The sequence below is a fragment of the Candidatus Vagococcus giribetii genome, assembly GCF_017316185.1.
Lineage (GTDB): Bacteria > Bacillota > Bacilli > Lactobacillales > Vagococcaceae > Vagococcus > Vagococcus giribetii.
Window position 1 is genome coordinate 1 of record NZ_JAFLVX010000024.1, and the last position, 50,034, is coordinate 50,034.

44 protein-coding genes and 2 pseudogenes are annotated in these 50,034 nt (G+C 31.8%); 40 read left to right on the forward strand and 6 right to left on the reverse strand.

Annotated elements, in window-relative coordinates; all coding sequences use genetic code 11:
• Positions 1 to 8: 8 nt before the first annotated feature.
• The 12 genes and pseudogenes from DOK76_RS09495 to DOK76_RS09555 all read left to right on the forward strand — a co-directional run bounded on the left by DOK76_RS09495 (position 9) and on the right by DOK76_RS09555 (position 13,596).
• Positions 9 to 1,820 (forward strand): polysaccharide biosynthesis protein, encoded by a 1,812-nt coding sequence (locus DOK76_RS09495; RefSeq protein ID WP_206967235.1) that lies wholly within the window; start codon positions 9 to 11, stop codon positions 1,818 to 1,820.
• Between the two features lie 2 nt (positions 1,821 to 1,822).
• Positions 1,823 to 2,428: a sugar transferase gene (locus DOK76_RS09500; protein WP_206967155.1), complete on the forward strand. Its 606-nt coding sequence runs from the start codon at positions 1,823 to 1,825 to the stop codon at positions 2,426 to 2,428.
• Positions 2,429 to 2,455: 27 nt separating this feature from the next.
• Positions 2,456 to 3,298, forward strand: coding sequence for a glycosyltransferase (locus DOK76_RS09505; protein ID WP_206967156.1), 843 nt, complete (start codon positions 2,456 to 2,458; stop codon positions 3,296 to 3,298).
• Between the two features lie 61 nt (positions 3,299 to 3,359).
• Positions 3,360 to 4,493 (forward strand): CDP-glycerol glycerophosphotransferase family protein, encoded by a 1,134-nt coding sequence (locus DOK76_RS09510; RefSeq protein WP_206967157.1) that lies wholly within the window; start codon positions 3,360 to 3,362, stop codon positions 4,491 to 4,493.
• Between the two features lie 43 nt (positions 4,494 to 4,536).
• On the forward strand, positions 4,537 to 5,634 hold the full coding sequence (locus DOK76_RS09515) for a glycosyltransferase (protein ID WP_206967158.1): 1,098 nt from the start codon (positions 4,537 to 4,539) through the stop codon (positions 5,632 to 5,634).
• Between the two features lie 102 nt (positions 5,635 to 5,736).
• Positions 5,737 to 6,706, forward strand: a pseudogene (locus DOK76_RS09525) (EpsG family protein).
• A gap of 35 nt (positions 6,707 to 6,741) precedes the next feature.
• Positions 6,742 to 7,611 carry a LicD family protein gene (locus tag DOK76_RS09530; protein WP_206967163.1) on the forward strand — a complete coding sequence of 290 codons (870 nt, stop codon included), beginning with the start codon at positions 6,742 to 6,744 and terminating at the stop codon, positions 7,609 to 7,611.
• Entirely contained in the window at positions 7,604 to 9,046 is a 1,443-nt protein-coding gene (locus tag DOK76_RS09535; protein WP_206967164.1) for an oligosaccharide flippase family protein, read from the forward strand. Before DOK76_RS09530 ends, DOK76_RS09535 begins: the two co-directional genes overlap by 8 nt.
• Before the next feature lie 54 nt (positions 9,047 to 9,100).
• Entirely contained in the window at positions 9,101 to 10,867 is a 1,767-nt protein-coding gene (locus DOK76_RS09540; RefSeq protein ID WP_206967166.1) for an NTP transferase domain-containing protein, read from the forward strand.
• 1 nt (position 10,868) lies between these two features.
• Complete coding sequence (locus tag DOK76_RS09545) at positions 10,869 to 11,795, forward strand: DMT family transporter (RefSeq protein WP_206967168.1); 927 nt, start codon at positions 10,869 to 10,871, stop codon at positions 11,793 to 11,795.
• Between the two features lie 15 nt (positions 11,796 to 11,810).
• Positions 11,811 to 12,497 (forward strand): NTP transferase domain-containing protein, encoded by a 687-nt coding sequence (locus tag DOK76_RS09550; RefSeq protein ID WP_206967170.1) that lies wholly within the window; start codon positions 11,811 to 11,813, stop codon positions 12,495 to 12,497.
• Positions 12,498 to 12,657: 160 nt separating this feature from the next.
• A complete protein-coding gene (locus DOK76_RS09555) occupies positions 12,658 to 13,596 on the forward strand; it encodes an LCP family glycopolymer transferase (RefSeq protein WP_206967172.1) in 939 nt (312 codons plus the stop codon).
• An 86-nt stretch (positions 13,597 to 13,682) separates the two neighbouring features.
• Here the strand turns inward: DOK76_RS09555 and DOK76_RS09560 are convergent, their stop codons facing one another.
• From DOK76_RS09560 to DOK76_RS09575, 4 genes are all read right to left on the reverse strand, one after another.
• Positions 13,683 to 14,474, reverse strand: coding sequence for a glycoside hydrolase family 25 protein (locus DOK76_RS09560; RefSeq protein WP_206967174.1), 792 nt, complete (start codon positions 14,472 to 14,474; stop codon positions 13,683 to 13,685).
• Between the two features lie 86 nt (positions 14,475 to 14,560).
• Positions 14,561 to 14,773, reverse strand: coding sequence for a DUF2922 domain-containing protein (locus tag DOK76_RS09565; protein WP_206967175.1), 213 nt, complete (start codon positions 14,771 to 14,773; stop codon positions 14,561 to 14,563).
• 14 nt (positions 14,774 to 14,787) lie between these two features.
• Entirely contained in the window at positions 14,788 to 15,000 is a 213-nt protein-coding gene (locus DOK76_RS09570) for a DUF1659 domain-containing protein (RefSeq protein WP_206967176.1), read from the reverse strand.
• 81 nt (positions 15,001 to 15,081) lie between these two features.
• On the reverse strand, positions 15,082 to 15,579 hold the full coding sequence (locus DOK76_RS09575) for a sigma-70 family RNA polymerase sigma factor (RefSeq protein WP_206967177.1): 498 nt from the start codon (positions 15,577 to 15,579) through the stop codon (positions 15,082 to 15,084).
• A gap of 347 nt (positions 15,580 to 15,926) precedes the next feature.
• On the opposite strand from DOK76_RS09575, the gene DOK76_RS09580 reads away from it, so the two are divergent.
• The 18 genes from DOK76_RS09580 to ntdP all read left to right on the forward strand — a co-directional run bounded on the left by DOK76_RS09580 (position 15,927) and on the right by ntdP (position 36,255).
• Positions 15,927 to 16,691, forward strand: coding sequence for a hypothetical protein (locus DOK76_RS09580; protein ID WP_206967178.1), 765 nt, complete (start codon positions 15,927 to 15,929; stop codon positions 16,689 to 16,691).
• Positions 16,692 to 16,765: 74 nt separating this feature from the next.
• On the forward strand, positions 16,766 to 17,167 hold the full coding sequence (gene tagD / locus DOK76_RS09585) for a glycerol-3-phosphate cytidylyltransferase (protein ID WP_206967179.1): 402 nt from the start codon (positions 16,766 to 16,768) through the stop codon (positions 17,165 to 17,167).
• 162 nt (positions 17,168 to 17,329) lie between these two features.
• Complete coding sequence (gene galU, locus DOK76_RS09590) at positions 17,330 to 18,244, forward strand: UTP--glucose-1-phosphate uridylyltransferase GalU (RefSeq protein WP_206967180.1); 915 nt, start codon at positions 17,330 to 17,332, stop codon at positions 18,242 to 18,244.
• Positions 18,245 to 19,084: 840 nt separating this feature from the next.
• The gene (locus DOK76_RS09595; RefSeq protein ID WP_206967181.1) at positions 19,085 to 19,363 is read left to right on the forward strand and encodes a hypothetical protein; all 279 of its coding nucleotides are present in this window, start codon (positions 19,085 to 19,087) and stop codon (positions 19,361 to 19,363) included.
• Complete coding sequence (locus DOK76_RS09600; protein WP_206967183.1) at positions 19,360 to 20,076, forward strand: WxL domain-containing protein; 717 nt, start codon at positions 19,360 to 19,362, stop codon at positions 20,074 to 20,076. The genes DOK76_RS09595 and DOK76_RS09600 overlap by 4 nt, the downstream gene beginning before the upstream one ends.
• A 23-nt stretch (positions 20,077 to 20,099) precedes the next feature.
• The gene (locus tag DOK76_RS09605; RefSeq protein WP_206967185.1) at positions 20,100 to 20,957 is read left to right on the forward strand and encodes a WxL domain-containing protein; all 858 of its coding nucleotides are present in this window, start codon (positions 20,100 to 20,102) and stop codon (positions 20,955 to 20,957) included.
• Between the two features lie 19 nt (positions 20,958 to 20,976).
• Complete coding sequence (locus tag DOK76_RS09610; RefSeq protein ID WP_206967187.1) at positions 20,977 to 21,801, forward strand: WxL domain-containing protein; 825 nt, start codon at positions 20,977 to 20,979, stop codon at positions 21,799 to 21,801.
• Positions 21,802 to 21,828: 27 nt separating this feature from the next.
• Positions 21,829 to 22,707, forward strand: a complete 879-nt coding sequence (locus DOK76_RS09615) for a WxL domain-containing protein (protein ID WP_206967190.1) — start codon at positions 21,829 to 21,831, stop codon at positions 22,705 to 22,707.
• An 18-nt stretch (positions 22,708 to 22,725) separates the two neighbouring features.
• On the forward strand, positions 22,726 to 23,574 hold the full coding sequence (locus DOK76_RS09620; protein ID WP_206967192.1) for a WxL domain-containing protein: 849 nt from the start codon (positions 22,726 to 22,728) through the stop codon (positions 23,572 to 23,574).
• A gap of 16 nt (positions 23,575 to 23,590) precedes the next feature.
• Positions 23,591 to 24,463 (forward strand): WxL domain-containing protein, encoded by an 873-nt coding sequence (locus tag DOK76_RS09625; RefSeq protein WP_206967195.1) that lies wholly within the window; start codon positions 23,591 to 23,593, stop codon positions 24,461 to 24,463.
• Between the two features lie 40 nt (positions 24,464 to 24,503).
• Positions 24,504 to 28,826 (forward strand): hypothetical protein, encoded by a 4,323-nt coding sequence (locus DOK76_RS09630; RefSeq protein ID WP_206967197.1) that lies wholly within the window; start codon positions 24,504 to 24,506, stop codon positions 28,824 to 28,826.
• A gap of 74 nt (positions 28,827 to 28,900) precedes the next feature.
• Complete coding sequence (locus DOK76_RS09635) at positions 28,901 to 30,004, forward strand: WxLIP family cell surface protein (RefSeq protein WP_206967198.1); 1,104 nt, start codon at positions 28,901 to 28,903, stop codon at positions 30,002 to 30,004.
• A 17-nt stretch (positions 30,005 to 30,021) separates the two neighbouring features.
• Complete coding sequence (locus DOK76_RS09640) at positions 30,022 to 30,633, forward strand: hypothetical protein (RefSeq protein WP_206967201.1); 612 nt, start codon at positions 30,022 to 30,024, stop codon at positions 30,631 to 30,633.
• Positions 30,634 to 30,781: 148 nt separating this feature from the next.
• Positions 30,782 to 30,934 (forward strand): hypothetical protein, encoded by a 153-nt coding sequence (locus DOK76_RS09645; RefSeq protein WP_206967203.1) that lies wholly within the window; start codon positions 30,782 to 30,784, stop codon positions 30,932 to 30,934.
• A 60-nt stretch (positions 30,935 to 30,994) separates the two neighbouring features.
• Entirely contained in the window at positions 30,995 to 33,511 is a 2,517-nt protein-coding gene (locus DOK76_RS09650) for a polysaccharide deacetylase family protein (RefSeq protein WP_206967205.1), read from the forward strand.
• 114 nt (positions 33,512 to 33,625) lie between these two features.
• Positions 33,626 to 34,429: a recombination regulator RecX gene (recX, locus tag DOK76_RS09655; protein WP_206967207.1), complete on the forward strand. Its 804-nt coding sequence runs from the start codon at positions 33,626 to 33,628 to the stop codon at positions 34,427 to 34,429.
• Positions 34,416 to 35,612, forward strand: a complete 1,197-nt coding sequence (gene mutY / locus DOK76_RS09660) for an A/G-specific adenine glycosylase (RefSeq protein ID WP_206967208.1) — start codon at positions 34,416 to 34,418, stop codon at positions 35,610 to 35,612. Before recX ends, mutY begins: the two co-directional genes overlap by 14 nt.
• 106 nt (positions 35,613 to 35,718) lie before the next feature.
• The gene (ntdP, locus tag DOK76_RS09665; protein ID WP_206967210.1) at positions 35,719 to 36,255 is read left to right on the forward strand and encodes a nucleoside tri-diphosphate phosphatase; all 537 of its coding nucleotides are present in this window, start codon (positions 35,719 to 35,721) and stop codon (positions 36,253 to 36,255) included.
• A gap of 68 nt (positions 36,256 to 36,323) precedes the next feature.
• Here the strand turns inward: ntdP and DOK76_RS09670 are convergent, their stop codons facing one another.
• Positions 36,324 to 37,442: a hypothetical protein gene (locus tag DOK76_RS09670; RefSeq protein ID WP_206967211.1), complete on the reverse strand. Its 1,119-nt coding sequence runs from the start codon at positions 37,440 to 37,442 to the stop codon at positions 36,324 to 36,326.
• A 20-nt stretch (positions 37,443 to 37,462) separates the two neighbouring features.
• The gene (locus DOK76_RS09675) at positions 37,463 to 37,894 is read right to left on the reverse strand and encodes a GNAT family N-acetyltransferase (protein WP_206967213.1); all 432 of its coding nucleotides are present in this window, start codon (positions 37,892 to 37,894) and stop codon (positions 37,463 to 37,465) included.
• 132 nt (positions 37,895 to 38,026) lie between these two features.
• On the opposite strand from DOK76_RS09675, the gene DOK76_RS09680 reads away from it, so the two are divergent.
• The 10 genes and pseudogenes from DOK76_RS09680 to DOK76_RS09720 all read left to right on the forward strand — a co-directional run.
• The gene (locus tag DOK76_RS09680) at positions 38,027 to 39,163 is read left to right on the forward strand and encodes an AI-2E family transporter (protein ID WP_206967215.1); all 1,137 of its coding nucleotides are present in this window, start codon (positions 38,027 to 38,029) and stop codon (positions 39,161 to 39,163) included.
• 87 nt (positions 39,164 to 39,250) lie between these two features.
• A complete protein-coding gene (locus DOK76_RS09685) occupies positions 39,251 to 40,630 on the forward strand; it encodes a hemolysin family protein (RefSeq protein WP_206967217.1) in 1,380 nt (459 codons plus the stop codon).
• A gap of 56 nt (positions 40,631 to 40,686) precedes the next feature.
• Positions 40,687 to 42,525, forward strand: a complete 1,839-nt coding sequence (locus tag DOK76_RS09690) for a DUF6020 family protein (protein ID WP_206967219.1) — start codon at positions 40,687 to 40,689, stop codon at positions 42,523 to 42,525.
• 1,058 nt (positions 42,526 to 43,583) lie between these two features.
• Positions 43,584 to 43,879: pseudogene (locus DOK76_RS13370) on the forward strand (sugar phosphate nucleotidyltransferase); the annotation flags it as partial.
• Positions 43,880 to 43,979: 100 nt separating this feature from the next.
• A complete protein-coding gene (locus DOK76_RS13265) occupies positions 43,980 to 44,114 on the forward strand; it encodes a hypothetical protein (RefSeq protein WP_255521712.1) in 135 nt (44 codons plus the stop codon).
• 192 nt (positions 44,115 to 44,306) lie between these two features.
• Positions 44,307 to 45,020, forward strand: a complete 714-nt coding sequence (locus DOK76_RS09700) for a glycosyltransferase family 2 protein (protein WP_206967221.1) — start codon at positions 44,307 to 44,309, stop codon at positions 45,018 to 45,020.
• Positions 45,020 to 45,370: a DUF2304 domain-containing protein gene (locus DOK76_RS09705; protein ID WP_206967223.1), complete on the forward strand. Its 351-nt coding sequence runs from the start codon at positions 45,020 to 45,022 to the stop codon at positions 45,368 to 45,370. The genes DOK76_RS09700 and DOK76_RS09705 overlap by 1 nt, the downstream gene beginning before the upstream one ends.
• Positions 45,367 to 45,708 (forward strand): EamA family transporter, encoded by a 342-nt coding sequence (locus DOK76_RS09710; RefSeq protein WP_206967225.1) that lies wholly within the window; start codon positions 45,367 to 45,369, stop codon positions 45,706 to 45,708. The genes DOK76_RS09705 and DOK76_RS09710 overlap by 4 nt, the downstream gene beginning before the upstream one ends.
• Before the next feature lie 254 nt (positions 45,709 to 45,962).
• Complete coding sequence (locus DOK76_RS09715; protein WP_206967228.1) at positions 45,963 to 48,299, forward strand: GW dipeptide domain-containing protein; 2,337 nt, start codon at positions 45,963 to 45,965, stop codon at positions 48,297 to 48,299.
• A 20-nt stretch (positions 48,300 to 48,319) separates the two neighbouring features.
• Positions 48,320 to 50,034, forward strand: a 1,715-nt coding sequence (locus tag DOK76_RS09720; protein ID WP_206967230.1) for a GH25 family lysozyme, incomplete at its 3' end; no start/stop codon positions are given.

The following is a 50,034-nucleotide window of genomic DNA, read 5'->3' on the forward strand; positions in this document are numbered from 1 at the left end:
CACTTAACTTGACAAACCCAGTCGCGATTATTTTATTAGTCGACTCATTAGTCATTATCTTCGCAAGTTTAATTAGTAACGTCTATCTAGGCGCAATGATGAGTGTCTCAAGAAGATATATGGTGTTTGCACTGGTCATCCAGTGGGCACTATATATCTTATTTGGGAACCTTTTTAATGTATTCAATCGAATCAATCGCTATACTAGCATCAGTTCCTTGACAGCTATTTTTTCAGCTGTGACATTATCAAGTGGAATTGAGCTCTTATTTTTTATGTGGCGTAAAGTCCCGTTTGCAGATTTAAACCAAACAATTTCTTCGTATTTTATTTCATTACTACTTATTTTAAGTAGTCGTATTGTCTGGCGAATAATTGTTGAATATCAAATAGCGAAAAAAGAAGAGCAAGGTTGTGAGATGGAAAATGCCTTTATTATTGGGGCAGGTAAAGCAGGAGAGTTGCTGTATAACTCCATGAAAAACAATTCAAGCAAAACTCATCTCGATATTAAAGGGTTTATCGATGATGATATCAATAAATATAAAACAGTCTTAATGGATCAAAAAGTATTAGGTTGTATTGATGATTTACCTAAGCTTGTTAAAGAATATGATGTGACTGTCTTGACAGTAGCAATCCCTTCAATGACAGCAGAACAATACGAGCATTTATTAGACGTGGTCAATCCACTGAATGTTAAGCTTTATACAATCCCTTCATTAGAAGAGCTAGCAACTGGTAAAGTCTCTGTGACAAAATTCAGAGAGATTGACGTTGTGGATTTACTTGGACGAGATGAAGTGAAGCTAGACATGAACACTATCCAAAATCAAATCGCTAATCAAGTGATTTTGGTGACTGGAGCAGGTGGTTCTATTGGTTCAGAGATTTGTCGTCAGGTGATGAATTTTTCACCTAAAAAGTTATTATTACTAGGTCATGGTGAAAATTCAATTTACTTGATTGAAAAAGAATTGCGACAAAAATTTGCTGAAAAAAATACAGAGATTGTTCCAGTAATTGCTGAAATCAGAGATGAAAAGCGTATGGAAGAAGTTATGAGCACTCATAGACCAGATATTGTGTATCATGCAGCAGCCCATAAACATGTTCCCTTAATGGAGTACAATCCATCAGAAGCACTAAAAAATAATATTTATGGGACTAAAAACGTAGCAGAAGCAGCCTTAAATAATGGGGTGAAGTCGTTTGTAATGGTCTCAACAGATAAAGCAGTGAACCCACCTAATGTGATGGGAGCGACTAAACGAGTAGCAGAGATGATTGTAACTGGTCTTAATGGAAAAGGCAGTACGAAGTTCTCGGCTGTTCGTTTTGGGAATGTTTTAGGAAGTCGAGGCAGTGTTGTACCGTTGTTTAAAGAACAAGTGGCTAAAGGTGGGCCCTTGACTGTAACAGATTTTAGAATGACAAGATACTTTATGACAATACCTGAGGCAAGTCGTTTAGTAATCCAATCAGGTGCCTTAGCTAAAGGTGGCGAAATCTTTATATTAGATATGGGTGAGCCAGTCAAAATCTATGATTTAGCTAAAAAAGTCATTAAACTAAGTGGTTACACTGAAAATGAAATACCAATCATTGAAACAGGGATTAGACCTGGTGAAAAATTATATGAAGAGTTGTTAGTTAGTAAAGAACGCTCAAATGAGCAGGTACATGAAAAAATCTTCGTCGGAAACGTCAAAGGCTTCAGCTATGAAGAAGTCCTAGAAAAGGTTGCTTCATTACCAAAGAATGAAGAAGCATTAGCAAGAGAGCTTGTGTATTTTGCTAACAAATCAAGTGAGGAGTAATTATGTACGAAAAAGGATTAAAACGAGTGATTGATTTTGTATTGGCTTTTGTAGGTATTGTTGTTCTTTCTCCAGTCTTAATTATGTTAGTCATTGCTATTAAGCTGGATTCAAAGGGACCGGTTATCTTTACTCAAAAACGAGTAGGGAAAAATAAGAAGTTGTTTAATATTTATAAGTTTAGAACAATGAGAATAGATACGCCAAAAGAAATGCCAACACATTTATTAGAAAATCCCGATTACTTTATTACTAAGGTAGGGAAGTTTCTAAGAAAAACAAGTTTAGATGAATTACCTCAGTTATTTAACATCTTAAAAGGTGATATGGCTGTGATTGGTCCTCGTCCAGCTCTATGGAATCAAGAAGATTTGATTAGTGAGAGGGATAAGTATGGGGCTAATGATATTAGACCAGGATTAACAGGTTGGGCACAAATCAATGGTCGAGATGAACTTGAGATTGATTATAAAGCACAACTTGATGGCTATTATGTAGAAAGAGAAAGTTTACTAATGGATATCAAGTGTTTCTTTGGAACTATCGTATCAGTATTTAAATCTGATGGAGTCGTTGAAGGTGGTACTGGAGGTAAAAAAGATAACTAATAATAAAAAAGAGGTGTATTAATAATAATGAAATATGAGAAATATTCAGTTTTACTATCTATTTATCATAAAGAAAAAGCGGTTTATTTAACTGAGTGCTTTAAAAGTATATTAACTCAAACTGTTCAGCCAGATCAAATAGTAATAGTCAAAGATGGACCAATTACAGAGGAACTAGAATTCGTAGTAAATGATTTTATTAAAAAAAATAAAAAAATTAATATAACAATTGTTGAAAATAAAACAAATTTAGGCTTAGGTAAAGCATTAAATAAAGGACTAAACTATTGTGTCAATAATTTAGTTGCGAGAGTAGATACAGATGATATTAATAAAGAAAACAGGATGGAGTTACAATTAAAAGAATTTTTATCCAATAAAAATTTATCAGTTTGTGGAAGTAATATTGAAGAATTCGATGATAATATAATGAATATAGAGTCGATTAGAAAGGTGCCAGAAACACATCAAGAAATTTTCCGAGAATCAAAATCCAGAAATCCAATGAATCATATGACTGTCATGTTTAAAAAATCTGATGTTATAGCTTCAGGAAGTTATGAAGATTTTCCTTACTTCGAAGATTACTTTTTGTGGGTAAGAATGTTAGTCAATAAATTTGAGTTTTTTAATATACAAGAATCCTTGGTATATGCAAGAGTCGAATCTAATTTCTTTGAAAGAAGAGGTGGCATTCAATACTTTATTAAGGAGTTGAATTTTCAAAAAAAATTAAAAGAAATGAAATATATTTCAACCATTAATTTTATAAAGAATATTCTATTGAGATGTTTACCTAGATTACTACCTAAAAAAATGTTGAAGTATGTATATTTAAATTATTCAAGACTCAAACCACGTGTGATTTAAAAACAATATCTTTATGAACAGGAGTGAGAGTATTCTGAAAAAAAAAATAATAGTTTTTTTTATGAGACCTTTAAATCTAATTAATAAAATTCTACCTAAAAATAAAAAAACGATTGTGCTGTATTCGAATTTAGGATTTAGAGATAATGTAAAGTATCTGTATGATTATCTTATAGAAAATGGCTACAATGAATCTTATAAAATCGTTTGTAGTGTTGACGATTATAATGAGTATTCCAAATTAAAACCTAAAAATACTCTTTTTATAAGTAATAAAAGAGGGTTAGTTTATTTCTTAACTTCAAAATATTTTTTTTATTGTTTTGGTAAGTATCCAATATATCCTTCTAATAAGCAAATAGTTATAAATTTATGGCATGGAATGCCTTTGAAAAAAATTGGTTTACTTGAAGAAGTAAATAGACAGAATAAGTATGACTACTTTTCATATGTATTGAGTACTTCAACTTATTTTTCAAGATTTATGGAGGGGGCTTTTGGTTGTGATAATGAAAGGGTACTCGTTTGTGGACAACCAAGAACTGATCGTTTTTTTTCAGAAATTGAATTTGATAGTAGTAAATTATTTCAAGAAAAATATAAAAAAATTTTTTTGTGGATGCCTACATTTAGATTTTCTGAAAAATTGAATGTGATAAATTCTTCGGATAGTTCAAGTAACGGATTACCGTTATTTAACTCTATTGAAAATTTAGGATTGTTAAATGAAAACTTGATAAAATTAGATTCTTGTATAGTTGTCAAATTACATCCTATGCAGACAGAGTTGTTAGATTTAAAAGAACGATTTTCAAATATTTTTTTTGTAAATGAAAGTTGGTTAAAAGAAAACAATCAAGATTTGTATAGTTTAGTTAGTTATTCAGACGCTTTAATTACGGACTATTCATCTATATATTTTGACTATTTGCTATTAGATAAACCAATTGGATTCACGTTAGATGATATTGAGGATTACAAAAAAAATCGAGGTTTTATAATAGAAAATCCATTAGAGTTAATGCCAGGAGAAAAAATCTATACGAATGAAATGTTTTTAAGTTTTTTGACTTCAATTTGTTTAGGTGAAGATAAATATAGATTAGATAGAAATAGACTAAATAATATTTTAAATACGTATAATGATGGTAAAAATTGTGAGAGAATTATTAAGTTTTGTGGAATAAGCAAATAGTTCAGGTGAGATGTTCTTGAGCTTGCGGATAAGGAGGATATTCATGACCAAAGTTTTGCATGTGTTAGGCTATATGCCTGTTGGAGGAGTAGGTTCATTGTTGTTAGGATTAAAAAAAAATATTAATGATGATATCGAAATGGATTGCTTATTGTTTAAATCATCTAAAAAGTCTAATTTTTCTGAAGAGTGGACTAGGCTAGGTGGAAAACTAAAAATTATACCTTTTGAATTAAAAGTTAGAAATTATTTTAAAATTAGAAAATATATAAATGATTTTTTTAAAGATAGTAATTATGATATCGTTCATTTACATTCTCCTAATCTTGGATTTATTATTTTTCCTATATCAAAGAAACATAATGTTAGAATTAGAATTCTACACTCTCATTCAACAATACATTCTGAAAAAAAAATACGGAATTATCGAAATAGCATTTTAGTAAGGCTAGGTAATAGAAAAGCTAGTTATCGTGTAGCTTGTAGTCAAGATGCGGGAGATTTTCTATTTTCAGGAAAAGAATTTCTTTTTTTACCTAATGGAATAGACGTTAAAAAATTTTTATACTCGAATTATACTCGTAAAGTAATGAGAGAGAATATTTCTGAAGATACAAAAATAATAGGAATGATTGGAAATTTAACCCCTATAAAGAATCAACAGTTTATTTTAAAATTAGCACCTCAATTATTGAAAAAAAATAGTAATATTAGTTTTTGGTTTATCGGAGAAGGAATAGATCGAAACAAATTAGAAGAATTTGTTGAACAACAACAACTATCAGAAAATGTAAAATTTTTAGGTAGAAGAGATGACATATCAAATCTATTACAAGCAATTGATATTTTTGTAATGCCGTCTGAATATGAAGGATTTGGTATATCTGCGATAGAGGCACAAGCTGCAGGATTACCTTGTATTGTTTCTAAAGGTGTTCCAAATGAAATTAAAATATCTGATTATGTAAAATTTATTTCATTAAAAGATACAGAAAAATGGATAAATCAATTAGAATTCTTTTTATCTTTGAATATTTGTAGAGAAGAAATCAATTATCAAATAGAGCAATCAATTTATAATATAGAGAATTCTACACAAATATTAAAGAATTATTATTTAAAGTTAATGGAGGAAAACTAAATGTGGTTATACACATTAATGCTTGTATGGTTTGCTTTTTTAGATGTTATATTAAATCCGAATCTAGATAAAAATAGAAAAAAGATATATATTTTTTTCTCAATGATTCCAATTATTTTTTTTAGTGCAACGAGGTCTATTAATATTGGAAATGATACAATTACTTATCATAATCTTTATTATTGGAGTCAGCAATTTTCGCTTCAGGAGTTTATTTCAAATTATAGTAATAGATGGGAAGTAGGCTTTTTATATTTAAATAAATTTTTGTCTCAAATTTCAGTGAATCCACAATTGATAATAATTGTTTCTAGTATATATATATATTCTATAATGAGTTGGTTTTTATATAAATATTCAAAAAATGTTTTTTTTAGTTTATTTTTATTTNNATATAAGACAATCAATTGCTATAGCAACATTGTTAATAGCTTTTGATTTTCTGATTCATGATAAAAAAATAAAATTTGTAATAACTGTGTTAATAGCATATTTGTTCCATACAACAGCAATTATTTTTTTATTTGCTCTAATAATAAAAAAAATTCCGATAAAAAAATCAATACTAATCTTTGTATCGATACTGTCTACTTTCTTATTTTTAGTATGGAAAAGAATAATGCCGATTATTAATGCGTATTTGCCTATTAAATACCAAAATTATCAAAATACTACATATTATCTAGAAGCAGGAAATATGGCTAATTATTTTAATTTTTTAGTTGTACTATTTGTTACAATAATTTGTCTGTATGCATACTATAAAAATGAAAAAGAAATACTAAAAAATGAAAAACTTGCGAAAATATATTTTTACTTCCCAATATTATCATCATCTTTAGCTTTATTAGCGACCCAATTTGGGATGTTTGCTCGTGTTCAATATTATTTTTCTTTCTTTTTCATTATTATAGTTCCTAATATGATAAACAAATTGCTAGTAAAAGAAGAAAAAATAATAATTTATTTTGTCACAATTGTTTTATTCATAATGTATCATACTATTATTTTAATATTAAGACCAGAGTGGCAGCATGTATACCCATTTGAATTTTTTTGGCAAATTAATTAAGAGAAACTAGATTTATTGATAGAAAGGATAAAAAAATGAATAATATTGATGAAATGTTAGAGTTATTAAAATCAGAAGAATTAAAAATATTAAAAGAATTTCATAAAATTTGTGAGGAAAATAAATTAAAGTATACAATTGCTTTTGGGACTATGATTGGTTCCGTAAGACATCAAGGTTTCATTCCATGGGATGATGATATTGATGTAGTTATGCCAATAGAAGATTATAAACGATTTAAAGAGTTATCTACGGATAAACTATCAGATAAGTATTTTTTACAAGATTCAGAGACAGATCCTGGGTTTATTTATCCTTATATGAAAATAAGATTAAATAATTCCTGTATGGTGAATCCATTATCAAAAAAATACAAATACAAAAATAAAGGAATTTATATGGATATTTTTCCAGTAAATTACTTACCAAAAAATAAAATTGTACAAAAATTTCAAAAATATTCATTGACAATTATTGGCCATATAATAACAACATTTTGTTTTGAAACAGTTAAAATGGGAAGAACGTTCCCTCAGAAATGTGCAAAATTATTGCTATGGATTTTTAATAAAGTAATACCTTACAAGGTATTACTTTTTATGCATAATAAAATTGTTTCTATTGGAAAGAAAGAAACAGCTAAGAAGTATTGTATCTATTGCTCTGAGGAAATGGGGTTCATGGATAAATATACACTTGATTTAGATTATTTTGAAGATAGAATATTACTGCCTTTTGAAGATTCTAAATTTTACATGCCGAAAAATTATGATGAAATTATGACTCATATTTATGGGGATTACATGGCCATACCAAAAGAAAAGAAAACACATGGAATTATATTTGCAAGTAATAACATGAATTATGAGGAGTTTTTGATGCGAAAAGGTAATGAAAATGGCTAGATCGGTAAGATTTAATGCGTTTATAAGAACAATTATGAATTTAGTGAATATTTTAATACCTTTATTAGCTGGACCATACTTGGCCAGGGTTTTGGATGTGAATTTATATGCTGAATATAACAGAGCGCTAGCTATTGTTGCATGGTTTTTACCATTCGCAACATTAGGAGTTTATAATTATGGAATAAGGGAAATAAGCAGAGTAAAAAAAGATAAAAAGAAAGTAAATTTTTTATTTTCCGAGTTATTTTATATCAGTGTAATATGTACTATTCTAGTAACTTTGTTGTACTTATTAACAATTAAATTTACGATATCAAGTGAAGTTAAAATTATTTATTATATATTCTCGATACAAATTATAAGTCAGATGTTTTTTGTTGAATGGATGAATGAAGCTAACGAGAATTACATGTTTATTTTTTTGAAGACAACAATAATAAAAATATTGCAGTTAGTCAGTATTTTTTTATTTGTAAAGAGTAAAGATGACATTGTTATTTTTGCGATTATTACAACTCTGAGTATTTTTTTTAATTACTTAATAAGTTATATATCGATCAGAAAAAGTGTTGAACTAGTTTTAGTTCCATGGTCATCTATTGTTAAAAGACTTAAACCGTTATTAGTAATGTTACTATTGATGAACGCCAATATGTTGTATACATATCTGGACAGATTATTTTTGTCGTTTACAACAACAAATACTATTGAAATATCTTACTATCAATTTTCATTATCTATAGTTTCTTTAATTACTCAAGTAATAAACTCGATAATAATAGTTAGTATACCCAGGTTATCAAAGTATTTGACTTCGGGTAAAAATAAAGAATATTTAACATTGTTAGATAAAACTGCTCATCTGTTTCTATGTCTAGGAATACCTTTATGTTTAGGGATGGCAATAATGTCTAAAGATATTATTTATATGTATAGTGGAAGCTCTTATCTTGCTGCTGCGCCCACATTAGCACTATTCTCTTTAAGAACCTTACTTTGGCTAGGTGATCGTATATTCGCAGGACAATTATTGTTTATTCATGGATATGAAAATGAGTTGACCAAAATCTATTTGAAATATGGTATGTTAAATTTATTATTTAATATTATTTTACTAGTACTAGGAAATAGTAGCGCATCACTTTTTATAATAACTACTATGATTGCTGAGTTATTTTTACTAATTGATGAAATATTACTCTCAAAAAGAAAAGGTATCGAATATAATATAATTTTTGATCATAAAACAGTTGAATATGTTTTTAGTGGTGTTATAATGGTTTTATCTGTTTACTATATTAGGAATAAATACATTAATGTGTTGGAGTTGTCATTTGAATACTTTTTTAGAGTTTTATGTGTAGTTTGTTTTGGGGTTTTAATCTATTTCCTTTCGATTTATCTACAAAGGAAAATAAAAACTGTATTTTAATATACAGTTTTTTTTAAAAATATGTTGTTCAAAATAAAGTTGAGGTGTGATGAAATGAACGTTGCTGAGAAGTTGATTTTGCAAATTTTATTTGAGAGAGGTTTAATCACTCAAAGAGAAATCTCTGATTATTCAAGTTTTTCACTTGGAAAGGTTAATAAAATAATAAGAAAATTAGTTGAAAAAGAACTGATTTTAAATTCTAATGAATTAACACAAAAAGCAAAAGATATTTTTGAAAATAGTAAAGTTGAAAATGCAATAATTTTAGCTGCTGGTCCAGGGATCAGAATGATACCAATTAATTCAGAAGAATCAAAAGGTTTATTAGAAATTAACGGGGAAAAATTAATAGAACGTCAAATTATGCAATTGCATGAGGTAGGAATAAAAGATATCACTGTTGTTGTAGGATATAAAAAAGAGAGTTATGAATATTTAATTGATAAGTATAGTATTCAGTTAGTAGTTAACAGAGATTATTTAATTCGGAATAACCTTTTTTCTCTATCACTTGTAAAGAATAAAATTTCAAATACATACATTATACCTTGTGATGTATGGTTTGATAGTAACCCGTTCTCTAAATCAGAGATTTGTTCTTGGTATATGATTAGTGATGAAATAGATAGAGAAAGCCAAGTTAAAGAAAATGTAAAAAAAGAACTTGTCCATGTGAAAAAAAATGAATCTGGTAATAAGATGATTGGTTTAGCATATATTAGTAAGGATATATCCATGGAAATAAAAAAAAGGTTATTACAATTTACGCAGTACGAAGAAAATGATCAATTATTTTGGGAAGAAGTCTTATTTGAAAATAGTAAAATGATAGTACCGTCAAAATTAGTACCAAAGGGTACTGCTGTTGAAATAAATACATATGAAGATTTAAGAAATTTAGATAGTATGTCAAATAATTTAAAAAATAAAACATTAGAAATAATAGCAACAGAATTAGGTACTTCTGTAAATGAGATTTATGATATTGAACTACTAAAAAAAGGGATGACGAATCGCTCGTTTATTTTCAAGAATAATAAAACAAAATATATTATGAGGATTCCAGGTGAGGGAACTGATAAATTAATAAATAGAATAGAAGAAGCAAGTATATATAGTTCTATTAAATCAACAAATATTAGTGATGAGTTGGTATACATAAATCCAGAAACAGGTTTTAAACTTACAAAGTTTATAGAAAATGCAAGATGCTGTAATCCAGAAAGTTATGTCGATATAAAAAAATGTATGGATTTTTTAAGGGGATTTCATGAATTGAATTTAGTTGTTGATCACGTATTTGATCCTTTTGAAAAATTAGAGTTTTATGAGAAGCTATGGTCTGGAGTACCTTCAGGATATTCAGATTATATTAAAACTAAGGAAAATGTCATGAGACTTAAAAAAACTTTAGAATTTTTACCTAAAAAAATAACACTTAGTCATATCGATTCAGTGCCAGATAATTTTTTATTCTATGAAAAAGATGGTATTGAAAACATAAAATTAATTGATTGGGAATATGCAGCTATGTGTGATCCTCATATTGATATTGCTATGTTTTGTATATACTCAATGTTTGAAAAACAACAAGTTGATGAAACAATTAACTTATACTTTAATGGTATGCAAACCAATAATGAGAAAATAAAAGTTTATTGTTACATATCTGTCTGTGGATTATTGTGGAGTAATTGGTGTGAATACAAGAGAAACTTAGGTGTAGAATTTGGAGAGTATTCGCTTCGACAGTATAGGTTTGCCAAAGATTACTTTAATTATGTAATTGATGAAATAGATTTGGAGGTAAGTAACTAAAATGGGGAAAAAAAATGGAGTATTTTTTGGACTTTTTAGTGGAATTCTTTGGGCTCTGGATACAATATTAATGGGAATAATATTAAATAATAGTGTTTTTAAAGACTATGTTTTTGTTGCTCCTTTTATTGCTACTTTTTTACACGATCTATGTTCAAGTATTTTTTTACTTGTATATAACATTATTTGTGGGAGAATAGAACTTTTAAAAGATCTATTTAATAAAAGAAGTAGTTTAATAATTGTTTTTGCAGCGATTTTTGGAGGTCCACTAGGAATGACTGGCTATATTTTATCAATTAAATATATAGGGGCCAGTAATACAGCAATCATATCTGCAATGTATCCTGCAGTAGGAATGATAATTAGTTATATATTTTTGAAAGAAAAAATAACAAGAAAGGGATTGCTAGGGTTAGTTTTAGTAATTATTTCGACAATGATTCTTGGTATGTCAGCTTCTGAGGAACCTAAAAATTTGTTGTTAGGTTTATTATTTTCAATGTTTTGTGTTTTTGGTTGGGGCTGTGAAAGCGTGATTATTTCTTATGGTTTAAAAGAAGAAATATTACCTGATATAGCTTTACAAATAAGACAAGGAGTTTCAGCTATTGTTTATGGTATACTCATAATACCGATTTTTACTGATTATGGGGCAATTTTTTATGTAGCCTCTTCTAATTTAATGTGGTTGTTAATTGTAACATCGATAGCGGGGAGTGTATCATACTTGTTTTACTATCGTGCAATTGATAAGTTAGGACCTGTTAAAGCAATGGGGCTTAATATAAGTTATTCAGCTTGGGCTGTAATACTTGGGTTATTATTTGGAGGAAGCATATCTATTTTACAACTAATCCTATGTATATTGGTTATCACAGGATCTCTATTATCTACGGATAGTTCTAAAGAATTACAAATAAATTAATAAGGTTGGGGAAAAATGAATGCAATAATTTTAGCAGCTGGTTTAGGATCTAGATTTGGTGAATCATCAAAAAAACAACATAAAGCATTATTATTGATTGAAAACAAACCAAATATAGAAAGAACGATAGAATTTTTATATGAATCTGATATTGAAGAAATAATTATCATTGTTGGGCATCTTGCAGAAGAATTTTTATATTTAGAAGCTAAATATAAAAAAGTAAAACTAATTAAAAATGATTTTTATAAAGAATATAATAATTTATATAGTTTTTCACTATGCTTAAATTATTTTGGAAATAGTTACGTAATCGATGCTGATACAGTTCTAAAAGAAAACATTTTTGAAAAAAGAGAAAAGAGTTGTTATTTGACTATACTTAGGGAAGAAGAAAACAAAGAATGGATACCAATAACAAATGAAGTAAATAAACTAACTTCAATTGAGATAAGTGGAAGAAAGGACTATTCTTTATCTGGGATTTCATTTTGGACAAAAAAAGATGCGAATGTAATCATAGAAAATTACCAATTGTATTTGAATAAAGATCGTTTTATGGAAAAATCATTGTACTGGGATAACATTCCGATAGACCTTTTAGATAAATTAGATGTTTATAATGTTAAATTAAAAAATGATATTTTATATGAAATGGATAATTTAGAGGAATATCATAATATTTTAAAAAAATTTAAATAGCTATTTAGGATGATTTTTTTGCAATTAGAAAGATGTATGAACATTAATTATTATGGATTTTGTGGTCTATGAGAACAAAGAACAATGGATTTTATCTAAAGTACTCATAACAACTGTATGGTAAAATAGTGTGACAAGGTTATAAATTAGGAGATGACTTATGGAAACAAGAGGAAATAGTAGAAAGAAAAAGAAAAGTCCATTAAAGAAAATATTGATTGTGTTAGCAAGTTTGCTACTTATTCTATTACTAACAATTGGTGGATTTGCGGCGAAGACGTATTTTGATGTTAAAAACACAGCCAATAAAATCAGTAAACCAGTTAAAGGTAGAGAAAAATCAACAAACGTTGAGACAGGTAAACCTTTCTCAGTGTTGTTACTAGGACTAGATACAGGGGATTTTGGTAGAGATGATGTAGGACGCTCGGATACGATGTTAGTAGCGACAGTGAATCCTAAAGATAAAAAAACCACTTTGATTAGTATTCCTCGTGATACACGTATGGAGATGGTAGGTCAAGGGACGGTAGAAAAAGCAGCTCATGCCTATGCTTACGGTCAAGAAAAAATGGCAATGGATTCTGTAGAGAAATTTTTAGATATTAAGCTAGACCATTATGTGTCGATTAACATGCAAGGGTTTAAAGATTTAGTTGACGCAGTAGGTGGCGTTGAAGTAACGAATAAGTTTGAGTTTAAACAAGAAGGATTTACCTTCCCAGCTGGTAAAGTAACATTAAATGGCGAGGAAGCTTTAGCTTATACGCGTATGCGTTACGAAGATCCAAATGGTGACTATGGTCGTCAAGTGAGACAACAAGATGTGATTAGTGCTATTGGTGAGAAAGCTTTAACCTTCTCAGGAGTGACGAAGTACAAGCAAATACTTAACGCCATGGAATCTAATATGAAAACTGATTTGACTCCAGATGAGATGTTTAAAATCGGAAAAGACTATCGCAGTTCTTTTGGAAAAATCGATCAAGAAACCTTACATGGTAATGGGGAAATGATTGATGGCTTATCTTATCAAGTTGTACCTGATGAAGAATTAGCACGTGTTCAACTTTTATTAGATCAACAACTAGGAGAGTAAGATAAGGGTAGGTCAAAAGTCGCTTTTTTCTGAGTAACTAGTAAAACAAAAAAACGATTAGCTGATGAAAGCTAATCGGTTTTTGTTTATTCTATTTTATCCACATAATCCTTATGAAGTGTAACAAATACCTCATGATGATTATAGTGTAGACAACCATGCGTTGTTGTTTGGGTGTGGCGTATACTTTCAATAGCAATGAGGCTGCTTTTGGAAAACAACAAGCCAGTATCTTTTTTGAAGGCTTCATCAGCTTTGACGATTAAGTCTTTTAGTACTTTAAATCGTTTGCCTGTGGTGTGGTAATGAGTTGTTTCTTCAGAGGACACTTGGGCGTATTTTCCCCAAGCGTTGATGTCACCGTAAAAGTGATTCGTATCATAAGGGCTACTGGTGTATTGCCACATGGCATATTCTGTCCACTGAGTGAGCTTTGGTAGGTTACTGGAGTATTTAGCCACCCATAGACCGTAATCACTCTTAATGACTTCTTTCCAGTCCTCAGAGTTGGCATCACTTTCATTCATGTAGATGAGTGGCTTAACCCCTGTCTTGTCAGAGACTTCATCGAGAAATTGTTTGGCTTTTTTTGCCCCAACTCGCCCGTAGTCTTCATAATCAAGAGCCAGTAATGCTTCTCCAATAAAAGGGGAGGCGTGTGTTAGAAAAAAGTCGACTTGTTCAGTGATGGGACTCGTATCTAAAAAGTGATAGAGACCAAAAGGCTTGTTTAAGTCTCGTGCTTGTCGGATAAAATCAAGAGCAGCTTTATCTTCAAAGTAGTTGCCTTCTGTTAGCTTAAAGATAAAAGCATCTGCTGCGAGGGTGGAAAGGTCAAGTCCTTGTTGATGGTTGGATAAATCAATGACTGTTAGCATATCTAATCTCCTTTAATGTTAGTGAAAAGGCTGAGAGAGAACGAGATGTTCTTCTCCCAGCCTTTTAGTTTGTTTACCTGAGTGAGTTAAAATAGATCTGTTACGATTGTTTCGGTGTACTTCGCAGATTTTGTTTCCACGTACATTTTGTCACCATTCTTTTCAAAGACGTCAAGAGCAACGATGCCGTCCATCACTTCTTTGACTTCTTCAGCACTCAAGTCTTCTCGAGCAACTGTGGGTCTTAGTTGTGCATTTTTTCCTGCTTCATTTAAAAAGGTCATTGTTAGTTTTTTCATTGGTCATCTCTCCCTTATTTAATATTAATACGTTGTTTTTCGACTAACATCACGGTGTTTAAATCTTCTTCTGTTGGTGCTAGTTGGCCCATTAACTTAGCGAAGTTACCGATGCTATCTGTTGAGGCACTTTCTTGAATGTTTCCTAGACTTTGCTTACGTGCTTTGTTTTCTCCGACTGGGCTATAAATCAACTCTAATTTTTTACTTTCAAATACTGCTTCCATGTGTGTCACTTCCTTTAAGTTTTTTGTAAGTGGCGCGTCTTACACTACTAGTAACGAAGTGAAAAGCCAAAGTGTCCACTTTTATTTTAAAAAAGCTAAACTTTTTAAAGCAACCTTGTCACGCCAGTTGTAAACAGTCTGACGAGAGACCTGATGTTTTTTGGCAATAGCGCTCATTGTTAGCTCGTTGACATAAGCATCTTCTAAAAATAAAGCTTCTTGTTTATTGAGTTTTGGAGTTAGCTGAGCAATAAAGTCCTTGATCTCGATTAAATCCTCTTCAGGTGAAGCCGGTAATTCATTTAGCAGTGTTTCTTGATCGTCATGAATGAGCTTGTCTTGATGGGAGATATTTTTTCTGATTTCATCAGTGATTTTCCAGTAGATACGCTGATAGACATAGTTGTGAAAGGCATCCAAGGGTTTACCTGAAGCAACAAATGAGCGATGAGTATCAATTAAGACCCAGCGAGCTATTTGCAAGTAATCTTCAAAATCAGGATGGTAATGAGTGATGTGGCATTTTTTTAAGGCACCAAGGATTAAGACATGGTGTTGTTCTAATAGTTCGTTTTCCATATAGGGAACTCCTCAAGTAGTTAGATTGGACTGGCCAGTCAAGAAGGAGTATAGAAAAATAGAAGGAGCTAAACAAATTTAAAAAAATAACAAAATGAAGGCAAAATAAATGAAAATAGCTGTTATTAATGGTTATTTAGTAGAGTAAGCTAGATTTTTTGCTTGTTTGCGTATTTTTTCGTCAAGAGAGCATTTATTTCTTTAGTTACACGGTAGTAAATAAGTGATACATTAAAAAGTTCGTAAAAGGGGATTAAAATATTGGATGTGAAAACTAATCTATGGTAATATTTTTTATTGTTAAGCGTTTTCAAATAGATGGATAAAAAAACAGAGAAGGTGACTAAATGTGTTTAGAGCAAGACATTCGTGACAAGTATGTGGCATTAAGAGTTGGAAAAGAGATTAAACTATCCGAGTTGGTTGAAAAATGTTCAACGGGTTGGATTTATAAAAGTAATGTCAAGTTGGATCATCAATTAATGTGTATTATTAGTATGAAGAATCATGAGGAGTATAATTCTCTCGTCTTAAGTGTCTCTCAGCCACCTGTTGTCACCAAAGCCACCAGCTCAGAGTTGATAGAAGCCAACCGTCATTCCAGTGACGAATTTAAACTAACGAAAAAAATACTTGATTGTGTCTATGGTCAAAAGCAGTATCTCTACCCGCACATGTCTAGTGAACATGTCATAGCACCATTAGAAGGTGAGTCAAAGGGAAACGTTGACTACATCAATGTCTTAGCAATAGATAGAATCAGTAAATTTAGTGAGTATCAGACAGTGATTAGCTTTTGCAATGACCTAGATATTATCGTTCCTAAAAGTCTGTCTTGTGTGGAAAAAAGATTAGAAAGATACCTGCAACATTTTGTGAGTTATCATTATATCAATGGCCTAGTCAAAGAAGATGAGTCTGGATCTGGTTTATTTAGTCAGTGGCAAGGCTCTTACTATGAAGGAAAAGAAGAGTTAGTTAATGAGGCTATTTGGCTCACTCAGAAGAGTAAAAAAGAGATCGATAGTTTGAAAAGTGTTTATGCTTTGTTAAAGAGTCATTCACCTGAAGAGATCAATACCTTGATTGATGACTTTTATGACAATAAATGAGAATCTATTTCTTTTTTAGGTAGTCTGTGATACTTTATAATTAGAGTTTAATAAATAAAGGATGGAATTTAACTATGAGAAAAGTAATCACATATGGTACATTTGATTTACTACACTATGGACATATTAATTTATTAAGAAGAGCAAAAGAACAAGGGGACTACCTGATTGTTGTGTTATCAACAGATGAGTTCAACTGGAATGAAAAGCAAAAGAAATGCTATTTCTCTTATGAAAAACGTAAGATGTTACTTGAAGCAATCCGCTATGTGGATTTAGTTATCCCTGAAAATAACTGGGATCAAAAAATGACAGACATCGAAGAATTTAAAGTAGATGTGTTTGTTATGGGAGATGACTGGAAAGGTAAGTTTGACTTTGTCAAAGAAACTGGCGCTGAAGTTGTTTACTTAGAACGTACACCGGAAATTTCTACCTCTCAAATCAAAAAAGATTTAAACGATAAAAAGATTTAATGATATACACAACAATTTGTCTATTAAAAGGATGATTTGTTGTGTTTTTTAGTATATGAAAAAGAAAAAAGGGTATTCTTACCAAATATTGATAAGTATGGTAAACTGTAGAAAGTTATGTTTATTATGAAAAAATAAAAATGAGTTAAGTAGGAGATAATTATGCAAAAAGTTAGAAAAGCCGTTATACCAGCAGCAGGATTAGGAACAAGATTCTTGCCAGCTACAAAAGCAATGGCTAAAGAAATGTTACCAATTGTGGATAAACCAACGATTCAATTTATTGTAGAAGAAGCCCTTGCGTCAGGTATTGAGGATATCTTGATTGTGACAGGTAAAGCGAAACGACCAATTGAAGATCATTTTGATTCAAACTTAGAGTTAGAGATGAACTTAAAAGAAAAAGGAAAAGATGATTTGCTTCAATTGGTAACGGAAACAACTGGCTTAAATTTGCATTTTATTCGCCAATCTCACCCGTTAGGATTAGGTCATGCAGTTTTACAAGCAAAATCATTTGTGGGCAATGAGCCATTTATCGTAATGCTTGGGGATGACTTAATGGAAGATAAGATTCCTTTATCAAAACAATTAATTAACAACTATGAAGCAACTCATGCGTCAACCATTGCTGTTATGGAGGTTCCTCATAAAGATGTGGATAAATACGGCATTATTAATCCAGGTGAAGAAGTAGAAAAAGACTTGTTCAACGTGATTAATTTTGTAGAAAAGCCAAAAGTAGAAGAAGCTCCAAGTAACATGGCTATTATTGGTCGTTACTTATTAACACCAGAGATTTTCGGTATCTTAGAAAACCAAAAACCAGGTGCAGGAAATGAAATCCAATTAACAGATGCCATTGATACATTAAACAAAACACAACGCGTTTTCGCACATAAATATACAGGTACCCGATACGATGTAGGAGATAAATTTGGCTTCATGAAGACAAGTTTAGAGTATAGTTTAAGACATCCTCAAATTAAAGATGACATGAAACAACTTATCTTAGATTTAAGTGATGAGATTCGTGAGAATGAGAAAAAAACTTCTAAGAAAAAAGAAGACAAATAAGAAAATACTAATAAAAAAACATTGTTATTTTTTTATAACGATGTTTTTTTATGGCTTTGAAACTCAATCTTAAGAAAAATTTAGATATTTTTTTGTCTTTTTTTTTGAATATAAAGAAATCATAATAGACAATTTAGGAACAAAATAATAAAAAGAGAGCTGTTTAAAAGAGATAAAAATAATGGGATAATGTCTTTAATTATTCATAAATTTTAAGAATAAAACACGTTTATGAAAAATATATATAAAGATTATTTAATGACTATTTTGACACGTAGGCTTTATTTAATCGAAATATTTGCAAGAAGAAACTTATTTTTTAATCTATTATTCATTAGCAAAATCTGTTAAAGTAACTATAACGTCTATTTTTTTTAGATAATACATCGTTATTATCTGAAAAGGGACTTATTTTTGCTTTAATGCCTAAAAATGTTTTTTAAAGTTGTTAATACTACTTATTGTTTGTTTCTGTTCTTCAAGTTAATTGTTTTGAACATGCATCGTCCTGACCATGTATGTTGATTTGTTGAGATGAGTTATCTGTGAAGAAGGGAATAGGTAAAAACTATTTTTAAAAAGATGTTCGAAAATGGATTGATTACTGATAGAATAATTATTAGGATTTTTAGGCGACAACTAGGCTAATTAATTATCAATAGATTATCGATTTATTGATTTAGTTAGATAAAAACATCGTAATAGAGGAGGAGATTAGGAAAGGGATCTATGTAGAAGATACTAGTTATTATCTACCTTGTTATGTTGTCTTGTTCAAAAAAGGTTATTTTAAAAATATGAACATAGTTCATCTAACTAGTAATTGTAAAGGAGGATAATATGAAAAAAATAGTTTTATGCTTGTTTATCTTAGGAATAGTAGGAATGTCATCTCATGTAACTGCATCTGAAATGAAAAGTGAAGTAGGGATTGAATTTAGTGAAACAATTAAGGATCCACCTAAAAAAAGATTACCAGATACGGATTCTCCTAAATCGTTTTTACCTAAAACAGGGGACGTAAAAGGAGAGTCAATAAAATATTCTTTTATAGGGTTGGCTATTCTTGCTTCAGTGGTTTTATTTCTAAAGGTAAATAGAAAGAGAGGAGAGATATGAGAAAAAAAAAGAAATCACTTTTTTTACTAGGGACTGTGTGCATGTTGTTCAGTGTTCAAGGGCCAGTTACCTCTGCTGTGACAAGTGGTAGTGTAGGGCTAAAGGGGAATACACAACCTGATATAGCTGTTGACCCAAAAGATGATCAAGAAATAGATAACGATAAGGTACCTACTGAAGGTCCATATAGTTTGTCATATGTTTCTGATTTATCCTTCGGAAAACATGTTATACCTGAAAAGGAAACAAGCTATTTCGCGCACAATGATGTTGTAAAGATTAAAGAAACACAAAAAGAGAAAGAGGTTCAAAATTTTATTCAAATTTCTGATATGAGTGGCTCCCAAAGTGGTTGGAAGTTATATGTGTCTTCTTCAGATACATTATCGAGTGGTAAAAGCTCTATTGATGGTGTTTCTTACAGTTTTAATCATATTATTGTTCGACCTATACTATCAGATCACAATGAGTTTCAATTATCGGATAATTTATATACGCCTAGTCAACCAATTAAGATAGTAAGTTCTTCTAATCAGCAAACCTTGATTGCTGAAGCAAAAGGGATAGAAGGACAAGGAAGATGGCATGTATTATTTGGTAATAATCTAAATGAGGGTAATAAAAGTATTTCAATGACGGTTCCAAAAGGAGCTGTGAAAGAAGCTGGCGTTTATCGTTCAACACTTGTGTGGGATTTTACCAACGCGAAGTAATTAAAATTGAGGAGGTTTTAAATTTGAAAAAAGTATGTATAAGTCTATTAATGTGTAGTGTTGTTTTAACGTCCTACGGGGTAGTAAATTCGGAGGCAGCAACACGAAATGCTAAGACAATTGGAGATATCACGTTTACAGAAGGTGGCGGAGAAAATGAAGTAGACACACCTGACCCTAACCCGGATACTTCTCCTGATAAAAAACCAGATCCAAATCCAGAACCTGTTCAAGATGGAGATGCTGGAAAAGGTGCATTGAAATTTACTTATTTACCTGCCATACATTTCGGGATATCTGAGTTGAATGCTCAAAATATAAGTTACTATTATGCCGAATTAATGGAAAGAAATTATGGAGATCCAGCTCAGAATGGTGATTATCCAACATTCTTGACAGTGCAAGATGTTCGTGGTGGAGCTAAGGGATGGAAAGTGTCAGCAAAACATGATGGCAAATTTATCAATAAGGCAGATACGACAGATGTGTTAAAGGCAAGAATTCAAGTCAATAATGCTAATATCCATACAAATACTTTTACAGAAGCAGCAGACATTGCAAAATACAAGCCAACGTCTAAAGTAACGGCACAAGGTAATGACTATGTGACAATTTCTAGTGATGCTAGCCAAGAAGTTGAATTAATGGTGGCTCCAATGGGAACTGGTTATGGGAAGTGGTCTCAAGGATTTGGAGCAACTAACAAACTAACAACTGGTAAAGGAAAAAATGGTATTGAGGATACTGGAAAAGTAAATTCAACAAAAGTAAATCGTAATTTAGGTGTTCGTTTAGAGTTTCCAGCTCAAGTAGCGCAAACAGATGTAGCTAAAAATAAGTATGAGGCGACCATTGTTTGGGGATTAAGTGATACATTATAAAATTTAAGGAGACAAAGATATGAAAAAGATAGTTATTTCTACAATGCTTCTAAGTTCTCTTGTGTTAGGTACAACTTTAACAGCTAATGCAGAGAATTTTGAAGGGAAAACAAAAGGCGATATTCAACTTAAAGATGGAAAAGGTTCTGAAGGTGGACCTGATGACCCAGGTGATAAGACAGATCCTGTTGATCCAGAAGTGCCTGAAGAAATTGATCCACCAGAAGATGGAGGAGACAAAACGGAAGGTGCATTGAAATTTGCTTATGTTCCCAACCTAAAATTTGGTGATAATAACATGATTCAAGCTAAAGGTAACGCACACTATTATGCACGCTATACAAATGTTGTTATTAAAGAGACACAACAGAAAGAAAAACGAGCAAGTTTCTTCCAAGTAGATGACGTACGTGGTGGTGCAAAAGGCTGGAAGGTTAGTCTAGCGAATAATGGTATTTTCGAAACACCTGATAAAAAATATTCTATGAAAGCTAATTTGTATATCAATGATATGACAATTCGTACGAATTCAGGAATTGCTGAAAAACCCACTGTAAAAAATGATTTGGTGGGAACTGAGCTATCTAAATACACTAAAATTTCAACATCAGATAATTCAGGTGTTGAAATTGTAACAGCAGTACCAGGAACTGGTTTTGGTAGTTGGAGTGTTCGTATCGGTTCAACAGGAAATCCAATTAATCAAGAAGTAAATAATGGGTCTAAGCAAAAAGAGGTTGAAGAAAGAAATCCTGCGGTAATGCTTGAGGTTTTACCAGGGATGAAAGTAACGGATTCTGTCTATTCAACAGACTTAATTTGGAATTTATCAGATACAATTTAAAGCTAAACTACAAGAGGAGTGGAAACAATGAAAAAAACGACATTAATTTCAGGACTAGTATTATCAACGATTATTTTAGGAGCGGTACCTTTTACAGCTCATGCTGATTCAGCAAGCACATATGGAGATGTAACGTTTGAAGCAAACGATGACAAAGAGGGTGGGAATCCAGGAGAGCCAAAGGATGGTTCTCAAGTACCGATTACTAATTCAAAAGACCCTAATGATCCTAACAAATTAGATGGTAGCTGGGGCAAAGGTTCTTTACGACTTGAATGGGTACCAAACTTTCACTTTGGAACACAAAAAATTAGTTCAGCAGATTCTTATTACCCAACAGCTTGGCAAGATCAAGTAACAATTGATCCAAGTGGAGCTGCAAAAGATGTCAAAGACTACCCACAATACGCTCAAGTAACAGATGAATCAGGTAAATCAGTTTCTAAATGGCGAGTTAATGTTAAGCAAACTGTTTTTAAAGGAAAAGACGGTGCTAAAGATGTTGAGTTACCTAATACAATGATTACATTGTTTAATACACAAGCATACAACTCTAACTCTGATCATATTGACCCTGTTGAAGCTCAAAAAATGACAAAAGACATTTTTACTTTAACAGATGTAAAAAATGAAACAAGTGGTGTTAGAAAAGGGACTCCAATTACAACAACTGGTATTGAATTAGGACAATCAACACAAAGTATTGATCCTGTTAAAGGAAAAACGCCTAATGGAACTAAAACAAGTATTGTCTTTGCAGAAGACGATCAATTTAACGGTGAAGTGTCAGCTAATCGTACAGGTAAAAATGAGGCAGTGAAACTATTCTCGCCTGCAAAAGATGTGAAAGTTTCAGGAGTTACTTATAAAGCTGACTTAGTTTGGGACTTAGTTGTCGCGCCGTAGTAAAAAGGAGAGAGATGAATGAAGAATTATAAAAAAATAGTGACGTTTTTATCACTCTCATTGATGGGTTTGGCAATTAACCAAACCATAACCTCAGCAGCTCCTGTTGAAGGAAAGACTGATGGCAAAATTAAATTTACTGAAGGTGATGGTCCGATTGATGGCCCGATTGAGTTAATTAAGCCAGGGACTGAAAAAGAGTTAATTACTATTGATAAAAGTATGGGGAACCGAACAGCTGGTGGCTTGAGATTGTCGTTTGTGCCAAATTTCAATTTTGGACAAGGTGAAATTTCTGTGACGGATCAAGTTTATTATGCTAAGACAATTCCTTATAAATTAAGTGATCCAGCTAGTTCTCAAACCGAACAGTATATGCCACCTTTCTTACAAGTGATTAATGAAAGTGGTGACGATCATCAGTTTTCAGTATATGTTTGGGCGACTACTTTTAAATCGTCAACGCATGAGTTAATTGATAGTCGTATCAAATTAGCAAATTTATCAGGAAGAAATACGATGTTAGATAAAGGGGATAAAGGAACATCTAATGAAGGTTATGGAAACATAGATGCTGTTGCAGCTAATTACTTAAGTGTTCCTAATTTATCTAGTTTACCTGACAAAGCTTTAACGATTCCTACCAAACAAAGTGATGCGACTATCGTTTTCTCAAGTGCCAATGGCGAGAAAACAAGAGGTTCTGCTTCATCTATTGTTTTTGGAAAAGACTATAGCCCTAAAAAAGTCTACGGCAAAGATGATGTGATGGAATCAGTTAGTTTACATGTGCCTGCCACAGATAAACCTAAAAAGGCAGATTATGTTTCTACTATTACATGGGAACTTGAAGATACAATAAGATAAGAAAAGAGGAAAAGAAATGAAAAACAATCAATTAGTTAAAGTATTAGGTGTTAGTTTGTTATCAGTTGTTGCTCTTGCAGCAGTTAATCAAGAAGTAAGTGCTGCTGAGAGTACGGATACAAAAGGTCGCGTAAGCTTTGTAGAGCCAGGTGGACCAACAGATCCAAATGGCCCATTTGCCTTAATCAAACCAGGTACTTACGATGAATGGATTACGATTAAAGAAAAGGAAGGAAAACAAACTTTAGATGGTAAATTCAGATTTTCTTTTGTTCCTAATTTTGAGTTTGGTAGTGTGGAAGTATCTTCTACTGATAGTTACCATAACTTACAACACACTATCCCATATCAATCATACGACCCAGTAAACGAAAAAAAAATGTTTAATGAAAATGATGGAAGAGACATTAAACATTTACCACCATTTATTCAAGTAGTGAATTTACGAGGAACAAATGCAGAATATAAAGTAAGTGTGAAAGCTGGTAAATTTATAGGGAAAACTAATGGGAAAGAGTTGGAAAACACAACAATCCAAATCAAAGATTTTGAATCAAGAAATAACGTGTTAAATCAAGATAATGAGAATGCTTCAGCAAGTTCAATTCTTGAAGCACCAGTAGCTAAATTACCTACAGATGGTTACTTAAGCTTAAGAAGTGATGACAGCTTAGAAATTATGAAGACTGTGAAAGGTCAAGGTAAAAAAACAGATGGTTCAGCTTCATCACTTGTATTCCAAAAAAATTATGATAATACAAAAGACTATGAAACTGATTTCATCAAAACAAGTGATTCAGTAAGATTATTTGTACCAGCCAGTGATGCACCAACAATTGGTGAAGATTATTCAGCTGATGTGACGTGGACTCTAGAAGATACAATTTAACATGATTCTATGTAAAAATTAAAGGAAGGAGAAAGAGTGAATGCATGGTTTAAAAGAAAACAGAGTAAAATATATTTTATTATCTGCATTATTTGGACTCCTTGTCGCAGTTGGGTTTAATCCAACTTTAACTTTTGCAGGTACGATCAACACTGTTCCTACCTCAGTCCCAACAGTGTGGAATCCAACAGAAATAGAACGAGAAGGAACTGTGGAACCGGATATCAGGATTAAAATCTATGATGGTGATAGGATTGATTCGGTAGGTGGAGATATTTTTATCTATAATGATAAAGATGAAGTAGTTGCCAAAGACACCTATATAAAAAATACAACAAATACTTATAGTCAAACTCATAAACTTTACATACCATTAAATGAATTGGTTACAGGTAAACAGACTTTTAAAACTCAGATTATTAGTTACAATCAGGATAAGAGTAAAAAAGGTGAGTCAATTGTCAGTGAATTTACAGTAGATGTTAGGCAAAAATACCTTATTAAACACGTAGATCAGTACACCAATAAGGAAATACCTGTTACAGGAACCTATATGCCTAAGAAATATGTTAATAATGTTGGAACAGACATTTCAACTGTTATCTTAGGGACATATTATGTAACAGATACTGTTAATAAAAAATATTATAAGTATACAGGTGCTTATGTTGGAACTGAAAAATTAGAACGGTCAGATAATACGACTAATTTAAAATTTAAACATATCCTGACGGATAATCCTGACGGGGAAGTTATTACTATTTATTACCAATCAGATGTTCCTGATTATTTTTATGAACGAGGAAAGGTATTGGAAACAGATTATAATAAAAGTGATGAAATGCCAATCATCAATCGGGAAGTCAAAAAGGACACTGCTGTTCCATTTAATCAACGGATTACATTAGGTCCTGTTGATGAAAAAACGGGAGCTCCTATGTCAAAATCAACAGTGTTAGGTAATGGATCAGCATCTAATACAGGCTCTTTATTTGTTAATGTAATGTCTGAATTTACCAATGGAAATTATGCGACATCAACATTTGGTTCCTATCTTGATGTTAATAATAAATATTCGACTTTATCCATCTACCGCCCTTCAGTTGGAACGGCAAGTAATCAAATAATTTATTTGGATCCAAATTCTACTAACTATTATTATCAAAAATTATCTAATGGTGATGAGATGATAAAAGTATTAAGTTTAGCAAAACCTACCTTTAGTGATACTAATCCTGATGAGAGATACATTGTTGAGTACACACTTATTAGTTCAGAACAAACTAATGAAGTTGATGTGACTGCTGAAGTGACAAATGGTACTGGTTCGGATAGAGATCTGGCAATCATGTACACAACTCTTATCAGTACTAATGGCGCTATAGCTGGAACAAATATGACAACTGTAGGTCCTATTCAAGCGTTAGGTGATAATAAAGGGATTTCTATTATCCAGGCCGGAAGGGATCCGAAGTATGATGTTGAAAACGCAATTTTATTTCCTGATAAAACAGAAGATGGTCCAAGTAATTGGGTACTGGGTACTACTAACTTAACTAACTCGTATAATGGATTTAATAGAGGTGGTACTACTAATACAGTAACCGGTGAAGGATTTGAAAAAGGATACACTTCAGCAGAGAGTAAAGCTGCTGTAGGAGATGACTCTTTAGTAGATACACCTTATAAAAAAGGATTTGCTTTTAATACAAAAGTCAGTGCAGCCGGAAATTATAGGTCTTTGAGAATGAAGACAGATGTAAAAAATACAAAGCCGAATGAATCTGTAAAATTGCATTGGAAAGTCCGTTTTGGTGATATGAAATTAGAAAAAGATGAGTCATCAATTTATCGAGAAATGGATAAACAAAGTGGAGAAGATTTAGATGATTTTGAATTAGTGAATAAAGTATTACCAATTGAAATCGACACCAATCGAATTTCAGATGCAACTGAAGTTAGAAATTTCATGATTTTTGGAAATCAAAATGCTGGAGATACTTTGTCTAAAATTACTAATACAAGTCGTCAAAATACTCCGGGATCAAAAATTAATATTGACTATCGAAATGAAAAAGTTGGCCTAATGTTTCCTAGGGTAATTACCTATAATAAGAATTTTGATGATATTCAACCAACTTCTTACTCTTATTTCTATGAAACAGGAGGAGACGATCCTATTTATGGAGGTTCAGGATTTGGTTTAGCAACATTTCAAGATCATAAAGTTGAGAATAATGTACCTGCTAATATTTTAAATTCTTCTCAAATTGATGAGTATTATGTTAGTAGAGATGGACATTCTGCTAAAGCATATGGTATGTACAAATTTGGAACAGGAAAAGAAATACCTATAAAAGTTACCGTAGAATCTGCGAATGGTAAAGGTAAAGCACGTATGATTTTAGAGTACATGAATACCTTAGACAAGCAGACTAATTTTAACTCTTTTTATACAGTTCATATGGATATTAATAATATTCATAAAAGTTCTGAAATGAAGACATTGGGAGATACTAAGGGAGTTTATTTTGAGGAGCCAGATTTAAGTCATTTAAAGGGAGCTAATTATTATGTAGCCTTTTATACTAACAATTCTAATAATGGTCAGCCTGTAGACAATATCAATATTTATAATATTGATGATACAGGTTTCACCTACCCAACAAATTGGAATAGGATTGGAGGCTCAGAAACTTCTCATGTACCTAAGTTTGATCCCTCTCAGAAAAAAGGAGAACGACTTAAATACAGAGATCCAGTAACAGGAGCAATTAAAGATAGTTATCCAGTCCATCCAGGTTGGTATTTTTCTTATGCTAGTCAAGAGTTAGGGAAAAATGATATTGGGAGAGCAGATATCGAGTTAAAGGTATCTGATTTAGATGAGATTATTTACGATCCTGTTAAAATTATTCCTGAGGAAGATAAAGAAGCACATACAAAAGCTGAGTTGGTTTACCAACCAATCATTGAACAAAAGATGTTCGAAAAAATGGTTAGTCAAGGCCATAAAGCCGATAACGTTGAAATCGTGACGACTTTCAATCCTTATATTGATGTAAAGGAAGAAGATTTATCTGTATATGCTGACGGTGCTTTGTTAGATAAAAACTTATATACTTTAACAATTGATAAACAAAAAAATGAATTTAAAGTGTTATTTAAAGACCCAGTACCTTGGGATCTAAAAGGGAAAAAAGTAGAGATTAAGCAAAGTTCACCAGTTATTACGAATGAAACAACTGATGGAATTATGACTTATTATGACAAACCAACTAAGTCTTTTATTTTTGATATTACAGCTTTCAATAGTTGGGATGTCCACAATGACCCAACGGAACTAAGGGAAGTTCAAGATCCAATCTCAAAAGAGAAACAAATTATTGAATATTCTCCAACAATTACAGCTAAAGCGGTTGAGGGTCTGTCAGTTAATTCAGGAGACACACCAAAAGCGGCTAGTGAGTATGTGAAGGACATTAGTCAACCTGATTTTGCTTTTGATCGATATGAAGCTAAATTTAAAGACAACAAACCACCTGTATTTAAAGGGAATGGAGATGTAACTTTCATTGTTGTAGTTGAAAGTAAGGAGTTTGGTTCACCTATTGAAGTTCCTGTAACGGTTAAAGTGACTGAAGAAGTAAACATGACAGTGAAATATTTCTTAAAAACACCTACAGGAGCAACAGAAAAATTAGTGGATTTAAATGACAAAGATTTGAAAGAAATTAATGATAAAACCAAAAAAGTCAAAGTATCTGATAATTTTTCAGATATATTAAAGGGCTATCGAGATGAACTAGTTTTAGGCTATGATTATTTAGAAACAGTAGTAAAAGTAGATAATCAAATTGAAACGGATCATAGTAAAGTACCAAACAAAGACTTTATTGTGGAGCTTTATTATGATGGTAAAGTAATGCTAGATTATCCAGAAACCTTTGATTTTGGAAGTCATCAATTGAGTGTGTTGGGAGAATCAGAAATTCGACCTAAAATTACTAGAGATGGTAATTCAGATGATAAAGAAATGAAAATGCAAGTCATCAATACACAAGGTGAAGGTGGTATTTGGAAGCTTTCAGCTAAACAAAGTAAAGAAATGAAAAATGGTACTGATACGTTTAGAGGTTCAATCTACTACGTACCAAAACCAGGAGCTCAAGCAATTGAGTTAGACAATACGTTTAAAAAAATTGAAGTTGATTCACAAACAAATCAGATTATTAATAGAATTCCATTATTACCAAAAGATCTTAGTACAAAAGCAGGGATCTATATTGATATTAATCCAGGTAATAAATTAGGTAATTATACTAATGGCGAGATTACTTGGAGTTTAGAAGACGTACTTTAATTTTGACAAAGAGATATTGGAAAAACAATATCTCTTTGGTTTTTAAAAAATAGGATATAAGGTGATGATGAACGATGAAAAAAATAAGCAAGTTGATTCAACTATTAGTATTATCGGTATTATTTATTAGTATTAACGGTTTAACCGTCAAAGCAGATGGAAATATGGCAGTTTCAGTAAATGCCATTTTACCTGAAAACCAACATAATAAAGAGGTAACTTATTATGATTTAAGAATGACACCAGGTCAGAAGCAAGAATTAGAATTTGAGTTAAATAATCCTTCTGACAAAGATGAAACAGTTAAAATTGAAATCAATAACGGTACAACAAATGATTCAGGTAGTATTGATTATTCAGATAGAGGGAAAGAGTATAAACGTGATAATTCATTAAAATTAGCTCTTTCAGATGTCGCAACAGCACCAGACAAGGTAGTTGTTAAAAAGAACAGTAAAGAAACAATAAAAATTAAGCTAGATATGCCAAAAGAAGAATTTGACGGTATGATTATTGGTGGTATCCGTGTGTCTAAAGCAGATGAAGAGGATAGTAAAGATGAGTCATCTGGTGGCGGTATGCAAATTAAGAATAAAGTCGCTTATACAGTTGGTTTGAATTTATCTGAAAATGATAAAGAAGTTAAGGCTGAATTAGACTTAATCAAAGTATTTCCAGGTCAAACAGGTGGTAGAAATGTTGTTAAGGCTAATGTACAAAACAATCAACCACAACTATTAGAAGAAATTGAATACAAAGCACATGTGACAAAAAAAGGTCAAACAGAAGTTTTACATAAGTCTTCTGTAGAGAACTACCGTTTTGCTCCTAACTCAAATTTTAACTTTGATATCAGTTGGGAAAGCCAACCTTTTAGATCAGGAGATTATACCTTATTCATGACGGCAGAGTCTAAAGCGACTGGTCAGAAATGGGAATGGAAAGAAGATTTTAAAATCACAGCTGATGAAGCTAAAAAATTAAATGAAAAAGCGATTGATTTAGATAAAGATAACAAATGGTTATACATTATTATTGGTCTTATTCTGTTATTAATTTTAATTATTCTATACATTGTTTATAGAAAAGTTAAGAAGAATAAAGAAATGAAACGTAAAAAAGAGTTAAGAAAGAAACGTAAAAGTAGTGGTCGTAAAAAAACAAGTAAAAGAAAATAAATCGAGGGAATGAACTTATGGAAGAACAAAACATCATGCTAACGCCTGAAGAGGAACAAGAGCTTAAGGAATTAGAAGAAAAAGGATCGAGTCTGTCAATTGTTAAGAATGTCCTTATCGGTTCTATTGCATTAATTATCATGTTTCTAGTATATGGCTTACTGGTTTTTTATCCCTTTACTTCAAAGATGTCAGGGAAATGGATTGATGCTGAAAGTGGAACTTACCAAATTAATAATAGTGGTAAACAGTCAGAATTTACGATTAAAAATCTGTCGGGGAACCCTAATTTGTCACTAGTTTTTAAAGGTGACTTATATAGTGTGGGCAGTAATCGATATAAAACAAAAGATGTTCAACCTTATTTAGAGGTAAATAAAGACGGCATCCCAAATGAAACTGTTGATGAGTTAAAGAATCAAACAGAAGCTTATAAAGTAACGAAGGAGACGGATAGCACACTTCTTTTAGCATACACAAATGATGCGATTAAGAAGAGTTTTCCAGATAATCAATTAGAGACATTGTTTTACTATGAATTAACACCAAAGTATTTTTTTGGACAGGAAGCGCATTTAAAATTGCGAAACAATACATTTGCTGATCCAACTATTTTATTTAGCAAGTAAATAGCTACGAATGATTAAACAGACCTAGTGATTAGGTCTGTTTTTTGTATGGATAACTATTAATATATTTAATAGATAAAAAATAATTATTGTTATAGTATGTATTGTTTTTCACTGCTAATTGGTATAATTGGAGAGGTGGTGTGAAATGAAAAAGATTGGAATTGCTATAGTAACGTTAGTAATATTGTTAGGTATGTATTCAACAAATGCTTTTGGTGAAACAAAAGCATCTTCATCAGAACATCCGGTAGAGATGACTTCAACAACGGAAGAAAGTCAAACAAATGAATCGTCATAACAAGCAGAGACACAGCAGACAAGTGAAAGTAATAAGGATGAAGAGAAAATTCTAGTTGAGATGACATCAGAAAAATTCTCTCCAGTAAAATACGGTGTCTCTAAGTTAGCGGATAGTGTGTATTACTCTAGTATAGAAGATGCATGGGAGAAAAAAGACCCACAACCAATTGGTGAAGAACTCCTAATACTTGATGAGTTGTTTTCTAGTGAATTAGGTAAAGTGTATCAAGGGACTAGAAGTGATAAATCATCAGTGCTCATTTATGAATCAGATGTTTTGCGTAATGAGTCTGATAAGTATGGGACACTAGCTAATGACTTTAAGGGTGTGGTGTTTAAAGATGTTACCTTATCAACAACTCAAGACAATAAGGACGTTGAAGGGAAAACTTACCGCATTCAAGAAGAAATTACTGTAGGTGGTACAACTTATGTCAGTTTATTCAACAAAGAAAATGAGTTTATTGGATTTGTGAATAAAACAAATGTAGCCCTTTCTTCTGGTGAAGAAGGTAGTGAGGTAGCCTTTAACAAATATGTGACTGTTACGACGAAAAATAAAGAAGTCTATGAAAATTTTGATTTTAAAGTAATGGGCAACACGTCTCAAATAGGCAATAAGACTTACTTAGCCAAAACTAAATTCTATCATCATAATGGATATACTTATGTTGGTTTATATGATCTGAATAACAAATTCAAAGGATATGTGAATGAAGATTTTGTGACAGTAGGAGAAGGACGTCAAGGTGCTCCTATTTCTTATGATAAGTATGTCATTCTTGTTAAAGACTATGACATTTGGAAAGATTTTTCATGGCAACCAAAAGCAAAAGCGAATCAATATAAAAATCAAGTCTTTAAAGCTAAAGAGATTTTCTACCATACAAATGGTAGTGAATACCTATCGCTCTACAATAATAAAGATCAACTAGTGGGATTCATTAGTCGTGAAGCAACAAAGGATAGTGGCGCACAAGGAGAGTATGTCTCTTACAATAAATATATCACTATTAAAAATCAAAACTATTCACTCTGGAGTAGCTTTAATTGGACTGAACGCCATAATACTAAAACATTTGCGAATAAAACTTTCCTGGCAAGAGGCATTTACTATCATTTTAATGGAGACAAGTATTTAAGTGTTTATGACAACAAAGGGTACTGGTTAGGTTACCTAAATGCTAATGGAGCAACAGTGGCTAATGGTCCTGAAGGTAGTTATAGATCATTTAATCGGTATGTATCTGTCACGAATAATAATTACAATACTTGGCAAAATTTTTCATGGAAGAAAAAAAATCAAACCAATAAGTACACCAATCAAACGATTTATGCTAAAGGAGTCTATCATCATTATAATGGTTCAGAGTACTACTCCCTTTACAACAATAAGAATCAATGGCTGGGTTATGTGAATAAAAATGCTGTAACCTTGGCTGCAGGAAGCCAAGGGATTTATCATTCTTACGGTAGACGTGTCACAATGTCTAGTAGAAATTATAATGTGTATCGTAATTTTAATGGGGATAAAAAGAATGTGAATGTCAAAAATAAAACCTATACGGCAAAAGGCATTTACTACCATTTTAGTGGTGCTCGTTACTTTAGTTTATATGATGGTAACAAGTGGGTAGGATATATCAATGCTAATGCAGAACAAAGTTACGACATGAACAAGTTAATCCCTAATCAAGAAAGCTTACTAGCTGTTCATCAAGTCATTCAACAAAAGATACTTGATACATCAAGTAATCCAAGAAATGTGATTGATCGGGTGTTGAGTATGAGTACGATTAATCGACGAGATGTTACTTATGAAGGTGGCTATTTTGTGGTCTCATTAAAAGGCAAAAATGTCGGTACAAATGCTGTGAAACTAACTCCTAAAGAGATTGCTCCAGCTGTTAATTACCGCATGCTTCCTCAAAGTGAGATAAAAGGAGCTATCCCATCTTTAAATAGAAATAAAAAGTATGTGGCACTGACCTTTGATGATGGACCTAATCCATATACAACACCACAGTTACTTAACACGTTGAAACAAAAGAAGGTGAAAGCAACTTTCTTTATGTTAGGTGGCAGTGTCAATGCTAATCCATCAGTAGCACGAAGAGTAGTTAATGAAGGACATCAGATTGGTAGTCATAGCTACTCTCATCCACAGTTAACAGGTTTATCTGGAGCTCAGATTATTAATGAAATGAGAAGTACAGATAAAGCTATCTATTTTGCGACAGGTAAATTACCAAAAACATATCGTCCACCATACGGAGCTGCAAATCGTTTCGTCTCAAATACAGTTAAAAAACCTTCGATTACGTGGAGTGTGGACACACGAGATTGGGAATCTCGTAACCCAGTAGCCATCAATAATGTGGTGAATCGAACAGTCCATAATGGGGCAATCATCTTGCTTCATGATATTCATCAACCATCTGTTAATTCAGTCCCTACAATGATTGATAATCTAAGAAGACAAGGGTATGAGTTTGTGACGATTGATGAGTTACTAGAGATGCAAGAAAGACCACTTCATGGCTACTATAGCCAATACAGAGAGTTTAGATACTAATGATTCGAAAGGTTACAACCTGATTGTGTTGTAGCCTTTTTTGATGGTCTCTTTTAGAATAACTTTTCATAATATGATATAGTTACAAGACAAGATAACAGAAGGTGAAGACATATGGAAATAATCAAATCAATTCGTAAATTAAAAAATAATCAGTATACACTAACGACTGAGAGTGGTAAACGAATCAGTGTATCAGAAGATACCTTAGTTCGTTATAGGCTATTAAAAGGTGAAGAAATAACAAGCGAAGCGTTAGAGACAATTGAAAAGGAAGCTGAATTAGACATTGGTTATCAACAGGCCTTGTCCTATTTAAACTATCAACTACGCTCAGAAAAAGAGATTAAAGACCACTTAAAGAAAAAAGAAATTTCTTCAGAAGGAATTCGTTACGTGATTAATAAGTTAAAAGAGATTAACTTATTAGATGATTTAGTCTTTGCTGAAAGTTATGTGAGGACTGTGATGAAGACCCAAGATAAAGGACCACAACAGATTAAGCAAAGCTTGATAAAAAAAGGTATTAGTGAAGAGCATATTGAAAAATCTTTAGAGCAATTTTTCTTTGATGATCAAGAAGAAGCAGCAACTAAATTGGCGATTAAAGCATTAAGGAAATATCAAGCAAAAAGTCATAAAGAGCAACTACAAAAAGTGAGACAACATCTATTTACAAAAGGGTATAGTAGTGATGTGATTAATCTAGTAATGTCTAACCTAGAAGTAGAAAAAGATGAAGATGATGAGTGGGACACACTTGTGGCTCAAGGAGACAAGTTGTGGCGTAAGCACGCTCGTCTAGATAGAAGCAAACGAAATCAAAAAATCAAGCAATCCTTATTTCAAAAAGGATTTGATTTTGACGTGATTAATCGATACATAGAAGAGAAAGAGATGGCAGATGACAACGAGTAAAGACATAATTGAGTGGACAGAAGAACAAAAACAAGAGATGCGAGATAAGCTTTTAGCTTGGTATGATAAAGAAAAAAGATTATTACCTTGGCGAGAAAACAAAGACCCTTACCGGATATGGGTATCAGAAATTATGCTCCAACAAACTCAAGTGGTAACCGTGATTCCTTATTTTCATCGCTTTATGGAGTGGTTTCCAACGATTAAAGATTTAGCTGAGGCAGATGAGGACAAGTTGCTTAAAGCATGGGAAGGCTTAGGTTATTATTCAAGAGTCCGTAACATGCAAAGTGCAGCACAAACCATGGTAGAAAAATTCGATGGTCAAATGCCTAATAATGTGAAAGACTTACTGAGTTTAAAAGGAATTGGACCTTACACAGCAGGGGCGATTGCTAGTATTGCTTTTGATTTACCAGAGCCAGCTGTCGATGGCAATGTCATGCGTGTGTATAGTCGCTTATTTTGCATTGAAGATGATATTGCGGATCCAAAATCAAGAAAAATATTTGAACAAAAAGTACGTGAGACTATTAGCCATGAGCGTCCTGGAGACTTTAATCAAGCGTTGATGGATTTAGGCGCAACTATCTGTACCCCAACTTCTCCTAAAATTGAGATTGATCCTTTAAGAGATTTGTATGAAGCACATAAGCAAAATCGCTTAGAGGAGTTTCCTGTGAAAAAGAAAAAGGTGAAAACAGTCCATTTGTACTATTTAGGTTTGAGTATTCAAAATAAAAAAGGTGAGTACTTACTAGAAAAACGTCTAGCTGAAGGTTTATTAGCTAATATGTGGACATTCCCCTTAGTAGAAGTTGATAAGAAACACTATCAAGAGATGGAAAAAGAATGGTTAGGCTATCAGGAAGATCAAAAAGAAACAACTCTTTTTGATTTTGTCGCTGAAGATAGTGGGTTGATGAAAGGTGCTTTTCTTGAGGCATTAGAAACAAGTCAATCAGACGTTGTTTGGCTAAAACAACCATTAGGCGATGTGAAACATGTTTTTAGTCACAGAAAGTGGCATATATTATTAGGAAATGGCTTCTTAAAGGAAGAAACTGAGCTGATGTTAAAAGAAAACCAGTCATGGGTTGATCCAAAAGACTTTCCTAATTTGGCTTTTCCAAAGCCGCAACAGAAGATGATCTCTTTGATAGAGGAATTACGAAATAAATAGTGATAATACGTATTTAATTATGCTATAATAATTGTGATATTGGTGTAATGAACACCCTAGCGAAAAAATTGATCAGTCGATCAAAGAAAGTAGGGTCATAGAAGAAATGCGTGTACCTAAAGAAGGAGAGTTTATCACTATCCAAAGTTACAAGCATGACGGGAGTTTACATCGAACTTGGCGTGACACAATGGTCTTAAAAACCAGTGAGTGTTCTATTATTGGGATGAATGATCACACCCTAGTAACAGAATCTGACGGTAGACGTTGGGTAACGCGAGAACCTGCTGTATTGTATTTTCATACAAAATATTGGTTCAATATAATTGCAATGATTCGCGATAAGGGCGTGTCGTATTATTGTAATCTGGCTTCACCTTATGTTTTAGATGAAGAGGCACTAAAATACATTGATTATGATTTGGATATCAAAGTTTTTCCTGATGGAGAAAAACGTCTTTTAGATGTGGATGAGTATGAACTTCATAGTAAACAAATGAACTATCCAGACGAGATTGATTATGTATTGAAGGAAAATGTCAAGATATTGGTGGATTGGATCAACAATAAGAAGGGCCCTTTTTCAGACGAATATATTGAAGTCTGGCACGAGCGCTATCAACAATTATCAAGAAGACAGTAATCATATCTATCGTGCAGGTAAGCAAAATAATAAAAAGAAGCTAGATTAATTTCTAGCTTCTTTTTGTATTATTTTTTAAGAATCGCTTCGATTTCTTTGTATTGCTCTTCTGTTAAAGCAACTTTGTAAGTTTCTAGCAGTTCTTTTTTTGTGTCATCATCTAGTGAATCTTTGTACTCAACTAGAGTATCTTTTAATTCTTTGTACTCTTCAGGGGTAATTGCTGTTTCTGCATTTGTATCTGGGAAGAATGTTTCCATTTCTTCTTTGGTTAAGATATTTTCTTTTTTAGGTAGAACAATGTCAGCTTTTTTGTCTGTCATAGTTGTTTCAAATAGAAGTTTCATTGACTTAAATCCAGCAGCTTCTAGCTCAGTTGCTTTTGGAGCCATTGTAATCGTTGCAGAAGTTTTGTCAGTTTTTGGATTAACACTTAGTTTAACATCAAGTTTGTCAAAGTCTTTGAATAAGGCTTCTAGGTCTTTTGTATCAGTATCAGTCTCTTCAGAAAGAGTTTTGATTAATTGTTTGAATTCCTCTTCTGTGAAGGTATGACTAATCACATCGTCTTTTTTAGTGAATGATTTTTTGTCTAACCCTTTAATAAATTCAATGTATTTTTTATTCATTTTTTCTTGATTCTTTTGAGCTGTTTCCATTTCTTTGACAGCTTTAGCCAACTCAGCTTGATCCATTGCTTCGTCCATTGCGAAGACATCAATGTATTTACCTTTTAGTTTACTATAATCAGTTCCTTGGCTTAGATCAGTCCCAGTCATAGAACTAGCAATTCCCATGATGTATTCCATCATATCTGTGGCAAAATACATTTTTGGTTCTTTGCCAAAGCTTCCCATCATGTTGAAGGGAATTTCCATCCCTAAAGCGTTGACTTTCATATCAACAGCAAAAGCGTTGTCTTTTTTTGTGTCAGCTTTCATAGTTCCTGTTAAGGACATGTCTTTTAGTTGGGTGTTTAACATAGATGAGATTGGGTTTGCTGCTTGGTCTGGTGTAGAAGCCATTTCCAAATCTTTAATAGACACTTTAAAATCATAAGTTCCTTGAGTTAATTTTGATTGAGACTCCATGTAGTTGACAAATTCGTCTTGTGGGCTCTTACCACAACTTGTCAGAATAAAAAGAGCTAATGCTGCTCCAGCAAGTGTACCTAACGTCTTTTTCATTTTTTTCTCTCCTTTTTTATCTATAACTCTTTTTTCATATCGAAGTGTTTAATACCTGCATCAAGGTATTCCTCTCCAAAAACCTGATACCCCAGTGCTTCGTAAAAAGGAATCGCGTGATCTTGAGCTCCCAACATAAGCTCATTCATGTGATTATGTTTAGCAAATTCTTCAACATAGGTCATAAGTTGTCTGCCGTAACCTTTTTTTCTGGCGCTTTTTGAGACAGCCATACGTTGTATTTTATAAACAAGATTGTCTTTTTCTTGAATACGCACAGTTGCTTGAGGAACCTCTTTGTCATAAAGAACAAAGTGAATGCAAACATTTTCTTGATCTATTTCAATTGAAAGTGGGACTTGTTGTTCATCAACAAAAACCTCTTTTCTAATCGTTAAAGCGTCTTGATAGGTTTGTGAGGATAGGTTACTTGTTTCTTTGATACAAATCATTGCAAACACTCCTTTGAAAAAAATGTAGATAAATTGTCATATAACAAAAGCAATTTTTGTTAGTTTATATTATACTATAGAGTAATTAGATTAACAAAATCAATCATCAAATACCTTAATTGGAGGAATACAATGTACAATCGATTTAGACATTCAAAATTATTATTCTGGTCAGTAGAACTTTTAGTGATAGCTACCTTGATTCTTGTTGGGACACAAATCAGTTTTATCTTTAAGCCAATCGGAACCATGTTTACTACTATGTTCTCACCGATTTTAATTTCAGGATTTTTGTTCTACTGTTTCAAACCTGTAGTAACCTTTTTAGAAAAGAAAGGTATCAAAAAAACTTGGGGAGCAAGTATTGTTCTACTATTATTAGTGGGGATTATCGTATTTTCAATTTCCTCTTTAATCCCAAGTTTAGCTAATCAAATTTATTCTTTAATGAAATCAATGCCAGCTTTCATCAAAGAAGTAGAAACATGGGCAAGTGAAATTAGTCGACATCCTTTAGCGCAAAATCTAGATATTCAGTCGTACTTAGATAAATGGAATATTTCAGTCGGCCATATTTTACAAACGTCTCTAAATGGTTTAAGTTCTGGGATTGGCTCATTCGTGTCATCTATTGCAGGTGTCGTGATGTTAGCTGTCACAGTTCCATTCATTTTATTCTATATGTTAAAAGATGGTCATAAAATGATTCCAGCAATTGAAAGATATTTTCCAGAAAGACATAAAAATGAAATGGTTGGACTACTTAAAAAAATGAGTGAAACCATTGAAAAATACATTAGTGGACAAATGATTGAGTGTTTATTTGTGGCAGTGGGAACAAGCTTAGGTTACATGCTTATTGGTGTGGATTATGCTTTCCTTTTTGGTGTGATTGCAGGGATGACTAATATGATTCCTTATATTGGACCATACATTGGTCTTGCACCAGCTGTAATTGTGACAGTCTTTGCTGATCCATGGAAAGCAGTTTTTGCTTGTATTGTTGTATTAATCGTACAGCAAATTGATGGCAATATTATTTACCCAAATGTGATTGGTAAGAGTCTAGATATCCATCCATTGACAATCATTATTATTTTATTAGTGGCTGGAAACATGGCAGGACTTCTAGGGATGATTCTTGGTGTTCCGTTCTATGCTGTGTGTAAAACAATTTTTGTTTATGTTTTTGACATGGTTCAATTGAGTAAATCAGGCAAAAAAATGCCAGAAGAGTCATTACCTCATGACAATTCAGGGGTTGAGTAATTGTCAAAACCCTAGTTTTATGATACGATTTCATGGTAATTAGTTACATATATTTAACTTATATTTATGTTAGGAGAGAACAAGCTTATGAACGCTGACCCTGATAGTCAGTCTATTTTATTTAATGTTTTAATTTTAGTGGTGTTAACACTTCTCAATGCCTTTTTTGCTGCTGCAGAGATGGCTGTTGTGTCTGTTAACAAGAATCGTGTGGAGGCTAAAGCCGATGAGGGAGATAAGGCATCGATTAAATTATTGAGATTAATCAATGATTCAGGCATGTTTTTATCAACCATTCAAGTAGGGATTACCTTGGTGACTCTTTTACAAGGGGCATCATTAGCCAATTCTTTTGCACGAAAATTAGCACCACTATTTGGTGATGTTGCTTGGGCGAAACAAGCTTCACAAATTATTGTGTTGATTGTCTTAACCTATATTTCAATTGTGTTTGGTGAATTATATCCAAAAAGAATCGCTCTGAATAAATCAGAAGAGATTGCCAAGTTTGTGATGGGACCTATTCGCTTGTTGAGTGTTATTATGAAGCCATTTGTTTGGTTATTATCTGCCTCAACAAACTTTATTAGTAAAATCACTCCAATGAAATTTGATGATGAAAATGAAAAAATGACACGTGAAGAAATGGCTTATATCATTACGAATGAAGGTGTCCTAGACTCTGAAGAGTTGGGCATGGTAAAAGGTATTTTCGATATGGATACAACCTTAGCTCGTGAAGTGATGGTTCCTCGTACCGAAGCTTTTATGATTGATATTCATGATGATGCAATAGAAAATATTGATAAAGTCCTAGATAATAGTTTCTCACGAATTCCTGTGTATGATGATGATAAAGACCGAATTATTGGGATTTTACATTTAAAGAATTTATTAAAAGAAGCAAGAAAATCAGGTTTTGAGAATTTAGATTTATTAAAAGTTATTCATGAACCATTGTTTGTTCCTGAAACCATTTTTATTGATGACTTGATGATTGAGTTAAAACGCACTCAAAATCACATGGCGATTCTCTTAGATGAGTATGGTGGTGTGGTAGGACTTCTGACATTAGAAGACTTGTTAGAAGAGATTGTTGGTGAGATTGATGATGAGTCAGATGAGCTAACAATTGAAGAGTTATATCATGAAATTGCTGATAATGAATACATTGTTCAAGGGAAGATGCCAATTGATGACTTTAATGATATCTTTGGAACGAATCTAGATATGAATGATGTGGATACTATGGCAGGTTATGTGATAACCGCTCTTGGAGTGATTCCCGAAAAAGATGAGACTTTATCTTTTGATGTGGAGAATGTGACTTTAACAACTCATAAAGTTGAAGGCACACGTTTGCTTGAGTTAAAAGCTAAAATTCATGAAATCGAAGAAGAACCTGAAGAAGAAAAGTATCGCCGAATTAAAGGTTTAGGCGATCGAGACAAAGATAAAGATGAGTAAAAGAGAGAAAATATTCTCTCTTTTTCTGTATAGATTGTTTTAGAATGGAGAAAGAAATGAAGAATTTTATTTTAGCATGTCTAATGACGCTAGGTTTGTCAGTTTCATATGATGTGATCGCAAATAGTAAAGAACCAGCAGTTGTTTACTCAGCCATTCCTAATAATCCAACGTTACTATTGTTTTCATTAATAGGGATATATTTATTTTTAACTTATGTGCAAAAAAAATCAGTTAAGACTAATTGGTTACAAACGTCTTTATCTTTATTTTTTGCTTATTGCACATGGAGCATAACTATATATGAATCTGGTATTAAGACTATTAATCAAATAATCTCTGGAAATTTGGTAGGTGTTTTTTTTAGTGTACTAACTATTGGAAGTTACACAATTATCTTAAATGGTATTCAAGGTATATTGACTAACTATATTAAACAACCAAAATTGCTGAGTGTTCCAGAACTTAGAAATTTAGAAAAACCAACTAATTATTTTGCAAAAAATCCATTTCTGACAAGTTTTGTAATAATTTTTAGTGTTTGGTTAGTTATTGCGATTTCTAGTTTTCCAAGTGTTTTTATGGGGGATTCATTAGATCAGGTAGAACAATTTTTAGGAATACAGACTAGGACTGCAGCACACCCTGTTTTGTCAACTATGTTTATTGGAGTGTTTGTAAAAATAGGTCAGCTCTTAGGTCATCCTAATATGGGAGTTTTTCTATATACAGTTAGTCAATTGTTTATAGTTTCTATTTTAGTTTCTTTTAGTATTAATCTTGTTTACGGACTCACTAAAAGAGCAGGTAGTTTATTAGCTGTTTCTCTGCTAATTGCATTATTACCTAGTATAAATGGCACAGTGATTTTAGCAACAAAAGATATTATTTTTTCTGGTTTTTTTGTTTTATATATTGTGACATTAGCTATGTTTTTTTTAGATGAAAAAAAGTTTTTTCAAGATAAATTATGGATTTATCATAGTTTAAGTATTATTTTTATGCTGTTGTTTAGATATAATACGATTCATTTTATTGGATTAAGTTTAATTGTGTATATTTTAGCTGAGATTGTTGGCAGAAAAAGAATAATACGAAAAACATCTTTAGTATTGTTAACGATAGCTACTCTATTTATTGGAAGTGGTATGAACCGTGTATTGGTTTCAGTATTCGCAGAGAAAGATTTAACACCCAATAGAAGAGAAATGTTATCACTACCTTTTCAACAAACAGCTAGATATATAAAGTATCACGAAGATGAAATTAGTGCAGAAGATAAAGAAATAATTGAAAGTGTTCTTGATTACGATGTCATAAAGAATAATTATAATCCAGTAAGATCTGATGCAGTGAAAAGGACACATAAAGAAGACGCTACTGATGCAGAGATGACTGCTTATTTTAAATTAGTTGCAAAACAAACACTAGCTCATCCGTTAGTAACTTTGGAGTCAGTAACTGCAAGTCATGGAAATCTGTTTAATGTTAATAAATCAGTTAATGATTACTATAAAAATGGTGTTGTACTTGATGCAGATGAAAAAGGTATGTTAGCAAGATATGAAGTAATTGGACTTTCAGATTCTAATGTCTTTTTAAAATTAAATAAAGTTAGACTCTTTTTCTATTCACTCTGGGATAGGTTACCTATTTTGTCTCAAATTAATAATTATGGTGTCCAAATGTTTGTTTTTTTAAGTTTATTTGTGCTGTGTTTAAGAAAAAAATATTTTGAATTAGTAGCTATTTTTATTCCAGTAGGTGCTTTTGTAGGTACTCTAATTGCTGGACCTATTACACAAGGCTATTTAAGGTATGAATTACCTGTTATTTTGATTACGCCAATTCTTTTTGTTTTGACAGTAAGTACATTCAAAAAAAATCAAAGTTAGGATATTATATCTTTACTGTTTCTCCTTATAGATTAGAGAAAAGTTATTTAAAATTTTTTTAGAAAGAGGCTGACGTTTGGGAGCCTCTTTCTTTATGCACATTTTTAGCTATTAAATTGGCTGGAAAGTGGAAACATATCTTAACAATTTTTACTTTACAATCTGTTGTAATTTATATAGCAGACTCTTTTAATCAAGATGTCTTTGGTTATGGAATTATGTTATTAATAGTGGCTCTATTCTTTAAAATGATGAAGAAAAAATTCAAGAACGTGATTTGTTTCTCTTTATTGGTTTGTGCATAGTTCCTATCTATACTAAATTACCTTACAGTGTTTTAACGGGTTTAGACCTCTTTATTGCACCTAGACGTTTTAAGAACAAAAAAGCATATAACTTTATGCTAGCTGGTATCATAGTAGTTATTCTTGTTTATTAGTTATTCTAAAACCAAAGGAATAGACTCGATTAATGAAAATGCTTATGTAGTTAAACAAGTGGATTACATTAATCATAATTTTGACGTCTTTCTAGGTTCTTAATTTGCAAGTATGTATGTGACAATAGCTAAGTTTGGACAACTATCTTCACTTGGGTGGGATTGAAAAGGTTCTGTTCCATTAGCTTTAATCAACTTAATTTGCATAGGAATTGTTATGGGATTTCCTATGAAGTATGTTGAAAAAGTAAATAAATGGACTAAACTTGATACTATTTTTATAACCTTTTTAACATCTATTTTAATTTACATGTCTATGTATTTAACATTTAACCTAGACGGAGGTTGGTAAAAATTATTTGTCGGGTGTTCAAGCAATATATTCTGCGGATTTGCTTATGTTATTATCAGTAGTGATGAATTATTCTGAATTTATTGGTACAATTGAGGAGAATTACGTTACTAAAAGACCGATGCAAGTCTTAGTTTTTTGTTATTAGTTTGGGCGATTGCTTCATGTATTGGGGTTTATTACTGAATATAAAAGAGGTGCTACATTTTGAAATAAATTATTCTGGCAGGAGGATAATCAAGACATGGAAGCTACCTCGATTGAAGAAAAGCGAATCACGCAGTCACAGGTTATACTTTTATGACGATGACGTGATTGATATTGGTAAAAATAATAAACTATCTGAATGCGGTGAATCGGAGATTACTGATATGAATCCTGCTTATTTAGATAGAGGTGATTTATCAGATGAGTTAATAGGGCAGCCGAATATACCTACAAGGATGTGAATAATCGATTGGGACATGATTTAAGATATGCCATTGAATCAACAAAGTTAAAAAAAGAACTAAGTTCGACACCAGAGTTTATTGAATTTTGAGTCAGGTTTAAAAGACACGATTGTTTGCTTACTGGAAACAGTCATTGATAGGAAAAAGAAAGAACAATCCGTAGAAGTAATTACGTTAAAAAAGGCCAATAGAAACGAAAGAGGACTTTAAGATGGTTTTAATCGTTGGTAGTTTAGGTCAATTAGGTCGAGAATTATGTCATTTGTTTGATGAAACAAGTACATCTTACGTGGTGCTTCTGCAGAGTTTTCGCAAAACGCAGAGTGTCCTAAATATTCAGTTTTAGATTTGAGTAAAACAAAAGAAACTGGATATATTATTCTAACTTGGCAAGAGGCATTGAATAATTTCTTTTTTTCAGATAAAATGAATCAAAATGAGTAATGTTTTATATATGGATATAAACAAATGAAGTATGAGGTATTTAATTAACTATTCATTTGTATTTAGACATGTAATATTAATAAGGAGAATATAAATGAAAGTACTAATTATAATACCTGCTTATAATGAAGAGGCAAGTATTTTTAAAACGGCAAGTTCAATCGAGTCGTTTAAACAAAACGTTAAGTTTGAGTTAGATTATATTGTTATTAATGATGGATCAACAGATAAAACTAAAGATATATTAGTGGAAAATAATATACCAGCTGTTCACTTGATCAAAAATTTAGGAATTGGTGGTGCTGTACAGACTGGGTATATTTATGCTGAACAAAATGATTATGATATAGCTGTTCAATTTGATGGTGATGGACAACATGATATTGAATCTATTGAAAATTTAGTTGAACCAATTATAAAAAAAGAGGCTGATTTTACTATCGGTTCGCGTTTTGTTGAAGGATCTCCTTCAGAGTTCAAAACATCTTTTTCTAGAAGAGTCGGAATTAACTTGATTTCGTTTTTTATCAAATTTAAAACAAAAGTTACAATTCTTGACGTGACTTCAGGCTATCGTGCAGCTAATAAAGACGTGATTAAATATTTTGCTAAACACTATCCTAAGAAATATCCAGAACCAGAAACTAATGCTATTTTGATTAAACAAAATAGAAAAGTTAAAGAAGTGGGCGTCAATATGTTTGAAAGATTAGAAGGAAAATCATCAATCACACCTATCAAATCAGTTAGATATATGATTGAGGTACTGACGTCAATTCTTATCTTGTCAGATAGGGGGAATCATTAATGACTAGTATTTCAATATTTATGATTTTGTTATCAGTATTGTTTTTAGTATTTATCATTCGTTTGATTAGACAATCAACTTTTACTTTGGAAAATTCATTGTTATGGTTAGGGATTGGTATTATTATGTTGCTCTTCTCTGTTTTTCCTGGGATCCCCGAATATTTTAGTACGTTATTTGGCTTTGAAACTATGTCTAATTTTTTATTAGTTATGGCTGTGTTATTTAGTTTAATTCAGTTAATTGTTTTTACAAAACATATTACAAAGCAAACAAATGAAATTAAATCACTAATTCAAGAAGTATCAATATTAAAAGAAAAAATAGAAAGAATGGGTAAAGAAAAATGATTTTGTTTTTTGTTTATGTAATTTTGTCATCATCTGGAATTATCCTTTTTAAATTAGGATCTTCGGACTTATCAATCAAAATGATTAACAGTCAATTAAATATGAATTTTCCAACCTTAAGTTTATTAGGTTTATTTTGTTACTTATTAAGCTTTATTTTATGGATGATTATTATTTCTAAGTCAGATGTTAGTTTTATTGTGCCACTAGGACTAGGGATTACAAATGTATTGATTTTAGCTGGTTCAGTTATATTTTTAAAAGAAACAATTAGTACAAATGCAATGATTGGTATCGCTCTAATTTTAGCTGGAGTCTTATTAATGAATATTAAATAATTTTATAAGTATAACGATAAAAGATTGTGGAAATATTTTATTTCTATGATCTTTATTTTTTAGGTTAATATTCTATTTTTTTGTGTATTAAATTAATCAAATTATAACTTTATACTGACATTTTGATAAAAAAACAAAAAACTATAGTTAATGAACAATTTAAATGCGATAATAAATCATATGAGATTAAAAAGGTGGGGAAATGAATGAAAAAGAATATGGTTCTGTTGGTATTAGGTTCATTGTTGTGTCCTATGGTATTAGCTACCGCTGAGAGTGTGGTAGATAATAGGCAGAGCACATTAGAATCTAAAGACGAGCTAAGTATTACGACAAGTTCAGAAATGCCTGAATTTACTGAAGCTATCGAAAGTTCGTCATCAGAAGTAGAGGAAGTTGAAAGAACTATTTTAAGTACATCAAGTTCTGAAGAGGAGAGTTTGGAAGAACGAATTGAAAGAATTTTAAAAGAAGCTACGACACCAGAAGAATATCAGGAAGTACTTGAATATATCAAACAAACAACTGACTATAATCAAGTTGAGAAAAATGATATAGATAGTTATAGTTTTAAAAGTAGTGTTAATCGTGCTAGCCAGGCAAAGGGAGTAGCAGAATTTTTAGGAATTTCAAAACAGCAATTATTAAATGAATTACAAGCCCATGAGTATGATAATTTCTATTTAGGAACACCATTTAGAGGTCTATGGACACCTAGTGTCCAATGTATGAGTCCAAATGGCGCACCTAATCGTTATGGACCAGGATTTAACTGTACTGGTTTTGTTGCTACAGCTTTTCAACGTGCCGGTGGGGACTTAAGAAGAATTACTAATGTTGCCAATGCTTGGGGTGATGTCTGTAATGCCTATAACTGGCGTGATGCTCTAAGACCAAACACAGAGCATTATGCTTTTAATTCAGTTAATGAGTTACTAGCTAGTGGTAAGGCTGAGAAAGGTGATGTGATTTATTTTGAGCCAGACTACACTGCTCCTAATTTTGACTGTCATATTGGTTTTTTTTGGGGAAGCCGCTCAAACGAAAACTTAATGTGGCATTCTTATGATAGAAATATAAAAAGTAATATTAAATCAGCTACGCCATTTACAAAAATTTATTTATTTAAATTAGGCAATGACAAAAATGCAGTAATTCATGATAAAAAAATGAATCATAAAAGATTTATTGAAAAAACGAGTGCATCAGTTTACTCTAGACCTTATCAGAGTGGTGATAAAAGTATTGATACGACAAAAGGGCTTTATCATCAAGAAGTTTTAGTTACTAGAGAAGTAAGAAATGGGCATGGTACTTGGCAAGAAATTACGTATAAGAATAACAATCGCACTAAAAAAGGGTGGATACAGTCTGGTGAAATGTCAGATGTTATTAATAAAGCCTCCTATAAAAAACGGTTGGCTATTAGAAGTAATAAAGCGGATCTTTATAAAGATCCATATATTCCGGGAGTTAAAACTGTTAGTGTATTACAAAACAAGAAAACATTACCAGTTAGTATAAGTCAAAAAGCTACAACTGGGTATGGAGAGTGGTACAAAGTTAGTTTTATTGATGGTAAAGCAGAAAGAAACGGATGGATGAAATCAACGGATTTCGCTGCTATTGTGAATCAACAAAAAATCGAAAAAGAAGTAACTGTAAATAAAGATTATGGAGCAATTTATAATGCCCCTTACACAGGTTCTGTTGATGATAAACAAGTCGATTTGACTACTGAATTAGTTAACAAGGAAATACCGGTTCTGGAAGAAGCTTATACTGGTTACGGTCATTGGTATCGAATAGATACAACTATTGATAATGTTGTATATCAGGGTTGGATAAAAGAAACTGATGTTGAAGATTATATTGGGTACGAAAATGTAACCGGACGAATGTTAATAAATAAAAACTATGGTTCAGTTTATGATTCTCCTTATGTCGAAGGTAAGACTAAACAAGTTGACAATTTAAATGGTATGCTAAATGAGATTGTAACTATTAGTGCGAAAGCTAATACAAATAAAGGGACATGGTATCAGGTAAAATATACTAAGAATAAAAAGACTAGTAAGGGATGGATAAAGTCATTAGATTTGGTAGATATTGTAGAACAGCAGAATATATCAAAAAAAATGACTATTAATAAAAATCATGGATCAATTTATGATAAACCTTATACTAGTCCAGATGTGACTCAAGAAATTGGAAAAACTGATGGTCTTAAAGATTTTGAAATTACAGTAATAGAAGAGGCTAAAACAGGTTATGGGCAGTGGTATAGAACAGAATTTGAACTTGAAGATAGACTAGTTAATGGATGGATAAAACAAACTGATTTAGAAGAGTACTTTAATTATCAGATACTAGATACTCAGAAAACTATAAATAAAAATTATGGTTCAGTTTATGATTCACCTTATGTAGCTGGTCATACTAAACAAATTGAAAAGTTAAATGGTTTAGAGAATGAGGTAGTTGAAGTTTCGGCTGTAGCAGAAACAGACTATGGAGTTTGGTTTGAATCGACTTATAAAAGTAAAGATAAATCTTTTAAGGGGTGGATAAAATCAAAAGATTTAAAATAAAATTATGAGGAGTATTAGATTTGAAAAAGTATTTTGTAAGTTTATTATGTATTACATCTATAATAACTGTCCCTGCGTTAACTATCACAGAAGCCACAGGGAATAGTAGTACCGAAAATGAGACAGAAAAAGCAACTGAAACAACGAGTTCGCTCGATTTTTCTGTAATTGAAAGTTCAGAAATGCAAATACCTACAGATGATAGTAAAAAAGATTTAAATACTACTGAATTTGATAAAATAGAAAGCAGTACCTCATCTTCAGAAATAGAAGAAGGTAACATTGAATATCACGGTGATAAAATAACTGAAGAAAATCAAAGTGTTTTAGGAGAGAATGTTAGAATTGAGACTAAATCTACAGTTCGTAGCTTTTCAGCAGAAAGAAGCCTTTCTTCTAACAATTTAAATATGCCAAGAATTGATTTTGTAGATGTTTCATCTCACCAGGGAGAAATCACAGTTCAAGATTATTTAAAGATGAAAGGGCAAGGAGTAACAGGTGTAGTAGTAAAACTTACTGAAGGAACAAGTTATATTAACCCGTTTGCCTATAGTCAGATTAGAAATGCTCAAACAGCTGGTCTGAAGGTTAGTGCCTATCATTATAGCTGGTTTGTTAATAAAAAAACTGCTGAGGCAGAAGCTAGATATTTTGCTCAAGTAGCGCAGCAAAATGGATTAGATATCAATACTGTTATGGTAAATGATGCAGAAGAACAATCGACAAATAATGGAAATCTAACTCAAAACTCATTATATTTTATGGAAACATTAAATAAAGAATTTGGTTTTAAACAAGTTGTACATTACAGTATGGCTAGTTGGTTTACTACTAAAATTTTAGATATGAGTAAATTAGGTGGTGATAAAGCGTCTTGGAAAGCACAGTTTCCTTTTGTACCATCTAAAGATAATTTGTTACATACAGAATCATCTGCTTGGCAGTGGTCTAGTGATATGCATTTTGTAGGAGATTCTAAGAAAGACCGAACATTTGATACCAATATTGATTACACAGGAACTTTTTCTTCTTTAAGAAATTTTGAATATATACCTTTTAGTAAGAAGACATTTATCAATAAAACTAATGCTGATATTTATAATCAACCATATCAATCTGGTACTTGGAGACAAGATAAAACTTTAGGAATGTCGAACGAATTAATAACTATTTCTGCTCAATCAAGAACCAGTTATGGTTTATGGTATGAATTTATGTATCAAAAAGATGGTATGAATAAGGTAGGATGGATAAAGTCAAATGATGTTAGTGATATAATTGATGAGAGAGAACATCAACAAACTTTATTTGTTAAGAAAGCAACAGGAAGTATTTATGATAGTCCCTATGTACCAGGAACAGAAGAAATAGATAAAACTTTTAGTTTAGAAAATAATCAGTTTAATAAAACTAAAGAAGCTAGAACAGGTTATGGCTTGTGGTATTACGGAAGTTATACAAAAAATGGCAAAGTTAAAACAGGTTGGATTAAATCAGTTGATTTGGAAGCTGAGACAGTTAATATAGAAGCTTATACTAATAAAGGGATTATCAATAAAAATTATGGTGCTGTCTATGAATCTCCTTATATACCAGGGGTCTCTGAAAAGGATACTTTAGTTGGTTTACAAGAAGAAGTCGTGACGATTAAATCAAAATCTCAAACAAATAGTGGATTATGGTATGAGTCAACATATAAGAAAAATGGAGTAACAAAATCAGGTTGGATCAA

What these genes read in the sequence shown, in the direction of transcription:
- DOK76_RS09500 (WP_206967155.1), top strand. Translation starts at nt 1,823, where the DNA reads ATGTACGAAAAAGGATTAAAACGAGTGATTGATTTTGTATTGGCTTTT.
- DOK76_RS09505 (WP_206967156.1), top strand. Translation starts at nt 2,456, where the DNA reads ATGAAATATGAGAAATATTCAGTTTTACTATCTATTTATCATAAAGAA.
- DOK76_RS09510 (WP_206967157.1), top strand. Translation starts at nt 3,360, where the DNA reads ATGAGACCTTTAAATCTAATTAATAAAATTCTACCTAAAAATAAAAAA.
- DOK76_RS09515 (WP_206967158.1), top strand. Translation starts at nt 4,537, where the DNA reads ATGACCAAAGTTTTGCATGTGTTAGGCTATATGCCTGTTGGAGGAGTA.
- DOK76_RS09530 (WP_206967163.1), top strand. Translation starts at nt 6,742, where the DNA reads ATGAATAATATTGATGAAATGTTAGAGTTATTAAAATCAGAAGAATTA.
- DOK76_RS09535 (WP_206967164.1), top strand. Translation starts at nt 7,604, where the DNA reads ATGGCTAGATCGGTAAGATTTAATGCGTTTATAAGAACAATTATGAAT.
- DOK76_RS09540 (WP_206967166.1), top strand. Translation starts at nt 9,101, where the DNA reads ATGAACGTTGCTGAGAAGTTGATTTTGCAAATTTTATTTGAGAGAGGT.
- DOK76_RS09545 (WP_206967168.1), top strand. Translation starts at nt 10,869, where the DNA reads ATGGGGAAAAAAAATGGAGTATTTTTTGGACTTTTTAGTGGAATTCTT.
- DOK76_RS09550 (WP_206967170.1), top strand. Translation starts at nt 11,811, where the DNA reads ATGAATGCAATAATTTTAGCAGCTGGTTTAGGATCTAGATTTGGTGAA.
- DOK76_RS09555 (WP_206967172.1), top strand. Translation starts at nt 12,658, where the DNA reads ATGGAAACAAGAGGAAATAGTAGAAAGAAAAAGAAAAGTCCATTAAAG.
- DOK76_RS09560 (WP_206967174.1), bottom strand. Translation starts at nt 14,474, where the DNA reads ATGCTAACAGTCATTGATTTATCCAACCATCAACAAGGACTTGACCTT.
- DOK76_RS09565 (WP_206967175.1), bottom strand. Translation starts at nt 14,773, where the DNA reads ATGAAAAAACTAACAATGACCTTTTTAAATGAAGCAGGAAAAAATGCA.
- DOK76_RS09570 (WP_206967176.1), bottom strand. Translation starts at nt 15,000, where the DNA reads ATGGAAGCAGTATTTGAAAGTAAAAAATTAGAGTTGATTTATAGCCCA.
- DOK76_RS09575 (WP_206967177.1), bottom strand. Translation starts at nt 15,579, where the DNA reads ATGGAAAACGAACTATTAGAACAACACCATGTCTTAATCCTTGGTGCC.
- DOK76_RS09580 (WP_206967178.1), top strand. Translation starts at nt 15,927, where the DNA reads ATGTGTTTAGAGCAAGACATTCGTGACAAGTATGTGGCATTAAGAGTT.
- tagD (WP_206967179.1), top strand. Translation starts at nt 16,766, where the DNA reads ATGAGAAAAGTAATCACATATGGTACATTTGATTTACTACACTATGGA.
- galU (WP_206967180.1), top strand. Translation starts at nt 17,330, where the DNA reads ATGCAAAAAGTTAGAAAAGCCGTTATACCAGCAGCAGGATTAGGAACA.
- DOK76_RS09595 (WP_206967181.1), top strand. Translation starts at nt 19,085, where the DNA reads ATGAAAAAAATAGTTTTATGCTTGTTTATCTTAGGAATAGTAGGAATG.
- DOK76_RS09600 (WP_206967183.1), top strand. Translation starts at nt 19,360, where the DNA reads ATGAGAAAAAAAAAGAAATCACTTTTTTTACTAGGGACTGTGTGCATG.
- DOK76_RS09610 (WP_206967187.1), top strand. Translation starts at nt 20,977, where the DNA reads ATGAAAAAGATAGTTATTTCTACAATGCTTCTAAGTTCTCTTGTGTTA.
- DOK76_RS09615 (WP_206967190.1), top strand. Translation starts at nt 21,829, where the DNA reads ATGAAAAAAACGACATTAATTTCAGGACTAGTATTATCAACGATTATT.
- DOK76_RS09620 (WP_206967192.1), top strand. Translation starts at nt 22,726, where the DNA reads ATGAAGAATTATAAAAAAATAGTGACGTTTTTATCACTCTCATTGATG.
- DOK76_RS09625 (WP_206967195.1), top strand. Translation starts at nt 23,591, where the DNA reads ATGAAAAACAATCAATTAGTTAAAGTATTAGGTGTTAGTTTGTTATCA.
- DOK76_RS09630 (WP_206967197.1), top strand. Translation starts at nt 24,504, where the DNA reads ATGCATGGTTTAAAAGAAAACAGAGTAAAATATATTTTATTATCTGCA.
- DOK76_RS09635 (WP_206967198.1), top strand. Translation starts at nt 28,901, where the DNA reads ATGAAAAAAATAAGCAAGTTGATTCAACTATTAGTATTATCGGTATTA.
- DOK76_RS09640 (WP_206967201.1), top strand. Translation starts at nt 30,022, where the DNA reads ATGGAAGAACAAAACATCATGCTAACGCCTGAAGAGGAACAAGAGCTT.
- DOK76_RS09645 (WP_206967203.1), top strand. Translation starts at nt 30,782, where the DNA reads ATGAAAAAGATTGGAATTGCTATAGTAACGTTAGTAATATTGTTAGGT.
- DOK76_RS09650 (WP_206967205.1), top strand. Translation starts at nt 30,995, where the DNA reads ATGACATCAGAAAAATTCTCTCCAGTAAAATACGGTGTCTCTAAGTTA.
- recX (WP_206967207.1), top strand. Translation starts at nt 33,626, where the DNA reads ATGGAAATAATCAAATCAATTCGTAAATTAAAAAATAATCAGTATACA.
- mutY (WP_206967208.1), top strand. Translation starts at nt 34,416, where the DNA reads ATGACAACGAGTAAAGACATAATTGAGTGGACAGAAGAACAAAAACAA.
- ntdP (WP_206967210.1), top strand. Translation starts at nt 35,719, where the DNA reads ATGCGTGTACCTAAAGAAGGAGAGTTTATCACTATCCAAAGTTACAAG.
- DOK76_RS09670 (WP_206967211.1), bottom strand. Translation starts at nt 37,442, where the DNA reads ATGAAAAAGACGTTAGGTACACTTGCTGGAGCAGCATTAGCTCTTTTT.
- DOK76_RS09675 (WP_206967213.1), bottom strand. Translation starts at nt 37,894, where the DNA reads ATGATTTGTATCAAAGAAACAAGTAACCTATCCTCACAAACCTATCAA.
- DOK76_RS09680 (WP_206967215.1), top strand. Translation starts at nt 38,027, where the DNA reads ATGTACAATCGATTTAGACATTCAAAATTATTATTCTGGTCAGTAGAA.
- DOK76_RS09685 (WP_206967217.1), top strand. Translation starts at nt 39,251, where the DNA reads ATGAACGCTGACCCTGATAGTCAGTCTATTTTATTTAATGTTTTAATT.
- DOK76_RS09690 (WP_206967219.1), top strand. Translation starts at nt 40,687, where the DNA reads ATGAAGAATTTTATTTTAGCATGTCTAATGACGCTAGGTTTGTCAGTT.
- DOK76_RS13265 (WP_255521712.1), top strand. Translation starts at nt 43,980, where the DNA reads ATGGTTTTAATCGTTGGTAGTTTAGGTCAATTAGGTCGAGAATTATGT.
- DOK76_RS09700 (WP_206967221.1), top strand. Translation starts at nt 44,307, where the DNA reads ATGAAAGTACTAATTATAATACCTGCTTATAATGAAGAGGCAAGTATT.
- DOK76_RS09705 (WP_206967223.1), top strand. Translation starts at nt 45,020, where the DNA reads ATGACTAGTATTTCAATATTTATGATTTTGTTATCAGTATTGTTTTTA.
- DOK76_RS09710 (WP_206967225.1), top strand. Translation starts at nt 45,367, where the DNA reads ATGATTTTGTTTTTTGTTTATGTAATTTTGTCATCATCTGGAATTATC.
- DOK76_RS09715 (WP_206967228.1), top strand. Translation starts at nt 45,963, where the DNA reads ATGGTATTAGCTACCGCTGAGAGTGTGGTAGATAATAGGCAGAGCACA.